The 55,515-nt window shown below is 66.8% G+C and carries 52 protein-coding genes and 1 pseudogene (2 of these 53 running past the window's edge); 23 read left to right on the top strand and 30 right to left on the bottom strand.

Annotated features, from left to right (window positions below; translation table 11 throughout):
* Nucleotides 1-1,017, top strand: the 3' portion of a protein-coding gene (locus tag AAHB16_RS13410; RefSeq protein WP_342051096.1) for an aldehyde dehydrogenase. The gene continues 459 nt to the left of window position 1, outside the view; 1,017 of the gene's 1,476 nt are visible here — the last part of the coding sequence; its start codon lies off the left edge, out of view; it ends in the stop codon at nucleotides 1,015-1,017.
* 25 nt (nucleotides 1,018-1,042) lie between these two features.
* Here AAHB16_RS13410 and AAHB16_RS13405 read toward each other — a convergent pair whose 3' ends face one another.
* The 7 genes from AAHB16_RS13405 to AAHB16_RS13375 form a co-directional block, all read right to left on the bottom strand.
* Complete coding sequence (locus tag AAHB16_RS13405; protein ID WP_150377043.1) at nucleotides 1,043-1,723, bottom strand: GntR family transcriptional regulator; 681 nt, start codon at nucleotides 1,721-1,723, stop codon at nucleotides 1,043-1,045.
* 72 nt (nucleotides 1,724-1,795) lie between these two features.
* Entirely contained in the window at nucleotides 1,796-2,659 is an 864-nt protein-coding gene (locus tag AAHB16_RS13400) for an NAD(P)-dependent oxidoreductase (protein ID WP_342051095.1), read from the bottom strand.
* 20 nt (nucleotides 2,660-2,679) lie between these two features.
* Nucleotides 2,680-3,057: a 4-carboxymuconolactone decarboxylase gene (gene pcaC / locus AAHB16_RS13395; protein ID WP_150377045.1), complete on the bottom strand. Its 378-nt coding sequence runs from the start codon at nucleotides 3,055-3,057 to the stop codon at nucleotides 2,680-2,682.
* A gap of 89 nt (nucleotides 3,058-3,146) precedes the next feature.
* Nucleotides 3,147-4,154, bottom strand: a complete 1,008-nt coding sequence (locus tag AAHB16_RS13390) for a tripartite tricarboxylate transporter substrate binding protein (RefSeq protein ID WP_342051094.1) — start codon at nucleotides 4,152-4,154, stop codon at nucleotides 3,147-3,149.
* A gap of 64 nt (nucleotides 4,155-4,218) precedes the next feature.
* The gene (locus AAHB16_RS13385; protein WP_150377047.1) at nucleotides 4,219-5,016 is read right to left on the bottom strand and encodes an enoyl-CoA hydratase-related protein; all 798 of its coding nucleotides are present in this window, start codon (nucleotides 5,014-5,016) and stop codon (nucleotides 4,219-4,221) included.
* Complete coding sequence (locus AAHB16_RS13380) at nucleotides 5,013-6,281, bottom strand: CaiB/BaiF CoA transferase family protein (protein ID WP_150377048.1); 1,269 nt, start codon at nucleotides 6,279-6,281, stop codon at nucleotides 5,013-5,015. Before AAHB16_RS13380 ends, AAHB16_RS13385 begins: the two co-directional genes overlap by 4 nt.
* A gap of 95 nt (nucleotides 6,282-6,376) precedes the next feature.
* Complete coding sequence (locus AAHB16_RS13375) at nucleotides 6,377-7,327, bottom strand: LysR substrate-binding domain-containing protein (protein WP_342051093.1); 951 nt, start codon at nucleotides 7,325-7,327, stop codon at nucleotides 6,377-6,379.
* Nucleotides 7,328-7,443: 116 nt separating this feature from the next.
* Between AAHB16_RS13375 and AAHB16_RS13370 the strand changes: the two genes are divergently transcribed.
* Genes AAHB16_RS13370 through AAHB16_RS13360 form a run of 3 tightly spaced genes read left to right on the top strand, consistent with a single transcriptional unit; the run spans nucleotide 7,444 to nucleotide 9,956 of the window.
* Nucleotides 7,444-8,286, top strand: a complete 843-nt coding sequence (locus tag AAHB16_RS13370) for an alpha/beta fold hydrolase (protein WP_342051092.1) — start codon at nucleotides 7,444-7,446, stop codon at nucleotides 8,284-8,286.
* Complete coding sequence (locus AAHB16_RS13365) at nucleotides 8,279-8,704, top strand: acyl-CoA thioesterase (RefSeq protein WP_150377051.1); 426 nt, start codon at nucleotides 8,279-8,281, stop codon at nucleotides 8,702-8,704. Before AAHB16_RS13370 ends, AAHB16_RS13365 begins: the two co-directional genes overlap by 8 nt.
* Before the next feature lie 19 nt (nucleotides 8,705-8,723).
* Nucleotides 8,724-9,956 carry an NAD(P)/FAD-dependent oxidoreductase gene (locus AAHB16_RS13360; RefSeq protein ID WP_342051091.1) on the top strand — a complete coding sequence of 411 codons (1,233 nt, stop codon included), beginning with the start codon at nucleotides 8,724-8,726 and terminating at the stop codon, nucleotides 9,954-9,956.
* Here the strand turns inward: AAHB16_RS13360 and AAHB16_RS13355 are convergent.
* Nucleotides 9,950-10,159 (bottom strand): hypothetical protein, encoded by a 210-nt coding sequence (locus AAHB16_RS13355; RefSeq protein WP_342051090.1) that lies wholly within the window; start codon nucleotides 10,157-10,159, stop codon nucleotides 9,950-9,952. The genes AAHB16_RS13360 and AAHB16_RS13355 overlap by 7 nt on opposite strands.
* Before the next feature lie 277 nt (nucleotides 10,160-10,436).
* Between AAHB16_RS13355 and AAHB16_RS13350 the strand changes: the two genes are divergently transcribed.
* The 8 genes from AAHB16_RS13350 (at nucleotide 10,437) to AAHB16_RS13315 (ending at nucleotide 18,952) form a co-directional block, all read left to right on the top strand.
* Entirely contained in the window at nucleotides 10,437-11,429 is a 993-nt protein-coding gene (locus AAHB16_RS13350) for a tripartite tricarboxylate transporter substrate binding protein (RefSeq protein ID WP_342051089.1), read from the top strand.
* Nucleotides 11,430-11,437: 8 nt separating this feature from the next.
* Nucleotides 11,438-11,824, top strand: a complete 387-nt coding sequence (locus AAHB16_RS13345; protein ID WP_342051088.1) for a Zn-ribbon domain-containing OB-fold protein — start codon at nucleotides 11,438-11,440, stop codon at nucleotides 11,822-11,824.
* Entirely contained in the window at nucleotides 11,821-12,984 is a 1,164-nt protein-coding gene (locus tag AAHB16_RS13340; RefSeq protein WP_342051087.1) for a thiolase, read from the top strand. Before AAHB16_RS13345 ends, AAHB16_RS13340 begins: the two co-directional genes overlap by 4 nt.
* A gap of 12 nt (nucleotides 12,985-12,996) precedes the next feature.
* Nucleotides 12,997-13,662 carry a 3-oxoacid CoA-transferase subunit A gene (locus AAHB16_RS13335; protein ID WP_150377056.1) on the top strand — a complete coding sequence of 222 codons (666 nt, stop codon included), beginning with the start codon at nucleotides 12,997-12,999 and terminating at the stop codon, nucleotides 13,660-13,662.
* A gap of 53 nt (nucleotides 13,663-13,715) precedes the next feature.
* A complete protein-coding gene (locus AAHB16_RS13330) occupies nucleotides 13,716-15,857 on the top strand; it encodes a 3-hydroxyacyl-CoA dehydrogenase NAD-binding domain-containing protein (protein WP_342051086.1) in 2,142 nt (713 codons plus the stop codon).
* A gap of 99 nt (nucleotides 15,858-15,956) precedes the next feature.
* On the top strand, nucleotides 15,957-17,114 hold the full coding sequence (locus AAHB16_RS13325) for a CaiB/BaiF CoA transferase family protein (protein WP_342051116.1): 1,158 nt from the start codon (nucleotides 15,957-15,959) through the stop codon (nucleotides 17,112-17,114).
* 116 nt (nucleotides 17,115-17,230) lie between these two features.
* Nucleotides 17,231-18,163, top strand: a complete 933-nt coding sequence (locus AAHB16_RS13320; protein ID WP_342051115.1) for a Bug family tripartite tricarboxylate transporter substrate binding protein — start codon at nucleotides 17,231-17,233, stop codon at nucleotides 18,161-18,163.
* A gap of 12 nt (nucleotides 18,164-18,175) precedes the next feature.
* Nucleotides 18,176-18,952, top strand: a complete 777-nt coding sequence (locus AAHB16_RS13315) for an enoyl-CoA hydratase (protein WP_150377058.1) — start codon at nucleotides 18,176-18,178, stop codon at nucleotides 18,950-18,952.
* On the opposite strand, the gene AAHB16_RS13310 is transcribed toward AAHB16_RS13315, so the two are convergent.
* The 6 genes from AAHB16_RS13310 to AAHB16_RS13285 form a co-directional block, all read right to left on the bottom strand.
* Nucleotides 18,936-19,877 (bottom strand): LysR family transcriptional regulator, encoded by a 942-nt coding sequence (locus AAHB16_RS13310; RefSeq protein WP_150377059.1) that lies wholly within the window; start codon nucleotides 19,875-19,877, stop codon nucleotides 18,936-18,938. The genes AAHB16_RS13315 and AAHB16_RS13310 overlap by 17 nt on opposite strands.
* On the bottom strand, nucleotides 19,877-20,509 hold the full coding sequence (locus AAHB16_RS13305; protein ID WP_150377060.1) for a TetR/AcrR family transcriptional regulator: 633 nt from the start codon (nucleotides 20,507-20,509) through the stop codon (nucleotides 19,877-19,879). The genes AAHB16_RS13310 and AAHB16_RS13305 overlap by 1 nt, the downstream gene beginning before the upstream one ends.
* A 64-nt stretch (nucleotides 20,510-20,573) precedes the next feature.
* On the bottom strand, nucleotides 20,574-21,557 hold the full coding sequence (locus tag AAHB16_RS13300) for a Bug family tripartite tricarboxylate transporter substrate binding protein (RefSeq protein ID WP_191002320.1): 984 nt from the start codon (nucleotides 21,555-21,557) through the stop codon (nucleotides 20,574-20,576).
* A 35-nt stretch (nucleotides 21,558-21,592) separates the two neighbouring features.
* Nucleotides 21,593-22,600 (bottom strand): NADPH:quinone oxidoreductase family protein, encoded by a 1,008-nt coding sequence (locus AAHB16_RS13295; protein WP_150377061.1) that lies wholly within the window; start codon nucleotides 22,598-22,600, stop codon nucleotides 21,593-21,595.
* Complete coding sequence (locus AAHB16_RS13290) at nucleotides 22,597-23,355, bottom strand: crotonase/enoyl-CoA hydratase family protein (RefSeq protein ID WP_150377062.1); 759 nt, start codon at nucleotides 23,353-23,355, stop codon at nucleotides 22,597-22,599. The genes AAHB16_RS13295 and AAHB16_RS13290 overlap by 4 nt, the downstream gene beginning before the upstream one ends.
* Nucleotides 23,356-23,386: 31 nt before the next feature.
* A complete protein-coding gene (locus AAHB16_RS13285) occupies nucleotides 23,387-24,523 on the bottom strand; it encodes a CaiB/BaiF CoA transferase family protein (protein ID WP_342051085.1) in 1,137 nt (378 codons plus the stop codon).
* A gap of 150 nt (nucleotides 24,524-24,673) precedes the next feature.
* Here AAHB16_RS13285 and AAHB16_RS13280 point away from each other — a divergent pair, with 150 nt between their 5' ends.
* Genes AAHB16_RS13280 through AAHB16_RS13270 form a run of 3 tightly spaced genes read left to right on the top strand, consistent with a single transcriptional unit; the run spans nucleotide 24,674 to nucleotide 27,927 of the window.
* Entirely contained in the window at nucleotides 24,674-25,858 is a 1,185-nt protein-coding gene (locus AAHB16_RS13280) for an acyl-CoA dehydrogenase family protein (protein ID WP_342051084.1), read from the top strand.
* 39 nt (nucleotides 25,859-25,897) lie between these two features.
* Nucleotides 25,898-27,055: a CaiB/BaiF CoA transferase family protein gene (locus AAHB16_RS13275; RefSeq protein WP_342051083.1), complete on the top strand. Its 1,158-nt coding sequence runs from the start codon at nucleotides 25,898-25,900 to the stop codon at nucleotides 27,053-27,055.
* Entirely contained in the window at nucleotides 27,052-27,927 is an 876-nt protein-coding gene (locus AAHB16_RS13270) for a MaoC family dehydratase (protein ID WP_342051082.1), read from the top strand. The genes AAHB16_RS13275 and AAHB16_RS13270 overlap by 4 nt, the downstream gene beginning before the upstream one ends.
* Here the strand turns inward: AAHB16_RS13270 and AAHB16_RS13265 are convergent.
* From AAHB16_RS13265 to AAHB16_RS13245, 5 genes are all read right to left on the bottom strand, one after another.
* Nucleotides 27,924-28,766: an ABC transporter permease gene (locus AAHB16_RS13265; RefSeq protein ID WP_150377066.1), complete on the bottom strand. Its 843-nt coding sequence runs from the start codon at nucleotides 28,764-28,766 to the stop codon at nucleotides 27,924-27,926. The genes AAHB16_RS13270 and AAHB16_RS13265 overlap by 4 nt on opposite strands.
* A gap of 4 nt (nucleotides 28,767-28,770) precedes the next feature.
* Nucleotides 28,771-29,544, bottom strand: coding sequence for an ABC transporter ATP-binding protein (locus tag AAHB16_RS13260; RefSeq protein ID WP_150377067.1), 774 nt, complete (start codon nucleotides 29,542-29,544; stop codon nucleotides 28,771-28,773).
* A gap of 17 nt (nucleotides 29,545-29,561) precedes the next feature.
* Nucleotides 29,562-30,563 (bottom strand): ABC transporter substrate-binding protein, encoded by a 1,002-nt coding sequence (locus AAHB16_RS13255; RefSeq protein WP_223851659.1) that lies wholly within the window; start codon nucleotides 30,561-30,563, stop codon nucleotides 29,562-29,564.
* A 70-nt stretch (nucleotides 30,564-30,633) separates the two neighbouring features.
* Entirely contained in the window at nucleotides 30,634-32,373 is a 1,740-nt protein-coding gene (locus tag AAHB16_RS13250) for a hydantoinase B/oxoprolinase family protein (RefSeq protein ID WP_342051081.1), read from the bottom strand.
* The gene (locus AAHB16_RS13245) at nucleotides 32,370-34,493 is read right to left on the bottom strand and encodes a hydantoinase/oxoprolinase family protein (RefSeq protein WP_150377069.1); all 2,124 of its coding nucleotides are present in this window, start codon (nucleotides 34,491-34,493) and stop codon (nucleotides 32,370-32,372) included. Before AAHB16_RS13245 ends, AAHB16_RS13250 begins: the two co-directional genes overlap by 4 nt.
* 261 nt (nucleotides 34,494-34,754) lie before the next feature.
* On the opposite strand from AAHB16_RS13245, the gene AAHB16_RS13240 reads away from it, so the two are divergent.
* Entirely contained in the window at nucleotides 34,755-35,474 is a 720-nt protein-coding gene (locus tag AAHB16_RS13240; RefSeq protein WP_150377070.1) for a TetR/AcrR family transcriptional regulator, read from the top strand.
* Here the strand turns inward: AAHB16_RS13240 and AAHB16_RS13235 are convergent.
* The 4 genes from AAHB16_RS13235 to AAHB16_RS13220 form a co-directional block, all read right to left on the bottom strand.
* The gene (locus AAHB16_RS13235) at nucleotides 35,461-35,826 is read right to left on the bottom strand and encodes a 5-carboxymethyl-2-hydroxymuconate Delta-isomerase (protein ID WP_150377071.1); all 366 of its coding nucleotides are present in this window, start codon (nucleotides 35,824-35,826) and stop codon (nucleotides 35,461-35,463) included. The two genes, AAHB16_RS13240 and AAHB16_RS13235, sit on opposite strands and share 14 nt — an antisense overlap.
* A gap of 70 nt (nucleotides 35,827-35,896) precedes the next feature.
* Entirely contained in the window at nucleotides 35,897-36,709 is an 813-nt protein-coding gene (locus AAHB16_RS13230) for an IclR family transcriptional regulator (RefSeq protein WP_150377072.1), read from the bottom strand.
* On the bottom strand, nucleotides 36,706-38,283 hold the full coding sequence (locus tag AAHB16_RS13225; protein WP_150377073.1) for a class I adenylate-forming enzyme family protein: 1,578 nt from the start codon (nucleotides 38,281-38,283) through the stop codon (nucleotides 36,706-36,708). Before AAHB16_RS13225 ends, AAHB16_RS13230 begins: the two co-directional genes overlap by 4 nt.
* Nucleotides 38,284-38,517: 234 nt before the next feature.
* On the bottom strand, nucleotides 38,518-39,123 hold the full coding sequence (locus tag AAHB16_RS13220; RefSeq protein ID WP_150377074.1) for an HAD domain-containing protein: 606 nt from the start codon (nucleotides 39,121-39,123) through the stop codon (nucleotides 38,518-38,520).
* Between the two features lie 322 nt (nucleotides 39,124-39,445).
* On the opposite strand from AAHB16_RS13220, the pseudogene AAHB16_RS13215 reads away from it, so the two are divergent.
* Nucleotides 39,446-40,240 (top strand): annotated as a pseudogene (locus tag AAHB16_RS13215) (EAL domain-containing protein); the annotation flags it as partial.
* Between the two features lie 47 nt (nucleotides 40,241-40,287).
* On the opposite strand, the gene AAHB16_RS13210 reads toward AAHB16_RS13215, so the two are convergent.
* Complete coding sequence (locus tag AAHB16_RS13210; RefSeq protein WP_342051080.1) at nucleotides 40,288-41,088, bottom strand: response regulator transcription factor; 801 nt, start codon at nucleotides 41,086-41,088, stop codon at nucleotides 40,288-40,290.
* A gap of 11 nt (nucleotides 41,089-41,099) precedes the next feature.
* Here AAHB16_RS13210 and AAHB16_RS13205 point away from each other — a divergent pair, with 11 nt between their 5' ends.
* From AAHB16_RS13205 to AAHB16_RS13185, 5 genes are all read left to right on the top strand, one after another.
* On the top strand, nucleotides 41,100-41,252 hold the full coding sequence (locus AAHB16_RS13205) for a hypothetical protein (protein WP_191002321.1): 153 nt from the start codon (nucleotides 41,100-41,102) through the stop codon (nucleotides 41,250-41,252).
* Between the two features lie 93 nt (nucleotides 41,253-41,345).
* A complete protein-coding gene (gene cls / locus AAHB16_RS13200; protein ID WP_150377077.1) occupies nucleotides 41,346-42,779 on the top strand; it encodes a cardiolipin synthase in 1,434 nt (477 codons plus the stop codon).
* A 135-nt stretch (nucleotides 42,780-42,914) separates the two neighbouring features.
* A complete protein-coding gene (locus tag AAHB16_RS13195; protein WP_150377078.1) occupies nucleotides 42,915-43,601 on the top strand; it encodes a TetR/AcrR family transcriptional regulator in 687 nt (228 codons plus the stop codon).
* A 118-nt stretch (nucleotides 43,602-43,719) separates the two neighbouring features.
* Nucleotides 43,720-44,226: a hypothetical protein gene (locus AAHB16_RS13190; protein WP_342051079.1), complete on the top strand. Its 507-nt coding sequence runs from the start codon at nucleotides 43,720-43,722 to the stop codon at nucleotides 44,224-44,226.
* Between the two features lie 75 nt (nucleotides 44,227-44,301).
* Complete coding sequence (locus AAHB16_RS13185) at nucleotides 44,302-44,493, top strand: hypothetical protein (protein ID WP_150377079.1); 192 nt, start codon at nucleotides 44,302-44,304, stop codon at nucleotides 44,491-44,493.
* On the opposite strand, the gene AAHB16_RS13180 is transcribed toward AAHB16_RS13185, so the two are convergent.
* The 5 genes from AAHB16_RS13180 to AAHB16_RS13160 all read right to left on the bottom strand — a co-directional run bounded on the left by AAHB16_RS13180 (nucleotide 44,494) and on the right by AAHB16_RS13160 (nucleotide 51,781).
* A complete protein-coding gene (locus tag AAHB16_RS13180) occupies nucleotides 44,494-44,913 on the bottom strand; it encodes a hypothetical protein (protein ID WP_150377080.1) in 420 nt (139 codons plus the stop codon). It abuts the gene before it with no gap.
* Nucleotides 44,914-45,219: 306 nt separating this feature from the next.
* On the bottom strand, nucleotides 45,220-45,981 hold the full coding sequence (locus AAHB16_RS13175) for an endonuclease/exonuclease/phosphatase family protein (protein ID WP_342051078.1): 762 nt from the start codon (nucleotides 45,979-45,981) through the stop codon (nucleotides 45,220-45,222).
* Between the two features lies 1 nt (nucleotide 45,982).
* A complete protein-coding gene (locus tag AAHB16_RS13170; RefSeq protein ID WP_342051077.1) occupies nucleotides 45,983-48,199 on the bottom strand; it encodes a VTT domain-containing protein in 2,217 nt (738 codons plus the stop codon).
* A 112-nt stretch (nucleotides 48,200-48,311) separates the two neighbouring features.
* Entirely contained in the window at nucleotides 48,312-50,756 is a 2,445-nt protein-coding gene (locus AAHB16_RS13165) for a DUF3772 domain-containing protein (protein ID WP_342051076.1), read from the bottom strand.
* Between the two features lie 77 nt (nucleotides 50,757-50,833).
* Nucleotides 50,834-51,781, bottom strand: coding sequence for an alpha/beta fold hydrolase (locus AAHB16_RS13160; protein ID WP_342051075.1), 948 nt, complete (start codon nucleotides 51,779-51,781; stop codon nucleotides 50,834-50,836).
* A 271-nt stretch (nucleotides 51,782-52,052) separates the two neighbouring features.
* On the opposite strand from AAHB16_RS13160, the gene AAHB16_RS13155 reads away from it, so the two are divergent.
* Entirely contained in the window at nucleotides 52,053-53,855 is a 1,803-nt protein-coding gene (locus AAHB16_RS13155; RefSeq protein WP_150377085.1) for a putative bifunctional diguanylate cyclase/phosphodiesterase, read from the top strand.
* A gap of 28 nt (nucleotides 53,856-53,883) precedes the next feature.
* On the opposite strand, the gene AAHB16_RS13150 is transcribed toward AAHB16_RS13155, so the two are convergent.
* Nucleotides 53,884-55,515, bottom strand: the 3' portion of a protein-coding gene (locus AAHB16_RS13150) for an alkaline phosphatase D family protein (protein ID WP_342051074.1). It continues 420 nt past the right edge of the window; the window shows 1,632 of its 2,052 coding nt (coding positions 421-2,052); its start codon lies off the right edge, out of view; the stop codon is at nucleotides 53,884-53,886.

Raw genomic sequence — 55,515 nt, 5'->3', positions numbered from 1 at the left:
CCGCTGATGTTCATCGCCTGGAAATGCGCGCCCGCGATCGCGGCCGGCTGCTCGGTGGTCGTCAAACCGTCGGAGTTCACCTCGGCGTCGACGCTCGAGTTTGCCGCGCTGACCAAGGAGGCCGGCTTTCCCGACGGCGTCTTCAACGTCGTCGTCGGCCTCGGCCCGACGGTCGGCTCCGCGCTGGTCAATCATCCCGATGTGGCGAAGATCACGTTCACGGGTTCGGACGCAACGGGCGCCGCCATCTACGCGCAGGCGGCCAGGACCATGAAGCGCGTGACGCTCGAACTCGGTGGCAAGTCGCCGAATATCGTGTTTGCCGATGCAGACCTGGACAAGGCGGCCGCCGGCGTGATCTCGGGCATCTTCGCGGCCACGGGCCAGACCTGCATCGCCGGCTCGCGTCTGCTGGTCGAGAACTCGATCAAGGAAGCGTTCACGAGCCGCATCGTCGCGCTCGGCAAGTCCGCGAAGAAGGGCGATCCGATGCTGGCGGACACCAATATCGGACCGGTCACCACGCCCGCGCAGTATCAGAAGGTGCTCAGCTATATCGATATCGCGAAGGGCGAGGGCGCGCGCTGCATTCTCGGCGGCCAGGCGGCGGCGGACATGCCCGGCGGCCAGTTCGTCGAGCCGACGATCTTCACGGACGTCACGCCGGACATGCGCATCGCGAAGGAGGAGGTGTTCGGGCCCGTGCTGTCGATCATCGGCTTCGATGGCGAGGAAGAAGCCATCCGCCTCGGCAACGACACGATCTACGGCCTGGCGGCCGGCGTATGGACCGAGAACATCGGCCGCGCCGTGCGCATGTCGAAGGCGCTCAAGGCCGGCACCGTGTGGGTCAATACCTATCGCGCGGTGAGCTACATGATGCCGTTCGGCGGCATGAAGCATTCGGGGCTGGGCCGCGAGAGCGGGATCGACGCGGTACGCCACTACCTCGAGACCAAGAGCACGTGGATCTCGTACTCGGACAAGGTTCCGGCCAACCCGTTCGTAATGCGATAGGCTGGCCGGCGGCGGTGCGGCGGTGCTACTTCGCGGCGGCTTCCGCCTCCGCGAGCATGCGCATCGCCGCTTCCTGCGCATTGGCGATATGTGTCCGCGCGGCCAGCTCGGCGCCATCGGCATCGCGTGCCTTCAGCAGCTTGTAGAGCTTGTCCATCTCGCGCAGGCTTTCCGGCAGGCGCTTCGGATGCATGAGCGACGTGGTGCGCAGCAGGTTGATGCGCGAGTGCAGGCTCAGCAGCGCTTCCCGCACAAGCGCGTTGCCGCAGTTGTCGAGCAGCACGTCGTAGAGGGCCGCCTTGGCCGCGAGGACGCCCTGCTTGTTCTGGTCGGTTGCCTGCTGGCGCAGGGTCTTCACGGCCACGCCGAACTGCGCGATCGCCGCGTCGTCGGCCACGCGCGCGAACTCCCGCGCGGCAAATCCCTCCAGCAACCCGCGCAGCGCATACAGTTGCCGCGCCTCGTCCGGCGTCAGTTGCGCAACGACCGGGCCCTTGTGCGGGACGTTCTTGACCAGCTTCTCCGCTTCCAGCTTGCGCAGCGCCTCGCGTACCGAGGTGCGGCTGACGCCGAGCCGCTCGCACAGGTCGCGCTCGATCAGGCGCGCGCCCGGCGCGAAAGTGCCGCTGGTGATCGCATCGCGCAGGACGTTCTCTACCTGACTGCGCAGGGTTTCGGCGCGGATCAGCCCGATATCCGTACTCATGGGTGTCTCTTTGGGGGTGTTCGAAATCAGATTGGCAGACAATCCTACAGGATTTCGCGTCCCAAAGATCGGCTATCGGGGCTGGACGTAACGATACATTTCGGTATGGTCGGCACCCTTGCCGAGCGCTTCCGATGCATCGGCGCACATGCCGCTGACATGGGCGCCCAGCTGCATCGACGCATCGACGGCCTTCGCCAGTTCCGCGGCGATGCCGACGTCCTTGGCCATCAACGCCAGCGAGAACCCGGAATTGAACGCGCCCGAGAGCATGAACTGCTTCACCTTGTTCTCGGTCGTGTTGTTCTTGCCCGTCGAGCTGTTGAGCACATCGACCATCACGTTGGGATCGATGCCGAACCGCTGGCCGGCGACGAGGGCCTCGGCCGTGGCGATCAGCCCCGCCGCGGACACGTAATTGTTGAGCGCCTTCATCGCGTGGCCGGCGCCAATCGGGCCGACGGGCGTGATGCTGGAGCCAAGGTGCGCGAGTACCGGGCGCGCGCGCTCGATATCGGCGGCGGCGCCTCCGGCCATGATGGCCAGCGTGCCGGCTGTCGCGCGTGTCACGCCGCCCGACACTGGCGCATCGATCAGCGTCTTGCCTTGCGCGTTCAGGGCCTCGGCCAGCGCCCGCGTCCGCACCGGATCGGCCGAGCTCATGTCGATGACGAGCGCGCCCGCGGGCAATGCCGGCGCGAGTTCGTGCACCGTCGCATCGACGATATCGGAGTTCGGCAGCATGGTGATCACCATGTCGCACGTGCAGAGCGAACGCAGGCCGTCCGCCACCGCCGCCCCGGGAAACGCCGCGGCGAAGCGTTTGCGGGTATCGGCCACGACGTCGTAGGCCACCACGCTTACGCCTGCCGAGACCAGTCTGCCGGCCATGGGAAACCCCATCATCCCGAGGCCGATAAATCCAAGCTGTGCCATCGCGGCTCCTTAGGTGTCCCTTAAATGCCCATTTCCTTGAACACTTCGCGCGCCACGCGGAACGAGTCGATCGCCGCCGGTACGCCGCAGTAGATCGCCACCTGCAGCAGCACTTCCTTGATCTCGTCCTTGGTCAGGCCGTTGTTGATGGCGCCACGCACATGCAGCTTCAGTTCGTGGGGACGGTTGAGGGCGGCCAGCATGGCCAGATTCAGGAAGCTGCGCGTGCGGCGTTCGAGTCCCGGGCGGTTCCAGACGTCGCCCCAGCAGTACTGCGTGACCAGCTCCTGCATGTCACGGTTGAACTCGTCGGCGTTCTTGAGCGACGCGTCGACGTACTCGCTGCCCAGCACTTCACGGCGGGTTTTCAGACCTTTGTCGAACAGTTCCTGATTCATGCGTGTCTCCTCGGAAAGACTTCATCGTAAAGACGCGTAATTCGTAAGTCAATACGACTGTCATACAATCTTCCGAGGAGGCAGGCCGATCAATCGATGTTCGCGCCGCTCTGCGCAATGAGGTCGACGTTGAGCTTGCCCTCGCGCGTGGCAAACGTCCGGAACGCGTCGGGGGACGCCGACGGCGCCGCTTCCTCGCCGCGGCTGGCCAGTTGTTTCTGTACCGCCGGCTCGCGCAGGACCTTGACGCTGGCGCTATGGAGCTGCTGAACGATGGGGGCGGGCGTCCCCTTGGCGACGAACAGGCCGTACCAGTTGTTGAGCTCGTAGCCCGGCACGCCGGACTCCGCGATGGTCGGGTAGTTCGGCATCACGGTCGAGCGCCTGGCCGAGGTCACGGCAATCGGTGTGAGCTTGCCCGCATCGATCAGCGGCTGGACGGAAGCGGGCGTCGCAAAGCTGACCTGCGCATCGCCGGCGGCCACGGCCTGGCCGGACTGCGCGCCGCCCTTGTAGGGGACGTGCGTCATGGTGATGTGGGCCATCTTGACGAAGTGCACGCCCGCAAGATGTGTGACCACCCCATTGCCGCTCGACGAGTAGTTGAGCGCGCCCGGCGTTTGCTTCGCCTTCTGCAGCAGGTCGGCCGTGGTCTTGATGCCGCTGGCCTTGCCGGCGACGAGCAGCAGCGGCGCCGTCGTCAGCTGTGTCACGGGCGTGAAGTCGCCCGCCGTGTAGCGCAGGTTCTTGTACAGCGCGTTGTCGCCGCCCATCAGGCTCGCGCCGCCGATATAGAGCGTGTAGCCATCGGCGGGGGACTTGGCTACATAGTCCGCCGCGATCGTGGTGCCCGCGCCGGGCCGGTTGTCGACGACCACGGGCTGCTTGAGTTCCTTCGACAGCGCTTCGCCGTAGATGCGCGCGATCGTGTCGGCCGCGCCGCCCGGCGGAAAGCCGATGACGAGCCGGATCGGCTTGCTGGGGTAGGCGTCCTGCGCGATGGCGGGATGGATGGCCAGGAAGGTGCCGGCCCCGATGGCGGCCAATGCGGTGGCCAATGCGGCGGCAGATTGTCGTAGATGCAGTCGTGCGTGCATGATGTCTCCTCGTTGGTGATGCCGGTCTAGACGTGCTGCCGGCTATGTCGATGAATGGCTGCGGCTAGCGGCCGCGAAACACGGGGCGGCGCTTTTCCCCGAACGCCTGGCGGCCCTCCGCATAGTCCTCGCTCAGCGCCGCGCGATCGACGAGCGCCTGAACGGTGTGCTCGGTCAGGTTCGGGTCGCCATTGGCGAGCCCGTTCAGGATCGCCTTGGCGCCACTGATGGACAGCGGGGCGTTATCGGCCAGCACGGCCGCGGCCGCGCGGGTCCTCGCCAGCACGTCGTCGGCGACATCGTCGACGAGGCCGATGCGATAGCCTTCGGCGGAATCGAGCCGTTCGCCCGTGAACAGGATGCGCTTGGCATTGGAGATGCCCACGAGTTCGAACAGCCGGCGCGTGCCCTTCAGGCCATAGACGATGGACAGGCGCGCGGCCGGAATCGACAACTGCGCCTCCGGCACCGCGTAGCGGAAGTCGAAAGCCATCGCGATGTTCACCGCGCCGCCCATGCAGAAGCCGTTGATCGCGGCGATGGTGGGCTTGGAGACGTTCTCGATGGCATCGCAGCAGCCATCGACGGCAGCTTCGTAGACGACCACCTGGCCGGGATTGGACCGTACGGTGGCGAACTCGGTGATATCGGCGCCCGCGCAGAAGCTGGCGCCGCGGCCGGTCAGCGCGATGACGCGGACATCCTCGCGCGCGTCGAGGGCCTGCATCAGCGCGCCCAGCCCTCGCCACATCGCAAGCGTCAGTGCGTTGCGTTTCCCGGGACGTTCGATGGAAACGATGGCGAGCCCATTCTCGACGTGCAGCCCGAGGTCGGGATAAGCCTGCATGCTGGTCTCGCTCATGACACCACCGTTTCGCGAGCGTCGGCCGCTTCGCGCCGACGGCCGGTTTCGGTCTGATACACCGCGCCGCAGGCCACGAGCGCCGCGATCTCGTCGTCCGAAAACTCGAACTCGCGCAGGATATCGGTGCTGTCTTCGCCCACGCGCGGCGGGGCGGCGCGGGCGACGTGCGTGGTGCCGTTGAACAGGATGGGCAGGCCCAGTGCGCGCATCGATCCTCCCTCGGGGCCATCGACATCGACCACCATGCGCACCGCGCGCGCCTGCTCGTGATCCAGCGCCTGCCCCACGTCGTTGACGGGGCCGGCCGGGATACCCGCCGCGTCGAAGCGATCGAGCCAGACCGCCAGCGTGTCCGCCGCGAGCACCCCATCGATCAGTTCCGCCAGCTTCTTGCGGTTGGCATGGCGGACCTCGGGCGTGTCGAAGCGCGGGTCGGTCGTCCATTCCGGGTGGCCGAGCAGGCCGGCGATGCGCTCCCAGTTCGCCTGGTTTGCGCCGCCGATTGCCATGCGGCCGTCCTGGCAGCGGAATACCTGATACGGCGCGACCAGTGGGTGCGCGGTGCCGGACGGCTTCGGGACGATGCCGCGCGAGAAATAGCTCGCGGCATACCAGTAAAGCTGCTGCATCGACGCCTGCAGCAGCGACGTATCGACGCGCTGGCCGCGTCCCGTGCGCAGGCGATGGATATAGGCGGCGAGGATGCCTACCGCCGCGAGCACGCCCGCATTGACGTCGGCGATCGAGATGCCGGGCTTGACCGGTTCGCCGCCTTCCTCGCCCGTCACGCTGATCAGGCCGCTGAACGCCTGCAGGATCAGATCGAAGCCGCCCTTGCTCGCGAGCGGACCTTCGCGACCGTAACCGGTCACGGAGCAATAGATCAGCGCGGGATTGACCTCCCTGAGGACGTCGTAGCCCAGCCCCAGCCGTTCCATGACACCGAGGCGGAAGTTCTCCGTCAGCACGTCGGCCTGCGCCACCATCCGCAGTAACGCGGCCTTGCCTTCCGGCGATTTGAAGTTGATGCCGATGGAGCGCTTGCCGCGATTCAGCATCATGAAGGAAGCGGGCAGGCCGCTGTCGCCTTCGCGGCGATAGTTGCGGGCATCGTCGCCGGCGGGAAACTTCTCCACCTTGTAGATGTCGGCGCCCATGTCGGCCAGCATGAGCCCGCACGTGGGTCCCGCCATGATCTGCGACAGCTCGAGCACCTTGACGCCGCGCAGCGGCGCCTCGAACGGCGTGTCTCCTGTGTTCATCCCAATCCTTTTTTATTTCGTCCTGATGCGTGCGCCCAGTATAAGAACGCCGTTCAACGAAAAAAAATATGGAATTGGGATGGCTCGATAGGAAATTACGATGGATCGGTCAGGGGCCCGTCGGGCAATAGCCGCGCGCCGCGCCAGCTGCCGCTGTCCAGCAGCTGTTTGAGGATCGCCAGCGTCGTGGCCACGACGACTTCGGCGGCGCGGCTCAGTGGCAGCGTGTCGGACACGCACAGCGAGATCTCGCGATCGAGCCGGTAGCCGGCAATCGGCAGTGCGGTGATGCGGGTCTGGCGCTGGACGTCGTCCGAGAGCGCCGACCACGGTAGTACGGTCCACCCCAGATTGGCCGCCACGAGCCGGATCAGCATGTCCGTGGAGCTCACCTCGCTGACGAGCCGGTACTTGAGCCGCTTGTCGAGCAGGGCGGCCTCCACGCGCTGGCGGATGGTGCTGGGCGCGCTGGGCAGGATCAGCGGACTGTTGGCGAGCTCGCGGAGCTTCAGCGTCTGGCGGCCTTCCACCGCGGTCTGCGGCAGCACCGCGTAGAGCGCCTCCGTGAACAGCGGCGTCACGCGCGCGCCGCGCCGCGGCTGCGCATCGACGGCGATCGCGATATCGAGCTTGCCCGCGGCAACGAGGTCGACGAGCTCCGCGCTGGGCCGCTCGACGATTTCCAGCAGAATGCCGCCGCTCGACAGCAGCTCGCGCACGAGCGGCTCCGCCAGCATCTTGCCGGTACTGCCCGGAATGCCGATCGCGGTCCGGCCGGTCGGGTGGGCCACTTCCTCCGACACCGCCTGCCGGACATCCTCGTGCTGGCGCAGCAGCGATTTAGCGTAGCCGTACAGTACCTCGCCGGAACTGGTCAGCCGCGCGCCATAGACGCCGCGGTCGAGCAGCCGCGCACCGAGTTCGGTCTCCAGATTGATGATCTGCTGGCTCAGCGCGGGCTGCGCGATGCGCAGCGCCTCCGACGCGCGCGTCATGTTGCCGAGCTCGGCGATCTTCACGAAATACCTGAGTTGCTTGAATTCCATGCCATAAGCCTACGCGATGGAGTCATTGTTATTCAATATTTTTCCTCGATCGATGGACTGGCTATACTCTTCGGGCTACGAGCATATCGAGAACAACAATAGAGCGAGACGACACCATGCAGTTTGCGGAATCCAACGGCGTACGGCTTTTCGTCGAGTCCACCGGCACTGGCGCGCCGATCGTCTTTGTCCACGAGTTCGCGGGCGACTACCGCAACTATGACGATCAGGTGCGCTTCTTCGGGCCGCACTTCCGGTGCATCACGTTCAATGCCCGGGGCTATCCGCCTTCCGATGTGCCCAACGACGTCGAGCAGTACGGCCAGGCGTTCGCGGTGGAGGATATCGCCGGCGTGATGCGCTGGGCGGGCGTCGAGAGCGCCCATATCGTGGGCGTATCGATGGGTGGCTACGCCACGCTGAACTTCGGCCTGACGTATCCGGAGAAAGCCCGCTCGCTGACGATCGTCGGCGCGGGCCACGGCTCGGACCCCGCGCGGCGCGAGCAATTCCTGCGGGACAGCGGCGAGCTCGCGGAGCGTCTCGTCACGCTCGGCATGGAGCAGGGCATCGTCCACTACGCCAACAGCCCGATCCGCCGCCGCTTCAAGGAGAAGAACCCGCGCGGATTCGAGCAGTTCAATCGCCAGTTCGCCGAACACTCGGCGCTGGGCTCCTCGCTGACCACGCGCGGATACCAGATGCGCCGCAAGACCATTTACGAACTGGAGGCCCAGATGCGCGCGTTGCGCGTGCCCGCGCTGATCGTGACCGGCGATGACGACGAACCCTGCATCGAGCCCGCGCTGTTCATGAAGCGCACGATTCCGGACGCGCGACTCTGGATCGTGCCGCGCACCACGCATGCGGTGAACCTCGAAGAGCCCGAAGCGTTCAACCGCGTGGTGTTCGACTTCATCAGCGCGGTGGACCGGGACGGAGCCGCGCGCCATGCGTGACGCGACGCGCGCGGACTACCCGCATCTGGCCACGGTGCAGACGCGCTGGATGGACAACGACGTGTATGGCCACGTCAACAACGTCACCTATTACAGCTACTTCGACACCGCGGTGAACCAGTATCTGATCGAGCGGGGCGTGCTCGATATCCATGGCGGAAGGGTCGTGGGTCTGGTCGTCGATACGGGCTGCTCGTACTTCCGCTCCGTCGCTTTCCCCGACCGTCTAGAGATCGGCGTGCGCGTGGCGAAGCTCGGTAATTCGAGCGTGCGCTACGAGGTGGCGGTATTCCGCGAAGGCGACGCCGCGATCTGCGCGGCCGGCCACTTCGTGCATGTGTATGTGGATCGGGATTCCGGACGGCCGGTACCGGTGCCCGCGGATACGCGCATTGCGCTGGCGGCACTATGCTTCTGATAGGCAGACGGAGGCTCGCATGCAACGCATCATTGTCGTGGGCGGCGGTTTCGGCGGATTGTGGAGCGCGGTAGGTGCGGCGCGCAGGCTTCGCGAAGCAGGTGCCGCGCAAGCCGGTGTCGAGGTCGTCTTGATCGACCCCCACCCGCATCACAGGATACGGGTGCGCAACTATGAGGCGGATCTGGCCAGTACGCGCGTGCCCTACGCGGAGGTGCTAGACCCGATCGGAGTCCGGCACATCATGGGGGAAGTGACCGGCATCGACGCCGACGCGCAAACCGTCGCGGTGCGAGAGGGCGGCGAGACGCGGCCCTTGCCGTATGCGCGGCTCGTCGTCGCCACCGGTAGCCGGCTGGCGCGGCCCCCCATTCCCGGCCTGCAACATGCGTTCGACATCGACACCTACGATGGCGCCAGACGCCTTCGCGATCATGTCGGCAGGCTGTCCGCGCTGCCGCCCGTGGAGGGCCGCTTTACCGCGCTCGTCATCGGCGCGGGGCTGACCGGTATCGAGCTGGCACTGGAGCTTCCCCACCGTCTGCGTGAGGCCGCGGGATCGGGCGAGCATGCCGCTTGCCGGACCATCCTCGCGGACCGCAACGCACAGATCGGCGCGGCCATGGGCGGTGCCCAGCCCGTGATCGAACGCGCATGCCGCGAACTCGGCATCGAGATGTGGCCCGGTTTCTCCGTCGCGTCCATCGATGCGTCGGGTGCGACGCTGACGGACGGGACCTATGTGCCGGCATCGACGGTCGTATGGTGCGGCGGCATGCGCGCGCATCCGCTCAATGCGTCGCTGCCCGTCACGCTCGATGCCATGGGCAGGCTGCCCGTGGACACGTTTATGCGCGTCCACGGTATTCCCAACGTGTTCGCCGCGGGCGACGCCGCCGAGGCCCTGATCGACGGCGAGCATCCGTCGGTCATGTCCTGCCAGCACGCGCGGCCCATGGGCCGCTTTGCCGGGCATAACGCCGCGGCCGAGTGGCTGGGCGAACCCATGCTTCCGCTCAGCATCGACTGGTACACGACGATCCTCGACCTCGGGCCCTGGGGCGCCGTGTACACGGAAGGGTGGGATCGGCGCCTCGTTGCGGAAGGCGAGGTCGCCAAGAAGACCAAGTTCGTCATCAACCACGCGCGCATCTATCCGCCCAGAACCGGGAACGCCGAGGAGATACTGCTGGCGGGCGCCCCCGTCGTGCAGCGGCCGCCCGCCTATGGCGACGGGGGTGCGCCTCACTGATCCGCGGGCACGTCCGACTTGTCCCGCGGCAGTCCGCGTCCCCGGTCGTGGGTCGAATTGTCGAGATCCTTCTGCACTTCCTTCGTCGTCGGCAGCGGTTTCGTGCCGCCCGGTCCCGGCGTCTCGCGGTGATCCTTGTCGCGCCGCTCCTGATGCGGATCGCTGGGGCGCGGCGAAGATTGGTTTGGCTTGCCGGTGGTCATCGTCTTCTCCCGTTGTGATGTCTCTCCGGGTGGGGCAAGAGTCATACCCGGGGCGACACCACGCGGAAATCGACGTTGCGCGGCGGGCGTTGTAGTTTTTGCCCGGGCGTCTTCCCGTTCTTGCACATCACCGCCCGGCGGGCGCGTTGAATTTCCACGAACGCGTGCTTCGAAACTTTCGGATAGGTCTCTCCGGCCCGGAAAAATATACTGGCGCTCACAACGAAAGCGCGCGCCACCTCTTGTGACGACGCGTTCCACGACGCAGGAGACAACGATGATCCGAAGCCTCGCCCGCCGGCGCCTGTTGGCGCAGGCCAGCGCCTGCCTGATCCTGGGCAGCGCCGCCTTTCCGTCCGCGCACGCCGAATCCTATCCCTCCAGGCCGGTCACCGTCGTGGTGGCCTTCGCGCCCGGGGGAATGACCGATATCGTGGGCCGCCTGCTGGCGGCGGAACTCGGCGAGGCATTCAAGCAGAGCTTTGTCGTCGAGAACCGGCCCGGCGCCGCGGGTCAGATCGCGACCGAGTACGTCGCCCGGCGTCCCGCGGACGGTTACACGCTGCTGCTCAGCGCCACGGGGCACGTCATCGGACCCGCCGTGCAGAAGTCGGTCCGCTATCGCCCGGTGCTGGACTTCGAACCCATCGCGCTGATCGCCAAGGCGCCGAACATGCTCGTCGTGAACCCCGCCGTGCCGGTCCACACCGTGCCCGAGTTCGTCAAATGGGCGAAGGAGCAGGGGAGCGTGCCCTATGGTTCGGCGGGCGCGGGCGGATCGACCCATCTGGCCGGCGAACTGTTCCGGCATATGACCGGTGCCCCGCTCGTGCACGTGCCGTACAAGGGCGCATCGCCATCGACCAGCGCGGTGGTGGCGGGACAGATTCCCGTGGTGTTCCAGGACTCCATGAGCGTGTCCGCCTTCGTCGCCGCGGGCAAGCTGCGGCCGATCGCCGTGACCGGCGCCGAGCGCAGCAAGCTGTTTCCCGACGTGCCCACGATCGCGGAGGCCGGCTACAAGAACTTCGATGCCTATACGTGGCTCGGCCTTTATGCACCCGCGGGCACGCCGAAGGACATCGTCGCGCGATTGAATGCCGAAGTGAATCGCATCATGGCGTCGCCCGACATGGTCGCCAAGCTCAAGCGGCAACAGGCGGAAGCGGCTGGTGGCCTGAGTCCGGCCGCGTTTCGCGACTACGTCGGGGAGGAAGTGGCCAAGTGGCGGAACACGGTGAAGCTCACCGGCGTGCAGATCGAGCAATGAGCGCGCCCATGAATCGTACAGAGGAGACCACCACGAGTGCCGACGCACGATATTTCGGCCGGCTTGCCGAGGGCGTATTCGAGATCCCCCGATGCCGCGCGTGCGACCGGTTTCATTTTTTCCCGCGCGTCGTCTGTCCGTTCTGCGGTGCGGACGATCTGCAGTGGGTGGCGCCATCCGGCTATGGTCGCGTGTACTCGACCACGGTGGTCCGCGGGAAGGAGCGCTCCCACAACGTATGCCTCGTCGACCTCGACGAGGGGCCGCGCCTGATGAGCCGCGTCGTCGATATCGATCCCGGCGAGGTGAAGATTGGCGCCCGGGTGAAGGCGCGTATCGGGCGGGAAGGCGACGAAACGTTGCTGGAATTCGTACCTGCGGGAGGCGCGCAATGATCAAGGCAACGGATCGCGCCGGCGTGGCGATTCTCGGCACGGGACTGGCGGGCCTCGGCCACGCGGGAGGCCGCACCGAGCAGGAAATCATCGCCGAGGCAGCCCGGACGGCCGTGACCGCGAGCGGGCTGCGCATGGCCGATATCGACGGGCTCGTGACGTCGAGCCTCACGTCGCCATGGTGGGTCATGCGCATGGCCGAGTACCTCGGCATTCGCCCGCGCTTCTCCGACAGCACGATGTTTGGCGGGTCGTCCTTTATCGCGGATATCCGCATCGCGGCAATGGCGATCGAAGCGGGCGAGTGCGACAACGTGCTGATCTGCTACGGCAGCAATCCGCGCAGCATTCCGAGCAGTTCGCGCGTCAACGCCATGCGCGCCGAACTCGACCCCCAGCCCTACGAGCATCCTTACAAGCCGTTCAACCCGGTCACGAGCTATGCGCTGGCCGCCGCGCGGCATATGCACGAGTACGGCACCACGCGCACGCAGCTGGCGGAGGTGGCAGTGGCGGCGCGCCAGTGGGCGCAGCGCAATCCCGATGCGTTCGCGCGCGACCCGCTGACCGTTGACGACGTCATCGGCGCGAAGATGATCTCCGATCCGCTGACGGTGCGCGATTGCTGCCTGGTTACCGACGGCGCGGGCGCATTCGTCGTGGCGCGCGCGGACCGCGCCAGGGCGCTGCACGCGAAGCCGGTCTACGTGCTCGGCGTCGGACATGCGCACTGGCACCGGCAGATTTCGTGCATGGAGGACCTGACGCGTACGCCGGCCATCGACTCCGGGGCAAAGGCGTTTGCGCAGGCGGGGCTCACGCCGAAGGACATCGATGTGGTCGAGCTGTACGACGCGTTCACGATCAACCCGATCCTGTTTCTGGAAGACCTCGGCTTCTGCGCAAAGGGCGAGGGCGGTGCGTTCGTCTCTGGCGGCCGCATCGCCCCTGGCGGCGACTTTCCCATGAACACGAACGGCGGCGGCCTGTCGTGTGTGCACCCGGGGATGTACAGCATCTTTCTGGTAATCGAGGCCGTCACGCAGCTCCGTCGCGAGGCGGGAGACCGGCAGGTGGCCGACGTGGAAACCGCGCTCGTGCACGGCAATGGCGGCGTGCTGTCCAGCCAGGCCACCGCCATTCTTTCGGCGCATCGATAGGGGCCTGTGGCGATGATCGACAAGTTCTTCGAGTCCGCCATGGCCGCCGTGGCCGACATCCACGATGGCGCGACCGTGCTGGTCAGCGGATTTGGCACTTCCGGGCAGCCGATCGAGCTGCTCGAGGCGCTGGCCGAACAGGGCGCCCGCGATCTGACCATCGTCTGCAACAACGGCGGTACGGGCGAGACGGGGCTGGCCAGGCTGATCCGGCTCGGGCGCGTGCGGCGCCTGCTGGCCTCGTATCCGCGCGGTGCGGAAGCCATGGCGTTCGAAGATGCCTATGCCGCTGGCCAGATCGAGTTCGAGTGCGTGCCGCAGGGCACGCTGGCGGAGCGCCTGCGCGCGGCCGGCGCCGGCCTGGGCGGATTTCTGACGCCCACGGCCTACGGCACCGCGCTCGCCGAAGGCAAGGAGACCCGTGTCATCGATGGCGTCGGCTACGTGTTCGAGCGGCCGCTGCACGGCGACTTCGCACTGGTCAAGGCGGACCGTGCCGATCGATGGGGCAACCTCACCTACCGGAAAGCCGGCCGCAACTTCGGACCGCCGATGTGCACGGCGGCACGGACCGCCATCGTGCAGGTGCGCGAGCGCGTGCCGCTGGGCACGATCGACCCCGAGCATGTCGTGACGCCCGGCATTTTCGTCAAGCGCGTGGTGCGCATCGATGCCTGAACCACGTATCCGCTGAATCCCATCCCGTCTTCCATCCCGTCTTCCATCCCGACATGTCCCACGCATCCGGCTCCATTCGTCTCTCACCCACGGTCACGCTCGAGCGGCAAGGCGATATCGCCGTCCTCTGGCTCGACAATCCGCCCGTCAATGGGCTTGGCGATACGACGCGCGCCGGCATTCACGCGGGCCTGACGCAGGCATTCGAGGACGCCGCCATCGCCGGGATCGTGATCGCCGGGGCGGGCAAGGTGTTCTGCGGTGGCGCGGACATCCGGCAGTTCAATACGCCGGCCGCCACCGCGTGGCCGCAGTCGAAGGATATCCAGGCGCTGCTCGCCACGTCGCGCAAGCCCGTGGTCGCCGCCGTTCACGGCGTGGCGCTGGGCGGCGGGCTGGAACTCGCGCTGGGTTGCCACTTTCGCGTGGTCGCGGCCGGCGCGCGCCTGGGGCTGCCGGAGGTGAACATCGGGCTCGTGCCCGGCGGTGGCGGTACCCAGCGCTTGCCGCGTCTCGTGGGTGTGGAGCGTGCGCTGGACATGATCCAGACCGGCACACCGGTGACAGGCGCGGTAGCCGTGCAGATCGGCCTGGCGGATGCGGTCGTCGAGGGCGAAGCAGATGTGCCGGACGCAGGCCGCGTCGTGGCGTTGGCGGCGGACGTGTGCCGTCGTGCCGCGGCAGATGCCCGCGCGTTCCCGGTGGCCGCGCGGCGCGAGGTTGCGGCATGCCCGATCGACTTCGACGCCCGTCTGGCGGCCATCGGCCGCAAGGCGCGCAATGCCGTCGCGCAACGGGCTTGCGTGCAATGCGTGCGGGCCGCGACGCGTCTGCCGTTCGACGAGGGCGTTGCCTTCGAGCGCGCGCGCTTCGACGAACTGGTCGCGGGACCGGAGTCGAAAGCGCTGCGCCACAGCTTCTTTGCCGAACGCGAAGCGCCGAAGTTCGCCGAAGGCAAGGGCGTACCGCTGCGCCCGCTCGACCGCGTGGCCGTGCTGGGCGCCGGCACCATGGGCGTTGGCATCACCATGGCGTTCGTGAATGCGGGCATCCCGGTCACGCTCGTGGAGCGCGAGCAGGCGGCACTGGACAGGGGCCTCGCGCTTATCCGCCGCAATTACGACGTCACCGCCTCCAAGGGCAAGATCACCTCGGCACAGATCGCGGAACGCATCGCGCGGATTGCGCCGACGCTCGCGTTCGACGCGATGGCGGACGCGGACCTGATCGTGGAAGCGGTGTTCGAGGACATGGCCGTGAAGCAGGACATATTCCGGCGGCTCGATGCGGTGTGCAAGCCTTCGGCGATTCTTGCCACCAACACCTCGCGCCTCGACGTCGACGTCATCGCGGCATCCACGCGGCGCCCCGCCGACGTGATCGGCCTGCATTTCTTCAGTCCGGCAAACGTCATGACGCTGCTGGAGGTGGTGCGCGGCAGGGCAACGGGTGTCGACGTCATTGCCACCTGCATGGACATGGCGCGGCGCATCGGCAAGGTTCCGGTGCTCGTGGGGGTTTGCGAAGGGTTCGTCGGCAACCGCATGCTGACGCCGTACTGGCGCGAGGCGGGCTTTCTGCTGGAAGAGGGCGCGTCGCCCGAGCAGGTGGATCGCGCGCTGACGGGGTTTGGCATGGCGATGGGCCCCCTCGCGATGGCCGATCTCGCGGGCATGGACATCAACTGGGCCACGCGCAAGCGTCTGGCGCCCACACGGCCCGCGCACCTGCGTTACTCGAAGGTTGCCGATCGCATCTGCGAGCTGGGCCGCTTCGGCCAGAAGACCCAGGGTGGCTACTACCGCTACGAAGCGGGCAGCCGCACACCGATTCCCGATCCGCTGGTCGATGCATTGATCGCCGATTGTGCGCGGGAAGCCGGCATCGCGCGCCGGGCGATCTCGGACGAGGAGATCGTCGAGCGCAGCATGCTCGCGCTGATCAACGAGGGCGCCATGATTCTCGACGAGGGGATTGCAAGGCGCGCGTCGGATATCGATGTCGTGTATGTGCACGGCTATGGGTTTCCCGCATGGCGCGGCGGCCCGATGTTCCATGCGGAAACGCTCGGCCTCGCGCACGTACTGGACCGGATTCGCGCGCTGCACGCGCGGCACGGCGCGCACTGGGCGCCGGCGCCGCTGCTAGAGCGACTCGTCGCGAACGGTGCCCGGCGTTTCGACGGCGAGCGCTGATCAAGCTGCCGCGAACGCAGCGTTGAAAACTTTCGAATCGATTTTTGGCGGTGGCGTCCCTACACTCGGCGCCACGTAATACGAGAAGACGGAGCGGTGATGTTGCATCGGGCATTGGAAGGCGTTCGGGTACTGGATCTATCGCGCATTCTGGCGGGGCCATGGTGCACGCAGAATCTCGCGGACCTGGGCGCCGACGTCGTAAAGGTGGAACATCCGCAGCGCGGCGACGACACGCGCGGCTGGGGGCCGCCGTATCAGATTGCGGAAGACGGCAGCGAACAGCGCATGTCGGCCTACTTCATCAGCTGCAATCGCGGCAAGCGTTCCGTCGGCATCGACTACAGCGTGCCGGAGGGCGCGGCGCGGCTGCTCGAACTCGCGCGCGATGCCGACGTGCTGGTCGAGAACTACAAGGTGGGCACGCTCAAGCGCTACGGCCTGGACTATGCATCGCTCAAGGCCGTCAACCCGCGGCTGATCTATCTGTCGATCACGGGCTTCGGCCAGGACGGCCCGATGGCCGACAAGCCCGGCTACGACTACGTGTTTCAGGGCATGGGCGGGTTGATGAGCTATACGGGCCAGCCCGACGGTAGCCCGGGCGCGGGGCCGCTGCGCACGGGCGTGGCCGTGGTGGACCTGAGTACGGGCATGTATGCGACCTCGGCCGTGCTGGCCGCGCTGTACCAGCGCCAGCAAACGGGCGAGGGACAGCACCTCGATATCGCATTGCTGGACGTCGCCGTCGCGCTCAATGCCAATCAGGGCGCCAACTACCTGATCTCCGGCGACAACCCGCAACGCAGCGGCAACGCGCATCCGAACTGTGCGCCGTACGAGGTATTCCGCTGCGCCGATGGCTATCTGATCCTCGCCATCGGCAACGACGCGCAGTTCGCGCGGTTCTGCGAAGTCGCGGGCCGCGGCGATCTGGCGGCGGACCCGCGCTATATCACCAACTCGGACCGCATCGGAAACATCGCGTCGCTCCGGGCCGTGCTGACGGACGTGTTTCCCACCCGCGCGCGCGAGGACTGGACCCGCGCATTCGACGCCGCTGGCGTGCCATGGGGGCCGATCAACACGATGGAAGAGGTATTCGCGCATCCGCAAGTCCGGCACCGCCGGATGCAGCAGACCGCGGAGCACCCGGTCATGGGCACGATTTCCATGGTCCGCAACCCCATGTTGCCGGCCAATCCCCAGCCCTTGCAGCCGCCGCCGCTGCTCGGCGAACACACGGGTGGGGTATAGGCAGCGGCGTGACCGCTTATTTCACAACTGCGGACAACGGCAGACAACAACAGCATGGTACGGAGACAACAATGAAGTTGCAGCATTCCCTCGTCACCCTGGCAGCGCTCGCCGGCATGAGCCCGTTCGGCGCGGTGCAGGCGTCCGCGTGGCCGGACAAGCCCATCAAGCTGATCGTCCCCTACGCGGCCGGTGGCACCACGGACATCATCGCGCGCGTCGTCGGTACGCGACTGGGCGCGGTGCTCAAGCAGCCCGTCGTCGTGGAGAACCGGCCGGGCGCGGGTGGCGCCGTCGGCAGCGCGTTCGCGGCCAAGCAGCCCGCGGACGGCTACACACTGGTCATGGAGGTCGAAAGCTCGCACGCGGTCAACCCCAACGTCTACCAGAAGACCGCGTACGACCCCGTGAAGGATTTCGATCCCATCAGCAACCTGGCCGACGTACCGAACGTGCTCGTCGTGAATCCCGCGTTCCCGGCACAGGACCTGGCGGCATTCATCAAGCTGCTGAAAGCGCAGCCGGGCAAGTACTCGTTCGGCTCGTCCGGCAACGGCGGCCTGAGCCATATGAATGGCGAGCTGTTCATGAACGTCACGGGCACGCGCATGCTGCACGTGCCGTACAAGGGGCTGGGGCCCGCGCTCAACGATGCCATGGCCGGGCAGATCCAGGTCGTGTTCGACAACATTCCGTCGTCGTCGGGGCTGATCGAAGGCGGCAAGCTGCGTCCGCTGGCGGTGGCCGCGCCCAGGCGCCTGAAGATGCTGCCGAACGTGCCGACCTACGCGGAGGCCGGCCTGCCGGCCATGAACAATCCGTCGTGGTTCGGGCTCGGCGCGCCGGCAGGCACCCCCGCGCCGATCCTCGACAAGATCAACGCGGCCGTGAAGCAGGTGCTCGCGGAGCCGGAGGTCGTCGCGGCCATCGAGAAGCAGGGCGCCATTCCGGCATGGACGACGCGTCAGGCGTTCGCGGATCTCATCCGCACGCAAAATCAGCATTGGAAGAAGGTTGTCGAAGACATCCGCTTCGAGAAGCTGCAGTAAGGAGAACGATCGATGAGCGAAAACCTTTCCCACCACCACGCTGCGGTCGACATCGATGCGCGTGGCATCGCGACGATCACCATCCGGCAGGCCAAATCGCTGAATATCCTTGGCACGCCCGTCATCGCGGACCTTACCCATGCCGTGCAGGCGCTGGCCGAGCGCAAGGAGGTGCGCGTGCTGGTCGTGCGCGGCACCGGCGACAAGGGCTTTATTGGCGGGGCCGATATCAACGAGATGGCCGTACTGCAGCGCGACACGGCCGAAGCGTTTATCAGCGGCCTGCGCGACCTCTGCGATGCGCTGCGGCATTTCCCGGTCCCGGTCATCGCGCGCATGCCAGGCTGGTGCCTGGGTGGCGGGCTCGAACTGGCCCTTGCCTGCGATCTCCGCATTGCCGCGGACGACGCGAAGCTCGGCATGCCCGAGGTCAAGGTGGGAATTCCCTCTGTGATCCATGCCGCGCTGATGCCCCGCCTCATCGGCAATGCGCGCACGGCGTGGTATCTGCTGACGGGCGAGATCGCCGATGCCGCCGAGTCCCTCGCGGCCGGACTGGTCAGCCGCGTCGTGCCGTTGGCGGAACTGGATGCGGAGGTCGCTCGCGTAGCCGATCTGCTGGCCGGCTTCGGCCCGCAGGTGGTGCGGCAACAGAAGCGGCTGCTGCGCGAATGGGAAGAGGCGCCGCTCGACGATGCGATCGAGAACAGCGTCGCCGAGTTCGGCCGCGCGTTCGAGACCGGCGAACCTCAGCAACACATGGCGAGCTTTATCAACCGGAAGCGGTAGACGACGGTTCGCGCGTGATGGCCACGCGCGGATCGCTCAGCAGAAACTGCACGAATGCCGCCGCGAATCCGGGCAGCTTGCCGTCGGCACGGGTCACGAGGTTCAACTCCCGAACGGCCCACGGTTCGTCGAGCGCCACCGCGACGACGCGGCCGGCCCGAATCGCGTCCGACGCCACGCTGCGCGGGACCAGCGCGATCCCTACGCCGGCTTCCGCGAGCGACAGCACCGCCTCGAACCCATGCGCGTGCAGCCTGACGTTCGGCTGCCTGCCGGCCCGCTGGGCCATATCCTTGAGAAACAGGAAGTTGCTGCTGTTGCGGCTCATGCAGACGAAGTCGAAGCCGAGCGCCGCGCCAAAGCGCACGCTCGACTCGCGCGCCAGCGGGTGGCCCGCCGGTACCGCAAGCACGAGTTCGTCCACCGCATAGCGTACGGCGCGTACCCCTGTCGCGCTGGCTTCGTCCGTGAGTTCGTTGGCAAGAATGCCGATATCGGCCTCGTGCGCGGTCACGGCCGCAACGATCGCCTGGCTCGCCCGCTCTTCGAGGTCGATATTGACCTCGGGGTGCGCCGCAAGAAAGCGGCTCACGCTCGGGATGATGAAGCCGTTGAGCGAGCTGCTGTTGGCCAGCAGGCGGATATGCCCCTTGAGTCCGCTGGCAAACTGGCCGACCTCCGCGTGCATGCGTTCGATGCCCTGCAGCAGTTCGCGCACATGCGACAGCAGCATCTCGCCGGCCGGTGTCAGATCCATGCCGCGCGGGCTGCGTACGAACAGCGGAATGCCGAGCGCGTGCTCGAGGTTCTTCAGCCGATAGCTGGCAGCCGATGCCGTGATATGGGCGGCATTCGCACCGCCCGCCAGGCTGTGGGCTTCGGCGATGGCCTGGAACAGACGCAGGTCCGTCAGTTCATAGCGCATCAGCGGTTCAACCCATTGACCGCATACCGCGCGATCTCGGCCGCGATGGCTTCGCGGTCCTTCTTCGTCTCGGTCTTGCGCGGCTGGTACCAGCGCGAGGTCCAGTTCAATGCGCCAAGCAGCGCCTTGACGACGATCCGCACGTCCATCTCGCGAAACTCGCCGCTGGCGACGCCTTCTTCCAGCACCTGGAGATAGAGGCGCTCGTTGCCGTCGCGCAGCGCGGTAATGCGCTTGATCTCCGCGCGTTCCTCTTCCGTGGTGCGGCCGCCCAGCTGGAGCTCCAGACCCTGCGCGGCAACGCGCAGGTAATCCAGATGCTCCATCATCAGCATGGCATGCGCGAAGGCCATCGCTTCGAGCCGCTGCCGCGCCGGCCCCGCCGATGCCGCGGCGGGTTCGATGGCAGCCCGCGTCAGCTCCATCGCCCGGCGCTGCACGGCGAAGAACAGGATGGTCTTGCTGCGGAAGTGGTAGTAGATGATCCCCTTGGTCGCGCCATAGCTGTCGCTGATATCGTCGAGCGACGTGGCGGCGAAACCCAGCTTCATGAAGATCGAGGCTGCCGCATCGAGGATGGCCAGCTGTTTCTCGTCGCCTTCCGGGGTCCCGATCTGACGTTTGCGTCCCATGCCTTTGTTCTCTTGCTCTGTGCTTTGTGTGCTCTACGCGCCGGAGGGATGCAAAGATAGCAGATTACAGCTTGGGAATATTGAAACGCTCCACGAGCTTCGTCTCCCGCTCGATCTCGGTCTTCTGGAACGCGCGCAACTGCTCCGCCGTCCCGATAAAGGCGCTGAAGTTGTTCTGGTCGAGGTACTGCGCCGTCTCGGCGTCCTTGAAAATCGTCAGCAGCGTGCTTTCGATCCGCGTCACCACGGGCTTCGGCGTTCCCTTCGGCGCGAAGACACCCCACCATGCCACCTGGAAGAACTCCTTGTAGCCGAGTTCCTGCAAGGTCGGCATCTCGGGCTCGGACTTCATGCGGCGGTCGGACGTCAGGGCGAGCATGCGCAGCTTGCCGCCCTTGACCAGCGGCAGGCCGGCGCTGTATTCGGCAATCGCGAAGTCCACCTGCTTGCCGGCGAGGTCCGTGAGCGTGGGGCTGCTGCCCTTGTAGGAGATGGCATTGGCCTTGGCGCCCACCAGCGACATCAGCCATTCGGTCGCGATGTTGTACGTGGCGCTGCCGCTGCCGTAATTCAGCTTGTTGGGCCGCTTCTTCGCATCGGCGAACAGATCCGACGCGGTCTTGTACGGAGAGTCGGCCGGTACGTAGAGGCCCATCGGCGAGTACGCCACGCGCGCGACGGGTTCGAGGTCGGTCAGCGGATTGTAGGGCAGCTTGTCGTAGAGCGCGACGTTCGTCGTCACGGGGCCGTTGGCTGCCCATAGCAGCGTGTAGCCGTCGGCCGGCGCATTGATGACCGTCTGCGCGGCGATGATCGCGTTGCCGCCCGGCTTGTTCTCGATGACGACGGGCTTGCCGAGCGCCGCTTCCATGCGCCTCGCGGCATAGCGGGCCACGGTGTCGGTGCCCGAGCCCGGCGGGTAGGGCACCACGAGCTTGATCGGCTTGTCGGGGTACTCGGCCTGCGCGGCCGCGTGGCCGGATGCCAGCGCCATGCCGATGCCGAGCAGGGCCGTTGCGGCCACAGGGTGCGTGATGCGGAATGTCATGTCTGTCTCCTCTTCGGGTCGTTGTTATCGCGTATTCAGGCCGCCGGGAACGGGTGCAGCGCGACCCGTCCAATCACCTTGCGCTCGGTAATCGCGTCCAGCGCCTCGCGGAACCGTGCGAGCGGATACGTCGCGTAGGTTTCGGGACGCAGCGTTCCCGCCGCGGCCCAGCCGAGCATGTCGTCGAACGCGTCGCGCACGCGCTGTACGACGGCGGGCGGCGGCAGCTGCTTGCCCCAGCCCATGTAGTAACCCCAGTAGATGCCGATGACCGTGACGTTCTTGACCAGCACGAGGTTCGCGGGAATCTGCGGAATCGTGCCCCCGGCGAAGCCCATCGGAATGATTCGGCCATCGGGCGCGATGCATCGCAGCGATTCGTTGAAGGTGTCGCCACCGACGGGGTCGAAGATGACATCCGCGCCGCGCTGACCGGTTTCCCGCAACACCACGTCGCGAAAATTCTCCTCGCGGTAGTGGATGGCGACGTCGGCACCGTGCCGCCGCGCCGCCTCGAGCTTGGCGGCATCGCCCGCGGTCGCGATCACGCGCGCGCCGAGCCGCTTGCCGATCTCGATGGCCGCCAGCCCGCTGCCGCCCGCGGCGCCGTGGACCAGCAGCGTCTCGCCGGATGCGACCTGCGCACGCCATTTGAGGGCGCCATAGGCCGTGGCATAGATGGTCGGGAATTGCACCGCCGCGTCGTAGTCCACGGCGTCCGGCAGCGCGAACACCGTCGACTCGGGCGCGACGACCTCCTCGGCATAGCCGCCGATGCGGACACCGGCGACCACGCGGTCGCCAGGCTTGAACAGCGACGTACGCTCGCCGCACTCGAGCACCACGCCGGCCACTTCGGTGCCGGGCGTGAACGGCGGCGCCCAGCGGTTCTGATGCTTGCCTTCGAGGACCAGCAGATTGGCAAAGCTCACGCCCGCGGCATGCACCCGAATGCGGATGCCGTCGGGGCCGAGGATGGGGCGATCCACCTCGGCGTATTCGGTATGCGCGAGCCCGAGCTCGCGGCAGACGACGGCCTTCATGCGGCCGCTCCATGCCGGCCCATGCCGGCGGCGAACCGGCTTGCGCCCGCCTGCGCCTCCAGCCGCTTCGCCCGCTCGGCCAGTTCAGCCTCGATCGCGAGCGCATTGGCCATCGGTTCGCCATCCTGCCGGTACACCGATTCGCGATCCGTATTCATCGCGATCTGCGGAAAGGCGGCGATGGTGGCCGCAAGGCTCTCGGCGGCCGATCGCGCGGTCCCGTCGGGCACCACGCGCGTCGCGAGCCCCATGCGCAATGCTTCCTCCGCGGACACGATGCGCGCGGTCAGCAGCATGTCCAGCGCATGGCTCGTGCCGATCAGCCGGGGCAGCCGCACGGTCGTGCCATCGCTCATCGGCACGCCCCAACGGCGCGACAGCACGGCGAACGCGGCCGATTGCTCGGCAATGCGGATGTCGCACCAGAGCGCCAGCCCGAGGCCGCCCGCGCACGCATGGCCCGCCACCGCCGCGATGACGGGCTTGCGCGCGGGTCGGGAAAGCGGACCGTCGGTGCCGGCCCATGCGTCGTACTCCGCGCCCGCCGCGAGCTCCTTGAGGTCCGCGCCCGCGCAGAACGCGCCGCCGGCCCCCCACAGTACGGCGACCCGCGCTTCATCGTCGTTCTCGAACGCGCGCAGTGCCGCGCCCAGCGCCGCGGTCGCTTCGCGGTCGAGCGCATTGCGTACGGCCGGGCGGTTGATGACGATGGTGGTGACTGCGGCGTGCTTCTCGATCAGGATCTTGTCGCTCATGGGGCGTTACCGATAGGGGTTGGCGCGGAGGTCATTGCGTGAACTCGTCGCGGATGGCGGTGCCGTGTTGCCCGAGGCCGGGCACATGGCCCAGTTGCCGCGGCTCGCCGCGGAAGGTTGCCGGGGGTGCCACCAGTCGCGCCTCGCCGTGCACGGTCGGCACGGTGACGCGCCGCAGTTGCGGATGCGTGGACAACTGCGTGACGTCGTTGACCGACGCGAACGCGATGCGCGCGGCCTGCAGCGCCTGCACGACCTCCGCCCTGGTCATCGTCGCCAATGTCGTCGCGATCTCCCGGTCGAGCACGGCACGGTGCGCGACGCGCGAAAGGTTCGTCGCGAACTCCGGCTTCTCCAGCAGTTCCGGGCGTTTGAGCACGTCCTGCGCGAGGCGGCGCCATTCGCCGTCGTTCTGAATCCCGATCAGCACGGTTTCCTCGTTGCCCACGGCACCGCCCACGGGAAACGCGCCGTAGGGCGCGATGGTCGGATGCGACAGGCCCACACGCGGCCAGATCATTCCCGCGTACTCGTAGTGGAGCAGGGGCACGGTCATCCAGTCGCTCATCGCATCGAACAGCGACACATGGATGGCGCTCCCGGCGCCCGTGCGCTCGCGCTGCAGCAACGCTTCGAGGATGGCGGCGTGCGCGTACATGCCGGTGGCGATATCGCAGGCGGAGATGCCGATGCGGCCCGGCGCCTCGGGCGTACCCGTCACCGAAGCGATGCCGCTTTCCGCCTGCACGAGCAGGTCGTATGCGCGCATGCCGGCGTAGGGGCCTTCCTCTCCGTAACCGGTGATATCGCATGTCACCAGACGCGGATGGCGGGCCCGCATCGCTTCCCAGCCGAAGCCGGCGCGTTGCGCGGCGCCCGGGCCCAGGTTCTGGATCAGCACATCGGCCTGCGCGATCATGCGCTGCAGCAATGCGGCATCGTCCGGGTTCGCGAAATCGAGCACGATCGATTCCTTGCCGCGGTTGAGCCAGACGAAATACGTGCTGTCGCCATGGACGGCGGAGTCGTAGCCGCGCGCAAAATCGCCCCCGGCGCGCTCGATCTTGATCACGCGCGCGCCGGCGTCGGCGAGCCGGGACGAAGCGTAGGGGGCCGCGGCGGCCTGTTCGACCGCCACCACAAGAAGTCCTTCCAGGGGCAATGCCATCATGTCTCCATCTATATTTTTCAGGCGTGCGCGTCGTGCTTGAAAATAATGCTACGCAGTAGTATGTTTTTGGTCAAGCCCGATTCGCGTTGACGCGATCGGTTCTCGACCGTGCGGCGGTTCACGCTTCGCACGCGCCACTTGAGACCCATGACAACAGTTACGCCGCTGGAACATCTCACGCTTCCATTCTTCGACGCGCGGCATCGGGAAGCCGCGGAACGGCTCCTCGACTGGACCACGTCCGCGTTCGCCGCCATCCCGGCACCGAAGACGACGCAGGACGTCGACGAGCACTGCCGATCGCTGGTACGCAGCCTCGGTGACGCAGGCATCCTCGCATCGTGCGTGCCGCGACTCGATGCATCGGGGAACGCCGTGCTCGACTCCCGCGCGCTATGCCTGGCGCGCGAACTGCTCGCGCAGACCAGCCCGCTTGCCGATTTCAGCTTTGCGATGCAGGGGCTCGGCTCCGGCGCCATCTCGCTGGCGGGCTCGCCCGCGCAGCAGGAGGCCTACCTCGCCGATGTGGCAAAAGGCAGGAAGATCGCGGCGTTCGCGCTATCCGAGCCCGACGCCGGCTCGGACGTTGGCGGCATGCGCTGCGAAGCCGCGCGCGTGCAGGGCGGTTACGTGCTCGATGGCGAGAAGATGTGGATTTCCAACGGCGGTATCGCGGACTTCTACGTCGTCTTTGCGCGCGAGCCCGGCACGACGCGGTCCGCGGGCATCTCCGCCTTTATCGTCGATGCGGACAACCCGGGGCTCGAGATCGCCGAGCGCATCGATGTCATCTCCCCGCATCCGCTGGCGCGGTTACGCTTTCGCGACTGCCGCGTGGATGCGGGCATGCGGCTGGGCGGCGAGGGGGAAGGGTTCAAGCTTGCGATGCGGACGCTCGACATCTTCCGGACGTCGGTCGCGGCGGCGGCGCTCGGGTTTGCCCGCAAGGCATTGCGGCTGGGCGTGGAACGCGCGCTCTCGCGCGAGATGTTCGGCACCGTGCTCGCCGACATGCAACTGACGCAGGCCACGCTCGCCGATATGGCGACGGCGGTGGAATCGTCCGCCTTGCTCGTGTATCGCGCCGCATGGCTGCGGGATCAGGGCATGCCGACGCCGCGAGAGGCCGCCATGGCCAAGCTCGTCTCCACCGAGTCCGCCCAGCGCGTCGTGGATGCCGCCGTGCAGATCTGGGGCGGGGCGGGCGTGCGCGTGGGCGAGGAGGTGGAGGCGCTCTATCGCGATGTGCGCGCGCTCCGCATCTATGAAGGAGCGAGCGAGGTGCAGCGGCTGATCATCGGCGGCGGCATCGTGAAGGCGTATCGGGGATAACGCCTCAGACAGACAAGATCGAATAAAGGAGACAGACATATGGCCGGCGCTCTGGAAGGCATTCGCGTCATCGACATCACCACGTTCCTGATGGGACCCGTGGCCACGCAGATGCTGGGCGACATGGGAGCGGACGTCATCAAGATCGAGCCGCCCGAAGGCGATCCCACGCGAGGCATCGGGCAGAAGCGGTCGCCCGGCATGGGCTCGTTCTTTCTCAACCTCAACCGCAACAAGCGCAGCGTCGTGCTGGACCTCAAGCAGCCGTCCGGACGCGCGCAGCTGCAATCGCTGATCGCCGGCGCGGACGTGGTCGTGCACAACATGCGCGCGGGCGCGGCCGAGCGCCTCGGCGTCGATTACGCCAGCCTTGCAGGGCGTTTTCCCCGGCTGATTCACGCCACCGCGCAGGGATTCGGCAAGGGCGGCCGCTACTTCGACCGGCCCGCCTACGACGACGTGATCCAGGGGCTGAGCGGCGTGCCCGGATTGAACCAGCGCATGACGGGTCAACCCGGCTACATCCCGATGCTGATGGCCGACAAGCTGTGCGGCGTGTATCTGTACTCGGCCATCGTGACGGCGCTGCTGCATCGCGAGCGCGCGGGCATCGGGCAGGAAGTCCAGCTGCCGATGCTGGAGGCCATGGCCGGTTTCAACCTGCATGAGCATATGGCGGACCACGTGTTCGTGCCCGAGCCCGGCAAGGCGGCGGCACCGCTCGGCTATGCCCGCGTGTTCAGCGCCGTGCATCGGCCGCTCGGCACGGGCGACAAGCCGCTTTGCATCGTCGCCAATACCGATGCGCAATGGCATCGCCTGTTCGCGCTGATCGGCCGAAGCGACCTGCGCGATGACGCGCGGTTCGCGACCATCGGGCAGCGCATGACCCATGTCGTCGAGCTTTACAACCTCGTGGAAGCCGCACTCGGCACCAGGTCGCGGGAGGCGTGGCTGGAAGCCTTCGCCGCCGCGGAGATTCCCGCCGGGCCCGCGAACGAACTCGAGGACGTCCGCGCGGATCCGCACCTGGCGGAGACCGGTTTCTTCGAGGTGTTCGATCACGCGTCGGAAGGGCAGCTGCTGATGCCGCGCAGCGCGATGATGCTCTCGGCCACGCCCGCCGAGATCCGCTACGGCCCGCCGAGGCTCGGCCAGCATACGGACGAGGTGCTGGGCACCGGAGCCCGGGATTGAACCCGCCCGACCTGCGGGCGCTCGTCGATGTCGAGATGCCGGATATCCGGCAGCGATATGGCCCGAAGGACTGCATCCTCTATGCGCTGGGACTCGGATTCGGCAACCAGCCCGACGACGCGTCGAGTCTCCGCTACGTCTATGAACAGGACCTGATCGCGCTGCCGACGCAGCTGGCGGTACTGGCGTCCTCGTCGGACTGGATGCGCGATCCGCGGACCGGCATCCGATGGGAACACCTCGTGGCGTTGTCGCACGACCTCTCGCTCCCGAAACCGCTCGCGACATCGGGCCATGTGCGTGCGCGCACGGCGGTGGAGGCGGTCTACGACAGGGGGCCCGGCCGAGGCGCGATCATCGCATGGCGCCGCGTCGTCACGGACGACGACACCGGGGAAGAAATCGGCATCGTCAGGGGACAGGCCCTGGCTCGCGCGAACGGCGGCTTCGGCGGCGAGCCGGCCCCCCGCCGGCCACATCCGGGCTTCCCCGCGCGGGCGCCAGACCACGTCGCGGCATGGCCGACGCAGCCGAATCAGGCGCTGCTGTACCGCCTGTGTGGCGACACAAACCCGCTGCACGCGGACCCCGACGTCGCGCGCGCGGCGGGTCTCGATGCACCGATCCTGCACGGCCTCTGCAACCTCGGTATCGCGGCATCCGCCGCCGGGCCGCTGGCGCCCGGAGGACTCACCGCACTCGGAGAGATCGGCGCGCGCTACGCGGGTGTCTTCTATCCCGGCGATACGCTGAGGACGGAAGCCTGGCGCGAAGCAGGCGTGATCCTGTTCCGCAGCACTTCCGTCCGTACCGGACAATGCATCATCGACGATGGCGCGGCCAGGCTTGCCGACGGTCTTGCAACCTGCTAGCGCTTGGCTTCCGCGAACAGCCCCAGCGGCTTCTCCGCGTGCGATGACGCCGCGGGTTCGGCCGCCGGCTTTCCCCGCTGCGAAGCATGCCACGGCAGCAGCCGCTCTTCCGCCAGTTCCAGCGCCTTGAACAGGATCACGCCGAGCACGCACAGCAGTGCCAGCGCCACGAATACGGTTGGCGTATTGAAGCTGCCCTGCGCCACGAGGATGACGTGGCCGAGTCCGGTCTCGCCCGCCACGAACTCGCCCACGATCGTCCCGACCAGCGCGAACGAGATACCGACCTTCATGCCCGCGAAGATGCTCGGCAGCGCGTTGGGGAATCGGATTTTCCACAGCACCTTGCTGCGCGAGGCCTGGTTGGCGCGCGCCATGTTGAGCATCTCCGGATCGATCGACTTCAGGCCCAGGACCGTATCGATCAGGATCGGGAAGATCGCGATCAACATCGCGATGGCGATCTTCGGGGCCGAACCCGTGCCGAGCCAGATCACGAACAGCGGCGCGAGCGCGACTTTCGGTACCGCGTTCAGCGCGACCATGAGGGCGTAGAGCGTGCGGTCGAGAAAGCGCGAGTAGACGATGCCGATCGCCGCGCCCACGCCGAGCACGACGGCCAGCACAAAGCCGGCCAGCGTGGTCTGGAGCGTGTCCAGGCTCTGCAGCAGCAGGAAGCCCGGCTGCTCCATGAAGTCCGCGATGATCTTGCTTGGCGCCGGCAGCAGGAACTCGCGCACGCCGAAGAAGCGGACCGCGCCTTCCCACGCAAGCAGCAGTATCACCATCGTCAGGATCGCCAGACGGCTGTTTTCGGAACGTTTCCACAGGAATTTCATCGCATTACCCCTTGTAGATGCCGAGGTCGCGAAAGATCCCGCGAATCTGCGACACGTAATCGGCAAACGCCTTCGTTTCCCGCACGGCAAGACCGCGTGGCCGATCCAGCTCGATCGGAATGACGTCCGCGACGCCGCCGGGATTGCGCGACATCACGACGACGCGGTCGCTGAGAAAAACCGCCTCCGAGATCGAATGCGTGATGAACAGCACGGTCTTGCCCGTATCCATCCACGTACGCTGGAGTTCCACGTTCAGTTCGTCGCGCGTGAACGGATCCAGCGCGCCGAACGGTTCGTCCATCAGCAGCAGCTGTGGATCGACGAGTAGTGCGCGGCAGATCGACGCGCGCTGCCGCATGCCACCCGACAGCTCCCACGGATAGCGGTTGGCGAACGATCCCAGGCCGAAGAGATTCAGCACCGCACGCGCGCGCTCCTCGTAGTCGCCGCGGCTCAGGTCATGGAACTCGGCGGCGATCAGCACATTGTCGAGGATCGTGCGCCAGTCGAGCAGCAGGTCGCGCTGGAAGACCACGCCCATATTGGAGGGCGGGCCCGAGATCGGGTCGCCCTGAAGCGCGAGATGGCCGCTGGAGATCGGCTCCAGTCCGGCCACGCACTTCAGCAGGGTGCTCTTGCCGCAGCCGCTGGGGCCGACAATGCTCACGAACTCGCCTTCCTCGATATCGAGACTCACGTCCTTGAGCGCATAGAGGGGGTCGCGCTGCGAGCGATAGATCTTGTTGAGTTGGCCAATCTGCAGGAATGCCGACATGTTCGTCCTCCGTCGCGCTAGTTCGCCAGCATGGCGTTGGTGTAATAGTCGGACGGCTTGCGGCCGGGCTTGATGGCGCCCACGCGCTCCATCGACTGGATCGCGGCGACCCAGTCGGCGTCGTTCTGCCTGCCGATCGGGGCCGCCTTCTGGCTCGGGCTCTCGAAGAACTGACGATAGGCGACGACCTGCGCCTTCAGCACCTGCGGATCGAGCTTCGCGTTGGGCCGCTGCGCCACGATGGCGGCTACCCCTTCGTCCTCGTGGCCGGCATAGATGTACTCCCACGCCTTTACCTGTATCTGCGTCAGCTTGCGAATCGCCTCGCCGCGCTCGGCGAGCTTCTTCGGCGTCGTGACGAGGCCGTAGCTCGGAAAGTTGATGCCGCTGTCCGCGAGCAGGAACACCTTGGCGGGCCGCACCTTGGCAACCATCGGCTGGCCGAACGGCGCCTGCGAGAGGAAGCCATCGCTATTGCCCGATGCATAGGTCGAGATCATCGCGCTCGGCGACACCATCACGACATTGGTCTTCGACTTCGGCACGTTGATCGCCTTCAGATACGGATCGATGAACGGCGCCCATGGGCTGGTGGTGAAGCACACGAGCTTCTTGCCCACGAGATCGGCGGCCGACTTGACGTCGAGCTTCTCGTCGACGAGCACCGCGAGGTCGCCCTTGCGCGCGAAACCGGCGATGGACACGAGGTCCAGCCCGTTCTCCCTGGCGATGGCCATCGTGCCGAGTTGCACCTGACCGACATCGGCCTGTCCGGCCGCCAGAAGCTGCAGCGTGTTGATGGTGCCGGTGCCGTCCTGGATCTCGACGTCGAGGCCGGCTTCCTGAAACCATCCCTTCTGCTTGGCCAGATGCATGGCGGCATGCATGCCCCACGCTGAATAGTCCATCCGTACCAGCAGCTTTTCAGCGGCTGCCTGCGCGCTCGTCGCCGCAAAGGCGGCGAGGGCGGAGGCGGCGACGATCGCGCGGCGGAGCTGAATGACGAACGAAGAACGCATCTTGTAATCCTCGTGGGGCATGTGTGGGGAGATCTGTGGGTACCTGTGTGGCGGCGGGATGTCTGGGCGGCTAGGCGGCTTGCGCCAGTGCGCCGCGGCGAAGCGCCTCGCTGGCGGCGCGGTCCACCTCGCCGGTGTGCGGATCGACCACGACCTTGTAGTGCTCGCGCACGTATTCGGCGGACAGCTTGTGGTTCCACACGTCCTCGCGAATCCGGTCGAGATCGCGCGCCATGGGATCGCCAAAGCCACCGCCGCCGGGCTGGATATGCGTCACCACGTCGTTCCGCGCGATCGTCATGCCGACCTTGCTCGGCAGGGCGGTCACCGTGTCGCCGTGCTGGAGCAGATTGCGGGCCGGGCTCGACGGTTCGCCGCCGGCAAGGCCATACGGCGAGAACTTCATGCGGTCCGCACGCAGCTGGAGCTGTGCGTCCGGCGCGAGCACGCGATAGCTGCGGCGAATGCCGAGCCCGCCGCGGTACTGGCCGGCGCCGCACGAGTCTTCGACCAGCTCGTATGCCTCCACGCGCACGGGATGCTGAGCTTCCAGCGTCTCCACGGGCGTATTCGACAGGTTCTGCGATGCATTGGTGATGGCCTCGATGCCATCGCTCGCGGGGCGGCCGCCCCATGCGCCGCAGATCATATCGACGATGATGTAGGGCTTGCCTTCGTCGCTCTTGCCGGACAGGCAGACGACCGTATTCCCGCCTTCGCCCGCGGCCGGAATGCGGTGCGGTACCACTTGCGCGAGTGCGCCGAGCATCGCATCGAACACGCGGTAGCCGGTCAGGGCGCGCGCCGCCACGGCGCTCGGGGGCAGGGGATTGAGCACCGAGCCTTCGGGCACGTGCACGTCGATGCAGCGGAACACGCCCGCATTGTTCGGCACGTCGCCGAGCAGCGCGCAGCGCACGCTGAGGTACGTGCAGGACTTGGTGTAAGACAGCGTCGAGTTGATCGCCGCGCGCACCTGCGGCGCGGAGCCCGTGTAGTCCGCCGACACGTGATCGTCGTGCACGGTCAGGGCCACTTCGATGCGGATCGGCTCGGGCGAGATGCCGTCGTCGTCGATGTAGTCGACGAAGCGGAACGTGCCCTTCGGCCATTTGCGAATCTCCTCGCGCGTGAGGCGCTCCGCGTAGTCGAGCAGTTCGTTGAGGTAGGCGCGGGAATCGTCGCGGCCGTAGCGGTCGAACAGCGCGGTGAGCTCGCGCACGCCGATCTGCGAGGCCGCGTATTGCGCCTTGAGGTCGCCGAGCACGCGGTCGGGCACGCGGACGTTCTGCGCGATGATGCGCTCGAGCGTCTCGTTTACCTTGCCCGCTTCATAAAGCTTGAGCACGGGGATGCGCAGGCCTTCCTGGTAGATTTCCGTGGAATCGCTCGCGTTCGATCCCGGCACGCGGCCGCCGACGTCGGTGTGGTGACAGATCACCACGCAATAGCCCTCGAGCTCGCCACGATAGAAGAACGGCACGAACATGAAGATGTCCGGCAGATGCATGCCACCCTCGTAAGGATCGTTCACGACGATCGCATCGCCGGGCTGCAGCGTATCGCCGTAGCGTTGCCGCACGGCGGCCATCGCTTCGGGAATCGCGCCAAGGTGCAATGCGATGGTCTTGGCCTGCGCGACCATGCGGCCATGGCGGTCGCAGATCGCGGCGGAGTAATCCATCACGTCCTTGACGATCTCCGAGCGCGCGGTCCGGATCACCGTGTAGGCGACCTCGTCCACGATGGCGTCCATCGCGTTCTTGACGACCGCGAAGGTCACGGGGTCGAACTGGGTCGGGGGATTCATGCTTGCTCCTGGGCGATGTCGATGATGATGTTGCCGATCTTGTCCGCGCGAGCGGAGGCGCCGGGCGGGACGACGATCGTGGTGTCGTAGGACTCGATGATCAGCGGGCCGTGGCGCGGCACCTCGGAGATGGCCGCGCGCGGCACCAGTTGCGTTTCGCACGGCGGCTGGTCGCGCTCGAAGCTGACCTGGCGCGTACCCGTGACACCCTGCAGCGCACTGGCATCGACGCGGATATCGTTGAACTTCAGTCGCTGGTCGCTGCGGCCGTACGCGCTCAGGCGCACGTTGACGAGTTCCAGCGGTTCGTCGTTGCTGTAGCCGAACGTCTGCCGGTACTGGCTGGCGAAGTCCTCGATCAGCGCGGCCATGGCGGTGGCGTCGATCGTCTGGCCGGCGCCCACGCGCAGCGGGATGGTCAGCTCCGAACTTTGGCCCAGGTAGCGCAGGTCCAGCCCCACGGCGATCTCCACGGCATCCGCCGGATAGCCCTCCTGCGCGAGCACCGATAGTCCCTGCACGCGCAGTGCTTCGATGGCCGTGCCGATGATGGTCGCGTCGCAGTCCGCGAGCGGGCGCAGCACGGCCTTGACGAAGTTGTGCTCCGCGTCGGCGCCGAGCATACCGGCCGAGCAGAATACGCCGGCCATCACGGGCGCGATCACGCGGCGGATGCCCAGCAGTCGGGCCACATCCACCGCATGGAGCGGACCGCCGCCGCCGAAGGCGATCATCGTCATATCGCGCGGGTCGCGGCCGCGTTCGACCGTGACGGCGCGCAGCGCGCGCGCCATGCTGACGTTGGCCACATGGCGGATGCCGTGCGCGGCGGCCAGCGTGTCCAGGCCGAGCGGCTCGCCGATATGCGTATCGATCGCGCGCCGCGACTGTTCCGGATCGACCTGCAGGCTGCCGCCCGCGAGCGCGACGGGGTTCAGAAAGCCCAGTGCCATGTTCGCGTCGGTCACGGTCGGTCGGCCGTTGCCGCGCCCATAGCACGCGGGTCCGGGATTCGCGCCGGCAGATTCGGGACCGACACAGAGCAGGCCGCCCGCGTCGATGCCGGCCAGCGACCCGCCACCCGCGCCGACTTCCGCGATATCGATGGCCGGCACCTTGAGCACATAGCCACCGCCCTTGACGAAGCGGCTCGGCGCGCTGATCCCGTCGCGGAATTCGTATTCGTTCGTCAGCGACGGCACGCCGCCGGTAATGATCGATGCCTTGGCGGTCGTGCCGCCCATGTCGAATACGATCAGATCGCTGCCGCCGCTGAGCGCGCCGATCTGGGCCGCGCCGGCCACGCCACCCGCCGGGCCGGAGGCCACCGCGAACACGGGCTTGTCGCTGGCGCTATCGACGCCCATCATGCCGCCGTTGGAGGCCATGACCTGCAGGGATGCGGTCACGCCCATGCGGCCGAGATCGGCTTTCAGGCGGCGCAGATACGTGCGCATGGCCGGAAGGATGTAGGCGTTGACCACCGTGGTGCTCGTGCGCTCGTACTCCTTGATCTCGGGCAGCACGTCGCACGACGCGGTGACGAGCAGGCCCGGAAACTCCCGTTCGAGGCGCGCCTTCGTCTCCAGCTCGTGCACCGGGTTGATATAGCTGTTGAGGAAACAGACCGCGAGCGCTTCCACGCCTTCCTCGACGAGGCCGCGCGCAATGGTGAGCACTTCGTCGATATTCAGCGGCACGACGATATTGCCGCGCGCATCGATGCGCTCGGTGACGCCGCGGCGATATCGCCGCGCGGCGAGGGGCTGCGGCTTCTGCCAGCCGAGGTCGAACATCGTGGGGGTACGGATGCGGCCGATCTCGAGAATGTCGCGAAAGCCGGCCGTGGTCAGCACGCCGGTGCGCGCGCCGACCTTCTGCAGGATCGTATTGGAGGCGGTGGTGGTGCCGTGGACGATCTCGGTGATGTCGCCCGGCGCGATGCCCGACTGCTCGATCAACGCCTTGAGCCCGGTGACGATCGCCTCGCCGAGGTCGTGCGGGGTGGTGGACGTCTTGTTCACGAAAAGCCGGCCGTCCGGCAATGCCAGAACGATGTCCGTAAAGGTCCCGCCGATGTCGCACCCGACCCGGGCGCCAGCGCTGCTGCCTGATTGCATTGTCCAACTCCAAGGGAAAGGAGATCCCGACGACCGGTGCCGGCACCCCGTTATTAACTAACTAGTCAGTACAATAGAGGGCGAAATGCGAGATGCCAACCCGGGTTTTTACGGAGCACCACGATGGCGCGGAAACCGGCTCCAGTGGCGGGTTACTGGCATCCTTGCAGTGCAGCCAAAGCCGTGTAAACTAACTAACTGGTTAGGTTTGCACCAGCATGGCGACCGGCACTACAACGAGCGAAGGGAAAGGCAAGGCATATGCCAGCAACGAGAACTAGCGGACAGGCAGGCGGAAAACCCAAACCGCGCGACGCGGCGGCCACGCGGGAGAAGATCCTGCAGATGGCGGCAAAGGAGTTCGCGTCGAAGGGCTACGACGGCGCGCGCGTGGACAGCATCGTGGCGCGCAGCAAGATCAGCAAGAACCTCGTCTATCACTACTTCGAAAGCAAGGAGGCGCTCTTTATCGAGGTCATGGAGCGCGCGTATTCGGCGATGCGCGAGCGGCAGAACCAGTTCGGCGAGCTCGGCGACCATCCCGTGGAAGACATGCGGACGCTGATCGTCCAGACGATCCGCCATTTCATCGACCATCCCGAGTTTATCCAGCTGCTGAGTACGGAGAACCTGTACAAGGCCGAGCACATCCGCAAGTCGAAGGTGATACCGGCGATGTTCAATCCGCTGCGGAGCGCGCTCGCGCAGATCCTCGAGCGCGGCAAGGCGCAGGGCTTGTTTCGTCCCGATGCGGACTGGGTCGATCTCTACGTGTCGATCTCGGGCCTCGGCTCGTATTCCATCTCGAACCGCTACACGCTGTCGTTCGTGCTCGACGTGGACCTCGGCGCCAAAGAGCGCGTCGAGGCCCGGCTGCGGCACGTGTGCGATATGGTGATGACCTATCTCTGCAATTTCGAGGGGTCGAAGTTCGATCGCCATGCCCCGGCCGATCGCGCGTTGGCGGTTACGCGCCGATGACGGTCTTGGCGTAGATCGCGCGCGCCATCTCGACCACGTTCACGCTGACCTGCACGCTCTGGCCATCGCCCGTGCGGATCGCTTCGGCGATGGCGTCGCAGACGATCTGACCCAGTTGCCGGCGCGTGGCCTGGTCGCGGCCGTCGAGGACGGAGAGGGTGGCATGCACGAACGCGCGATCGGCCACATCGGTGCCCTGGCGGTACACGTCCAGCGTGATGCAGCGCGACTTGATGTCCGGTTCCTCGAATTGGCCACTGGCGAGCAGCGCCGCGTTGGCTTCGTCGAGCAGCTCTTCCTGCGAGCAGTTGAGGCGGGTGTTCTCGGTGAGTTCGATAACGAGGTGCGGCATGATAGCGTCCGTGGCGCAGAGGTTTGCAGTAGGGGATGATACCCGGCCCTGTCGCGTCCCGATCGGGTCCCTATCGCGTCCCGAGCGCGGCCTCGATCCGGCCGATGCGATCGTGCAGATGCGGCCGCACCGCGTCCAGCAGATGCGCGGGCGGCACGATCGCATTCGGGCCGCTGCAGCTCAGCGTCATCGGCGGCAGCGACGGCCCCGGCCGGAAGGCCAGTGCGATTGAGTTGATATCGGGCAGCCATTCGCCGAACGACGTCGTGCACCCGAGCCGCTGTTTCTCTTCCCGCGCGCGCACGAGCACGTCGTCGGCCTGCGCGGCGCTCGCGCGATCGTCCGCGCGGAACGCGGCCAGCGCCTGCCGCTGCTCGACCGGCGTGAGCGCCATCAGATAGGCGCGGCCCGCGGCCGTGGTCAGGCCCGACACGCGGCTCCCCACGTTCACGCGCAGCGTCAGATAGGACTCCGCATGGCAGTTCTCGTAGATCAGCATGCGGCCGCGATCGCGCACGATCAGCGACGCCACGCCCTGCGACAGATCCGCCAGCTCCTGCATGAACGGACGCACCACGGACAGCACATCGGTGCCTTCGCGCGCGACCGGCGCCATGCCCAGCGCGGAACTGCCAAGCCGGTAGCGCACGGGATCGGTCAGCGCCTGCAGATAGCCAAGCTCGGTGAGCGTATGCGTGAGGCGCGAGATCGTGGACTTGGGCAGCCCGCAGCGCTGCGCGAGCTCCGCATTGCCAAGCTCCACGTCGAACGCGCGAAAGCACGCGAGCACGTCGAGCCCACGCGCGAGTGCGGTGACAAAGTGCCGGTCTTCCTTGCGCGTGCCCTCGCGGGGCCGGTCCGCATTGCTGTCGATGGCGTTCATGCTGTCGTCCTCGTGGTGGTATCGCCAAGCGCCTCGCGCAGCTTCGCCTTCAGGATCTTGCCCGACGGCGCGGCCGGCAATTGCGCCATCACGCGAATTTCCGCGGGCAGCTTGTACGGCGACAGCCGTTCGCGCAGGAACGTGCGCAGCTCTGCCTGATCGAGGGTCATGCCCGCGCGCACCTCGATAAAGGCGATGACCTCCTCGTTGCCTTCCACGGCGCGCCCCACCACGGCCGACTGGAGCACGGCCGGATGCGCGTTGATCGACTGCTCGACTTCTTCGGGATACACGTTGAAGCCCGAATGGATGATGATCTCTTTCGCGCGGCCGACGATCGACACCGCGCCGTCGGGGTCGATGCGCGCGAGGTCGCCCGTATGCAGCCAGCCGTCCGCATCGATGGCGGCGGCGGTCAGGTCGGGGCGGCGATAGTAGCCTTTCATCACGTTGGGGCCGCGCACCAGCAGTTCGCCGCTGCCATCGGCCTGCACGTTGCCGAGGCGCAGTTCCACGTGCGGTACCGCGGGGCCCACCGAGCAGTCGTTGCGCGGGGACTCCACGCGCGTCTGGCACACGGTGGGCGAGGTTTCGGTCATGCCGTAGCCGTTCTGCAGCGGAATACCGAACGTTTCCTCGAAGCCGGCCTTGAGCGTGGCCGTCAGCGGCGCGCCGCCGCACTGGGCGATGCGCAGCGACGGCGTGCGAAGGGACTGGCCGTTCGCGCGGCTCCATTCGATCGTCTTGGCATACATCGCGGGCACGCCGTGCAGCACGGTCAGCGACGCTTCGCGCAGCATGCGCGCGAGTTGCTCCGGGCGGAAACGCGGTTCGTAGTAGACCGAGGCGCCGTTCGATATCGGTCCCACCAGCAGCACGGACAGTCCATAGACGTGCGAGATCGGCAGCACGCCATAGACGCGGTCGCCCGCCTGCACGCGCGCCTGCATGCGGTTGGAATAGCCGATGAACATCAGGTTCGCGTGCGTGAGCATCACGGCCTTGGACGCGCCGGTCGTGCCGGTCGTGTAGATCAGTGCGGCCACCTGGTCGGCCGCGGCTTCCGACACCGGCTCTCGCGCGGCGCCCGCGTTGAGCGGGCCGATCAGCAGCCGGCCCACGTGGGGCCATTCGGCCCATTGCGCGTTGCGCGAGAGGCCGTGTTCGCGCGCTTCGGGGAAGTCGCTATCGAGATAGAGCGTCAGCCGCGCATCGGCGTGCTCGACGATATTGCCGACCTCGCGCGGCGAGAGCCGGGCATTGACGGGCACCGACCACGCGTCGAGCTGGCTCAGCGCCAGCAGGATGACCGCGCAGCCGACGCTGTTCTCGGTCACGACGACAACACGGTCGCCGCCCTGCACGCCGAGGCTCGCGAGCGTGCGCGCGGTTTGCTGCACTGCGGCACCGAGCTCGCCAAAGCGCAGGGCGCGGTGTGCGTCCATGATCGCGATACGGTCGGGGTCGCTGGCGGCCCACGGCGCAATGGCTTCGTGCAGACGATTGAACGGGGGAACGAACGATGATGGCGAGGCCGCGTCCGGGGCGGCGGCAGGGGATGCGTGGCTGCGCATGCAGGTCTCCGATTGCTGTGCGCGGCGTGTGTCCGCCGGGCATCGATGGCGGGAATGGTCCCATCAACCGCGCGGTCCTGTCAACTGCACCGTGGAATCGGAATTCTGCTATGCAGAACTTGCGCGGCAGCGCATGAACGCCCAAATGCAAACGGGCGACGAAGAATCGTCGCCCGTTTGCGGGGTACAGCGCGATGCGGCCCGCCGGAGGCGGACCGCCGACAGCCCGTCGGATCAGTGCGCGACGGCGGTGCGCGCCTCGTCGTTCGTGGCCGGGGTGAAGCGCGACGGCGCCACGCGCGCCAGTTGCTGCAGATGACGCAGCTTGGCGCGCAGATCCGCATCGACGCGCGAATCGGGGGTGACCGTGGACGGGCAGGCGACGCCGAGGATGTCCAGCGCCTGGCGGAAGTTCTCGACGGTCAGGCCTTCGGACGGATCGACGCTGACCAGATGCTCGCGTTGCGCCGCGGACATCGACTCCGGTGCGGCGGTCGAGAGGATGACCCATGCCGAGGGGACGGCGCGCTCGCCGGTCTCGGCGTCGAAGTAGGCATCGATCTCGGCGCCATGGCCGCCTTCCACACGCGGAGTCATGCCTTCGATCTGCAGGTCCAGCTGCTGCAGGATCGCGGCGGGCGTGCCCCGGCGCCAGGCATCGGAGACGACCACACGGGCGCCGGCGATACCGAACAGTCGGCGCAGGAAGCCAAGCGCGATGGGGTCGAAGTACCTCACGTCGCGCAGCGTCCCGGTGTTGGGCATGCCGCCCAGGCGTGCCGCCGAGCGGGCCGAGTACAGGACGCCGGGGACGTCCAGCATGATGAGGCGTTCAGACATGATTTCCCTGTGTGGTCTTTCGTGTTGCGATGAGTCAAGCGTAACCGGCATTCCCGCATCCGGCGCGCCGTGGCGCGCGTCCAAGTGCAACAGTTCTGTAACTTGGTAATGGAAGACGTAAATCCCGGTTACCCCGCAATGTCATTTGTTTCGCCCCGACACAACTGCGATGTCAGGCGCCCTTCGACTTGCGGGTGGGGGTGCGGATGCCCACCCAATGTCACCCGAAACGGCCCGGCCGCGCCATCGGTTGACGCGACGTGCTCAGGGTCTTTACTAATGATGCGATCCGCCATGCGGCGCATATCGATATACGCGGAAGATGTCCGCAGCAACGCTTGTGTTTGTATTCCTGCGTTTGTCATACCGGGGTCATGTCGCGGTCATGAAATGGCGTGCCAGATTTTTCGATAAATGCCGGACTGCCATGCCACGCAATACCGCAGGTTTTCCACCGCTCCATGCGGTGTTCCAGCCGATCGTCCGGCTCCATGGAGATGCCATCCTCGGCTACGAGGCGCTGATCCGCGGCCCCGCCGGCTCGCCGCTTGCCCAGCCTGACGCCCTGTTCTGCCATGCGCGCGAGATCGGCGCGGCGTTCGCGCTCGAATGCGAGGCGGCGCGCGTGGCGCTGGCCACCTGGAGCGCGCTCGCGCTGCCGGGCAAGCTGTTTCTCAACTTCAGCGCGCAGACATTACGGACATTGTTGTGCGGTGCGGGAGAGGGCATGACCGATCTGCTGACCGTCTGCGGAGAGCCCGTCGCGCCCGAGCGCATCGTGATCGAGATCACGGAGCAGACCGCGACGGGCGATATGGCGTCGTTCGCGCGGGCGATGGCATCGCTGACCGAACGCGGCCTGCAATACGCGCTCGACGATTTCGGCACGGGCCACGCGAACCTCGACCTGCTCGTGGCGCTGAGCCCGCAGTTCGTCAAGATCGACAAGTCGCTGGTGCGTGGGATCGATGGATGCCCGCGGCGCAAGGAGATCCTGCGCGCGGTGCTGAGGATGATGCGGGCCATCGGCGGCGAGGTCATCGCGGAGGGCATCGAGGATGCCGCCGCGCTGGCTGCCGTGCGCAAGCTCGGTGTCGCGGCCGCGCAGGGCTATTACATCGGTGGGCCCGATGCCACGGGAGGCAAGGGCGCCCTTCGGTCCGGTCAGGCCGACATCAACTGCTGCACGTGGCGCGCCATGACCTGCGACGGATCGCGCGGCGCGGCGGGCACGACCGGCACGGCCACGTCTTCGGTCCGCGCGTTGTCGAGCACGTCCAGCCGGTAACCCTGCGCGTAGACCACGCTGACGGTCACGCCGTTCTCGGGCCCCAGCGCCAGCGTGCGGCGCATCCGCGAGACCAGTTGCGCCAGTGCGCGCGACAGCGGGGACAACTCCCGTCCCCAGACCACGCGCTCGATCCGGTTGTTGCTGAGCATGCAGCCTGCGTTCGCGAACATCAGCGTGGCGAGGTCGAATTCCTTCGGCGTCATCGCGATGCGCTTGCCGCGCAGCAGTGCGTAGCGGCCAGCGCTGTTCAGTTCGTACGGACCCGCGCGCACGCTCATGCCAATGCGTCCGCTCGCGGTCATCACGCGGCGGCGTAACGCCGCGATGCGGGCCAGCAGCACACGCTCGGAAGCCGGTTGCACGAGGAAGTCGTCCGCGCCGGCATCGAGCGCTTCGACCAGCGCATCGTCGCTGGAGACTTCGGACAGCATCATGATGGGAACGTCCCGCGCGCGGGCGGCGCGCACCGCGCGAATGACGTCGATGGCGGGAATGTCCGGCAGCTCTCGGTCGATCAGCAGCATGTCATAGGTGTCGTGGCTGATGCCGTGAATCAGATCGCGGCCCGTCTGGAAGACGCTGCAGCGGAAACCGGCCATCGACAGCGGGGCCTCGATTGCTTCCGGGTGGAATGCACCGCTGGTGAGCAATGCGATATTGGGGGAGGCGGTCATGCGGAAATCTCTTGAAAGACGACGAGAACTGGGGCGCGGGTGAGAAGATTCCGAGGCAGACTATCGACCGCACGGGATGCCAGCAATCAGGTAAATCTGAAATTTCCGAGATCAGACTCGGAACGTCGTACTTCTTTGAATTCGCAGGATTCGATGCGGGCTGATGCGTGGCGTGTGGGAATCGGCGCTTTTCCTATGCCAGAATAGCGATCATCGAATCCCGGCCAGTCATGGCGATTGCCGACTATGTTCCGCCTATGTTGAGTCCAAGCATCGTTGCAGCGATCGTCGCGGGCTTCCACGTCGTGGGCGTGGTTGCGGCGCTGCATGCAGTCATGACGGTGCGCACCGCGCCGGGCGCGATCGCGTGGGCGGGGTCGCTCGTGATGATGCCGTACTTCACGCTGATTCCTTACCTGATCTTCGGGCGCAGCCAGTTCGCGGGCTACGTCAACGCCCGGCGGTTCAACAACGACCGGCTGCGCGAGATCCGCCATGGCATGAGCGTGCGCGAGCGCGACGCGTTCGGCGCGCGCATCGTGCAGGAGCCCGAGCCGCTGTGCCTGCGCGCGCTGCCGCGGCTGACCGGCATGCCGTGCGTGTCCGGCAATGCGGTCCGGCTGCTCGTGAATGGCGCCGATACCTTCGCGGCGATCTTCGCGGCCATCGATGCCGCGCGCGAGGTCGTACTGGTGCAGTTCTTCATCGTGCATGACGACGCGCTCGGGCGCGAACTCCATCGTCGCCTGTGCGCGCGCGCCGCCGCGGGCGTCAAGGTCTATTTCCTCTACGACAGCATCGGCTGCCATGCGCTGGGCCGGCCGTACGTGCGCGAGTTGCAGCAGGCCGGCGTGGAAGCGCGGGCGTTCTCCACGCATCCCGGTTTCGTCAACCGGTTCCAGCTCAACTTCCGCAATCATCGCAAGCTCGTGGTCGTCGATGGCGCGTGCGCGTACGTGGGCGGCCATAACGTCGGCAACGAATACCTCGGCACGCGTCCGCCCCTCGCGCCGTGGCGCGATACCCATATCGAGATCCGCGGCGCGGCGGTGCTCGGCCTGCAGATGGCCTTCGCTGAGGACTGGTACTGGGCCGCGCGCGAGGTTCCGCATCTGCTGCAGCCGCCGGCGGCGGCCGCGGGCAACATGCTGTGCCAGATCGTGCCGAGCGGTCCGGCCGACAATCAGGAAACGTGCTCGCTGTTCTTCGTCGAGGCCATCCAGTCCGCGCGCAAGCGGGTGTGGATCACGTCGCCGTACTTCGTGCCCGACGAGGCCGTGTTCGCGATGCTGCGGCTCGCGGTGCTGCGCGGCGTGGACGTGCGCATCCTCATTCCGGCGCGGCCCGACCACCTCGTGGTGTTTGCCGCCTCCACCATCTACGCGTACCAGGCCATCTGCGCCGGCGTGAAGATCTTCCGTTATCAGCCGGGCTTCCTGCATCAGAAGGTGATCCTCGTCGATGACGAGGCCGCGGCGGTCGGTACGGCCAACCTCGACAACCGCTCGTTCCGGCTCAACTTCGAAATGATGGTGATGACCGCGGACCATGGGTTTGCCGCCGACGTCGCGCGCATGCTCGAAGCCGATTTCGCGCAGGCCAGGCCCGTGGGGCGCGACGAATTTCTCGGCTCGCCCGCGCTGCTGCGCGTCGCCATGCACGTCGCCAAGCTGTTTGCACCGATCCTCTGACGCCCTCTTTGACGCCCTCCCTGACGCCGTCCATCCGCCCCGATGGAGCGTCCCATCCGACGCTTCTGGCGTCCCTTGTGTACACTGTCTACTATTAACCTGATTGTCACAAATGGCGCTCGCATGGGAGGCGACATGACCCGCAACACCCCGACGGTGGCCGAAGCCCCGCCGGTGCCCACGACCCGAAGCACCTACCGGCACGGCGATCTGCGCCGCGCGCTGCTCGAGGCCGGTATCGATCTCGCCCAGGCGGGCGGACCCGATGCCATCGTGCTGCGCGAGGCCACACGGCGCGCGGGGGTCGTACCCAATGCCGCGTATCGCCACTTCGCGAACCGGCAGGACCTGCTGGAGGCCGTGCGCGCGGCCGCGCTGTCGCGGCTGGCGATGGAGATGGAAGCGGCCATGGCGGCCGATCTGGCCGCGGTGCCGGCCGATGCCGATGCGGCCACGCGCGCCCGCGCGACACTGCGTGCCGTGGGACGCGGCTATCTGCGCTATGCATTGCGGGAGACCGGATTGTTCCGCACGGCATTCTCGGTGCGGGAGCAGGTGCAGCAGGTCGAGCACGAGGCCGACCCGGCGAAGGCGGGCAACAGCGGGCTGAACCCGTTCCAGCTGCTATCGGCTGCGCTCGATGGCCTTGTCACGGCGGGACTGCTGGCCAGCGATCGTCGCCCCGGGGCCGAATACCTGGCGTGGGCGGCCGTGCATGGGCTGGCCATGCTCGCGCTCGACGGTCCGCTGCACGGCCGGCCGGCCAGTCAGATCGATGCGCTGTCCCAGCGGCTGCTGGAGATGGTGGAGCAGGGGCTCTGAGATAAATCATCCGAACATCGGATATCTACGAAACTTACTTGTCTAACGTTTGTTGGTGCGCGGCACCGGCGCTCCCACTGGACCCCCTTTGGGGAGCGTTCATCAGTGGGAGGCGACGATGCGAAACATGCGTGGATGGTGGCGGGTCACGGCTGCCGGCGGCGCGTTGATGCTGAGCGGTTGCGTCGCCTATCCGGACTACTACGGCTACAACAGCTATTACGGAAGCTATCCGGGGTACGTGTCTTCCGGCACGGTGGACGCCGCGGGCTATCCATCGGGGTATTACGGCAGCTACGGCACGACCTACACATACTACGGTGGATACCCTTACGCGTCGTATCCCGTGTATCCGGCCTATTACCCGTACTGGTACGGGCCGCGCTACGGCTATGGCGCGTACTACGGCAGCGTGCGGTTCGGGTGGGGCGGCGGCTACCACGGGTACTACGGCGGCTATCGCGGGTACTACGGCGGGTATGGGCGCGGGTATTACGGCGGCTATCACGGCGGCTATCACGGCGGATACCGTGGCGGCTATGGCGGCACCTATGGCGGCGGGTATCGCGGTGGCTACCGGGGCGGGTACGGCGCGTCGCGCGGCGGCGGCGGTCGCGGACGGTGACGCTTCAATGGCAGACTTTTCGCGTCGGCACTACCATCGGCATTACGGACGCCCGTCCGCCGGAGATCGTTCGCCATGACCCAAGCCAGAAAGCCCGCCAAGTCGACTGACAAGCCCGACAAGCGCGATCAGGACGCAAAGCTCGAGGACGAGCTCGACGAAGCGCTGGAAGACACGTTTCCCGCGAGCGATCCGATTGCGGTCGATCCGAAGCCGGACCGTGCGCCCCCCAAACCGGAGAAGCGCAAGCCCGGCCAGGCGCATTGATCAGGGCAACTGCCGCAGCTGCCCGATCACGGACATCAGGCGTCCGTGTGCCACGGTCACCGCGGTCTCGTCCTGCAGCGCTTCCTGATAGCGTTTGCGAAAGCCCGCGTCGCCACGCTCGCTGAAGAGCTTCTGCGCCGCGCCGGCTACCGCGCGGCACGTGTCGTCGTGATGCTCCACGCCCTCGAGTTCTTCGTCGATCTCGATGATCAGCCGCGACAGCGGATCGAGCCAGCGGAAGAACGACTCTTCCGTGACGAGTTGCACGAACTGGCCGGCTGGTATCGGACCGTGCACGCGTTCATATTGGCCACGATCGTAGCCGATGACTTCCTTATGCACCTGGAGCAATGCCGCGCGCAGGGCGCGCAAGCCCAGTTTGCGGGTTTCCTGGGTGGCAAGGAACTGTTCACTGGTCATCCCGTCTCCACTTTCCTTTGTCGAGGGCAGGCACGTCTCGATGTGTTACCTCCCGGCCGCGCGCATACCGCACACGCTGCCACCTGTCCCCTATCTTTTTCGAAATGGCTATTCTGACGCGCGCGTCAGGCCACTCGCGACGCGCACGTTGCGTAAGGCAGTATAGGCAGCGGGCCATGGACGGACAAAGCGTGACCGCCTAGCGAAATACCCGTATTGCGGCGCGCAGCGCGGCAATGCAGGCGACGTAGGACGCATCGAGGGATGCATCGACGGGGCATCGAATGGGCCGGCTACAGGGTTGCACTAGTTGCGCGGCGCGGCGATCAGGTGCAGCACTGCGCGCAGCGGCAGGTGATCGGAAGCCACGCGGGCAAGCGGCGTGGCATGACGATTCACGGAGACGAGATGCGCGCGGGGCGAGGTCCAGATGCGATCGAGCGCGAGCATCGGCCAGCGCGACGGGAACGTCGACACATGCGGCGTGCGCTGAAAGTACGCATGGAGCCAGCGCAACGGGCGGCCCCACAGAAACCATTCGTTGACGTCGCCGAGCAGCAGCGTCGGTTGCGCGGGCATTTCCGCGAGCGCGGTCAGCAAGCGCTGCACCTGCCAGCGGCGTTCGCTTGGACGCAGGCCGAGGTGGGTGGCAATCACGCGCAGCGTAAAGCGTTCGTCCTCGCCGGGGTCTTCCGTGTGGCACGACAGCAGTGCATCGATGGCGCCGCGCGGTTCGCGGCCCTTTACGCTGAGGTCGATATGGCGCACGCGCAGTGGCGGATAGCGCGTGAGCAGGGCATTGCCGTAATCGCCGTCCGCGCGTACGAGCGTGGGGCCGGGAATCGCGTGATGGCCGCTGTGCTTCGACAGAAACCGCAACATGTCGAAGCCCGTGGCGCGCGTCTCCACTTCCTGCAGCGCGACGATATCGGCGGACAGTTCCTGCAGCACGTCGGCAATGCGGTTCGGCACGAAGTGACCGTCGGTGCCGACACCGCCGTGGATGTTGTAGCTGGCTACCGTCGTATGCGCATGAGGGGTGTGAGGGGCATGGGGTGCCGCGTTCATGTCATGCGCGGCCCATGCGTTGTCGGGCCGAGGGGGCGGGGGGCCGGTGACGCGTGGACGAATCGCCGGAGCCCGTCGCCTGCGCCTGGGCTTCGCGGCGGCGCTTCCGCCGGCGCAGCAACAGCATGACCGAGGCCGGAACCAGCAGCACCGCGAGTACGAGCGCGAACGTGAGCGGGCCGGGATTGCGCGCGGCCGCCGCGATGCGATCGACGAGCGAGGCGGAGATGACGATGCCCGGCGTCATGCCGATCATCGTGCCGAGCAGGCAGTCGCGCAAGCGGATGCGCGACGCGCCGACGACGAGGTTGACCAGCGTGAACGGCGCCACGGGAACGAGCCGCATGACGACCATCGCGAGAATGCCATGTTCGCCCACCTGCTCGCTCAGACGATTCAAACGGTTGCCGCCGAAGCGGCGCACCGCGTTGCGGCCGAGCATCCGCCCGATGCCATAGCCGGTGGCAGCGCTCAGCACGGTGCCGCATAGCGCGAGCGCACCCCCGTAGAGCGGACCGAAAACGACGACCGTCACCACGATCAGCACCGTGACGGGCATCAGCACGAGGCCGCCGAGCACGTAGGCGGCCATCATCGCGAGCGGGGCGAACGGCATGTCGTCGACGCGCTGGACCAGTGCGAGCACGGCGCGGAAGTCCGCCCATTCGCGCAGCGGCGTATAGCGCCACGCGAACGCGAGGCCGGCCAGCACGACGAGCAGCAGCACGAGCATGCCGACGCGGCCAACCACGCGCGGGCGCGCCTCGTGGCTCACGAATTGCTCGACCAGTTGCTCGCTGTCGATCGGCTCCATGGGATCGAGCAGATCGGCGGAAGGCGAGACCGCGTCGAGGTCGTCGGGCACCTCGGGCGAGAACGGTTCCAGCGTGCGGCCTTCGCGACGATGCAGCAGCGCGCAGGTTGCGAGCAATCGTCCCGTCTGGCGATAGGCGAGGTCGAACTCGCGCGGCGTGACGGCGAGGTGTTCGCACAGCAGGCGGTCGCGCATCGCGCGGATGGCGGCGGCAATGCGCGCGTCGCCGGCCGCTTCGAGCACGATGTTGCATTCGGTGTCGAGGCCGAACGAGCGGTTGCTGAGGTTCGCGGAGCCGATGGTCAGCAGCGTGTCATCGACGACCATGACCTTGCTGTGCACGTTCACGCAGTCTTCGCCAAGGCCCGGTACCTGCGGGCAGAACAACGCAAAGCGATTCTCGCGGTCCGCGGCGCGCAACTTGCGGTGTAGTCGCGCGCGCAGCACGCCCATGCTGTGTTCCTCGAGCCAGCCGCTCTCCACGCGGCGCGAGACCAGCGCGATATCGGGGCCGCCTTCCTCTTCCAGCCGCTCGCCTAGCGCGTCGGCGATCAGGCCAGAGCTGAAGTACTGGTTCTCCAGATAGAGGTTGTCGCGCGCGGCGGCGATGGCATCCAGATGCAGCGCGCGGATTTCCGCGATGCCGGGGTGGTCTTCCGTCGGCGGCTCGGTGCGGCTGATGCCGAGGTCGATGTCCGTGATGTCGGGCGTCACGCTGAGCGGCCACGCGTCCTCGAGCTGGCGGTCCGCCGGGCCCGGCGTGCGGGGCTGGCGGCCCGTGGCCCTGCGCCAGCGTTCGGCCGCGAGGTCGCCCATCGCGGCGGCGGCGGCGCCGTCGAACACGCACTGCACATCGTGGAAGGGCGCGTAGGGCTTGCCGTCGGGATCCTTCCGCAGCGGGTCGTCCGCCATATGGTGATGGCGGTCCCAGCGGCGGATGGTGAGGTCGAGGCCGCCCGCGAAGGCGACCTGATGGTCGATCACGACCACCTTCTGGTGATGCGAGGCGCCGGGCGGATGATTGCCGTCGAGCTGGAACGACAGGCGGCGATGCGCCTGCCAGTGGGCCTGCGCGGCGGGTAGCCACTCGCGCTCCAGCGCGAACACCATCGAGAAGTCCCAGCTCAGGACGTAGACGCGAAGGCCGGGACGGCGGCGCGCAAGCTCGTTGAGGAAATCCCTGAGGGCGGCCGGATAGCCGTCGCTGCTGCCGCCGGGCTCGAGCACCATGCGGCTGTCGATGTCCCAGCCGAGGATAAAGACGGTATGGCGGGCGTGGAGCAGCGCTTCCCGCAGCGCCGAGAAGTACGCTTCGCCATCGACGAGCATGGCGAAGCGATCACTGTGTTCGCGGCGCCAGCAGTTGTGGCCGGGCTTGAGGATGGGGGCAGGGGCGGTTGTCATGGCAACCGCACGCAGCGCAATATCCGGACCCGGGTTGGAACCCGCATGCCTGTGTGGCGCGAACGATTCCCGGGTTGTGCGCTTTACCGTCCTTTGTAAAAGTTGCTGCCTCCTAGCTGGCCGCGCGTTCGATCGGTTCGTTGCCCGGCACCGGGAAATTCTCCACGCGCAGCGTCTGCGGCATCGACAGCGAGATATTGGCCGCGCGCAGGCGCTTGAGGATCTCGAACAGCAGGTCGCTCTTGGTATTCCCCGTCACCCGCGGACTGCTCACATACCCGGTCACGCTCAGCGTGATCCCGTTTGGTGCAAGCTGATTGAACGTGACCGACGGCGGCGGCATGTCGAGAATGCTCTCGTTGTCGCGATACGCCTCCAGCAGCAGGTCGCGTACTTCTTCGGGGTCCGTATTGAGCGGGAAGGTCAGCTGCAGCGTGGCCACGCCCTGCGTGCTGTTGCTCATGGTGACGTTGCGCACGTTCTGCGAAATCAGCTGCGAGTTGGGCACGATCATCGTAGAGCGGTCGCCGAGCTGGATCTCCGTGGCGCGCACGTTGATCCGGCGGATATCGCCTTCCACACCGCCGATGCTGACCATGTCGCCCACCTTGACCGGCCGCTCCGTCAGCAGGATCAAACCCGACACGAAGTTCTTGACGATCTCCTGCAGGCCGAAGCCGATGCCCACCGACAGCGCGCTGACGATCCACGCCAGGTTTTCCCATCGCACGCCGAGCAGCGAGAGGACCAACAGCACCAGCAGCACGTAGCCGACGTTGCTGAACAGCGTGATGAGCGACGCCCGCAGCCCCGGGTCCATGCCGAGCTTCGGCAGCATCTCGGCATCGAGCCACCGCCGTACCGAGCGCAGCAGCCACACGCCGACCGTCATCGCGATGATGGCGTTGAGAATGCGGTCCGGCATGATGTTGAGGCTGCGCAGCCGCTCGCCGCCCAGCACGCGCAGCACGCTATCGACGAGCTCGGCCGGCGTGGTGCCGAAACCGCCGGTCATCAGCGCGATGGCGGCGACGATCAGCAGCAGGCTGACCCCGATACCGGACAGCACGGTAGACGTCTGCTCGAGGTGATGGTCGCCCACGCCGAACAGCTGCTTGATCAGGCGCCCGCTCGCATACTGCGGGGAGAACAGGCTCTCGCAGATATCGCGCGTGAGCTGCGTGAGCAGATAGAAGCTGCACAGCACGATATCGAACCAGACCAGTTCGTACGTGAGAAAGCGCGCCACGGTGATATAGCCGACGAGCAGCGCGCCGAGCGAGATCACCGTGGCGAGCGTGACGGCCGCATGGATCAGCCCGGCCAGCGTCGCGCGCGCCTCGGGTTGTTCGCCCGCCGCGGCGAGTTCCGTGCGCACGCGGTTGGCGCGCAGCAGCGCGGCACCGATGACCACGACCACGACCAGCGACACGAGGCCGCGGCCCAGCAGCGTGAACGGCACGCTGGTATCGACGGTGCGGTTGAGCTGCTCGAGCGTGCCGGCCACCAGCAGCAGGCCGGCGAGGATGGACGGGAACGGGCGCATCGCGATGGCCACGCCGTCGGCCAGCGCGGGCAGCCGCCATGACGGATGCCGCGTGCACAGCAACGCGCGGCCCAGCCCCGCGATCAGCGCGCTGGTCATCATGAGCTTGGCCATCTCGCTGAGCAGCCCCTCGAGATCGGGCGGCGGCTCGTAGAGGCGCGTAAACGCGATATAGACCAGATGCACGGCGATCGCCGTGGTGACCACGGTCGTCAGCGCCGTGCCGAGGGCGAGCGCGCTGCGCCGCAGACGCGTCGCGGGCAGGAACGTCAGGCAGTACCACGCGACGCCGCGTTCCAGCAGGCGGCGGCCGAGCGTCCACAGCAGGCCCGCGAACACGAGCAGCAGCACGGTGCCCGTGCGCGCGCCCGGTTGCCAGGCGAGCTGGCCCATCGGCACGACCTGATCGAGGAACGCGTCGAAGCGGCGGCGGTCCTCGTCGGCCGGATCGAACAGCGGTGCCCAGAAATGCGGGTTGAGAATGCTCTCCGAGCGCAGCGCGAGCTGGTCCTTGAGGCGGCTGCGCTTGAGCTTGTCCAACTGGTCGTTGAGGTGCGCGATGTTGTCGCGCGACTCGGCGGCCTGCTTGAGGGCGGCGTCCAGCTGGGCCTTGCGCGCATTGAGATCGGCGCGCTTGCGCACCACCGCGGCGGCTTCCGGTGTGGTGCCGGCTGCAGGCGGAGGACCCAGCACGTCGAGCTGCGCCTGGAGTTCGGCGACGCGTGGGGTCAGCGCGGCGGTCAGCTTGTCGACGTCCGCATTGAGGTCCTGCAGCGCGTCGTCGAGTCCCCCGAGCTTGGTCTTGCCATCGGGGGCCGAGGCCTGTTGCTTGATGCGGTCCTGCGCGGTCTGCAGGCGTTTGAGTTCGGCGACGATGTCGCTTTGGGACAGCACTTGCGCTTGCGGCGCACTGGCATCCGTTCCACCTTCGGCCGCGATCGCAATCGGGGGCGCGAGATGACACAGAGCAATCAGCACGAGGTTCAGCGCAAATTTCGAGAATTTGCTCATTGCGGAATCGCGTGGATGTCTGGGCGGAGAGCAGGGTGCTCCCCACGAACGGGGGGATTATACGCAATGCGGTTGCATCACTCGGGCCGAACGGGCTTCGGCGCGATCTTTTCCGCCATGAACTTGCGTGTGAGCACGGCCACGTCGTCGAGGCGGGTGTCCATGAGGAAGTGTCCGCCGTCGAGAATGCGGATGGACGCGTCTGGCAGATCGCGCCGGAACGCGCGCGCGCCGGCCTCGGTGAAGGTCGTATCGTAGCGGCCCCACAACACCAGCGTGGGCGGCTGCCGCTGGCGCAGCCACGTCTGCCACTGCGGGTAGCGGTAGAGGTTGTCGCGATAGTCGAACGCGAGGTCGGTCTGGATATCGATGGCGCCCGGCCGGCGCAGGAAGGCGAGCTCGTCGATCCACAGGTCGGGGTTGTAGGCTTCCGCGTCGGGATCGGCGCCGACGTGCCGGCCACGGGCGGCCGCAAACGACAGCAGCGCCGCGCGCACGTCCTGTTCGTATGCGCCGCGGTTGGTCCAGTAGCGCTGCCGCGCCTCCCATGCGGGCGCGAGCCCTTCCGCGTAGACGTTGCCGTTCTGGAAGATCGTGCCGAGCACCGCGTTGGGGCGCGCGAGCGCCATGCGCATGCCGACCGGCGCGCCGTCTCCCTGCATGAACAGCACGTAGCGGTTCAGCTTCAGCGCATCGGTAAAGCCGAGCATGACGCTGGCCAGCCGGTCGTACGAGTAGCGGAGCTGGTTCGCCGGCGGCGCGGCGCTGTTGCCGAAGCCGGGGTAGTCGGGTGCGATCAGGTGATAGGCGTCGCCCAGCGCGCGCAGCAGGCCATCGTACATGCGCGACGACGACGGCAGGCCATGAAGCAGCAACAGGGTGGGGCGGTCGGGCGAACCGGCCTCGCGGTAGGCGATGCTGATGCCATCGACGGTAATGGACCGGTAGGCCACCGGCGCGCCGACGGCGCTGCCGGCGCACCACAGGAGCGCGCACAGGACGATGAAACGAAGATGTGCGCGCATAAGCGGGCGATGGGACGGATATCGAAGTAATACCCCCGCCGGGGTCGGGCAGGACCCCGGCACGGGCAGGCGCTATCGTAATGGCGGCCTTATGGGCCACACATGACGTCGTCATGCTTACAACACCAACGGTCGTTCGATTTGATCAGGAATCGTGCTGCGGAAGAATGGGCGGCGATGGCCGATGAATGCCATCCTTCGGCGGGGTGGCTGATTCGGCGCATTTCTGTTAGAAACACGCCGCGATGGTCGAATTCCGTGTTGGGTGTTTATGCAAACGTTGCAAGTCAGGGACTGTCTCGATCCCTCCGCCCGTCGGGTACGCGTCGATGAGCGATATCGAGACCTGGCAGAAGCCGATGTCGAAGGCATGCGGGCGTTTGCGGTATTCGCGGAGAACGGTGGCTTTGCCGGTCTGGTGACCGACCGCCAGGCCACGCTGTTTCCGTCGCGCCGCTTTGGCGACCTGCTCGCCCGCAGGCAGGGCGAGGCGTTGCGTCCCGACGACGATGCCGTACGCGCGCTGCATCGCATGCGCGTGGCCGTGCAGGCCCACCTGCCCGTGATCGAGCCCGATGGTACCTATCTGGGCGTGATCTCCGTGCAAAGCGTGCTCGCGGAGCTCGTGCGCCGCGCCGAGATCTACCGGCAGGAGCGCGAGGTCCTCGTGGAGCAACTGGAAGCCGAGCGCGAGAGCCTGCGCGCCCAGTACCTGCATCTGGCGTACTACGACAGCCTGACGGGCCTGCCGAACCGGCAGCTGTTCCAGGAGCGGCTCAACCATGCGATTGTCCAGTCTTCGCGGCGCGGCACCGAGTTCTCGCTGCTGTTTCTCGACCTGAACCGCTTCAAGGACGTCAACGACACGCTGGGCCATTCCTTTGGCGACCGGCTGCTCAAGGTCGTGGCCGAACGTTTCAGCAAGCTCGTGAGCGAGACCGATCTCGTGGCGCGGCTCGGCGGCGACGAATTCACGTTCATCCTTCACGACACCGGCGATGTGGACACCGTCAATGCCACCGCGCGGCGCATCTTCGACGAGCTGGCCGAACCCATCGCGCTCGATGGCATCCAGAGCTATGTATCCGCGAGCATCGGTGTCAGCCGCTATCCGGCCGATGGCGTGACCGCCGAAGCGCTGGTGATGAACGCGGACGCCGCCATGTATCGCGCGAAGGAAGACGGCATCGGTGCCTGCCATTTCTTTTCGCCGAAGCTGCACGACCGCATGCTGAACCGCCTCGATATCTCCAACGCGCTGCACCGCGCGCTCGAGCGCGAGGAGTTCTCGCTGGTGTGGCAGCCGCAGGTCTCGCTGACCTCGGGCGTGATCGTCGGCGCGGAAGTGCTGCTGCGCTGGAATCGCGACGGCGTCAAGGCCGTGTCGCCTGCCGAATTCGTGCCCATCGCCGAGGAAACCGGCATGATCGGCGCCATCGGCGACTGGGTCCTGCACGAGACGTGCCGCCATGCCTCGCGGCTCGAAGGACTGCCGCTGGCGTGCGATTTCCGCATTGCCGTGAACTTCTCGCCCATGCAGCTGCGCTGGCACAAGGAGAAGTCCGTGCTCCGCACGATCCACGAGCACGGGCTGGATTGCAGGCGCTTCAAGATCGAACTGACCGAGAACTCGCTGTTCCTCAACAAGGAAGGCATGGCCGAGTTCGTGCGCGAGCTCGGCGCTGCCGGCGTGGCGATTTCGGTCGATGACTTCGGCACGGGTTACAGCAACCTGTCGTCGCTCAAGCATCTGCCTGTGAGCGAGCTCAAGATCGACCGCTCGTTCATCCACGACATGCAGGCGTCGCATAGCGACAAGCAGCTGGTGCTCGCGATGATCGGCATGGCGCAGATGCTGGGCCTGCGCGTCGTGGCGGAAGGTGTGGAGCACCCGTGGCAGGTGGCGGTGCTCAAGGACTTCGGCTGCGATATCGGGCAGGGCTATCTGTTCAGCCGCCCGGTGGCGTTCGACGAACTGGTGCGTCGCCTGGAGGCCCCGCCGTTCGATGTGCGCGCGATGCTGTCGGCGCCCTATCCGCCGCCCGGCCAGACCGCGCTGGCCGGGGCGGCCTGAGCCCCCCTGGGTTAGCTTCCTTGCTGGGTTAGCTCGCCAGCAGCGTCACGGCCGGTGCCACATCGGCCAGCACCTGGACCGACTGCGTGCCTGCGGTCGCCGTGGCCGGCGCGGCGCCGTTGACCAGCTTGGCCATCTTGTGAAAGGTGCAGGTCAGCGCGGCGGGCGTCAGCACGACGACGGCGTAGCCCTGCGCGTCGGTGTCCGCGTACTTCAGCGTGGTGGCGTTGTTGGTCTTCAGCGTGTCGTTGAGCGTGTTGATCACGGCGCTGATCGGCGTCGTGTACACGAGCGGACGTACCGCGGCGAATGCCGGGTTGAAGTCCACCACCTGCTTCAGGAAGCTCCAGAACGAGTTGCTCGAGATGCCGGCGGACACGAGGTCGACCATGACCGGTGCCGGCGTGCCGGCATCGTGGTCGTCCATCACCACGCCCGCGAAGAACGCGTGGATGTCGCCGGTCAGCGCTACGACGTTGCCGATGGCATTCGTCTTCAGATGCGACATCAAATTGTTGCGCTCGGCATTGTAGCCATCCCACATGTCGGCGTTCAGGATGAACTGGTCGAGCAGGTTGCGCGGGGGCAGGCCCTGGTTCAGCGAGGGCGCCCATTCGGTGTCGAACTCGTTCTGGTCCAGCAGGCCCAGCGTGTTGACGAGCAGATTGCCGAGCGTGGTCCACGGCAGCGTCGGGTAGGACGCATTGCTCTTGCCGGCCGTGAGGTCTGCGGTGACGGCCGCCTTGACCGCGGCTTCCAGCGCGGTATTGCCGGTCTGGCCGCCCGCGGCGAGCAGCGAGGCGGTGATGGAGGCGATGATGCTCGCGGTGCCATCCACCTTCATGCGCAGCAGCGACACTTCATTGCCCCACAGCTTCCACTTGGTGGTGGCGCCGCTCATGGCGCTCTTCCACCAGTCGCGCTGCTTGTCGCCGAGCATCGATACCGGCGTCAGCGCGCCGCCGGCCGCGCTTTGCTTCTGCGCCGAGGCCGCGTCGAGCGCGGTCTTGGGCACGAAGTAGCGGCTGCCGATCTCGCTGCCCGCAGCCGTTTCCGGAATGATGTGGTCGGCGCGATAGAGGCGCTCGTCGGTCATCACCAGCGTGGCGAGGTCGCCGAACTGGAACTGCCGGTAGATCTGGATGTTCTGGAACGACGGGTTGGCGAGGTCGAGCGTCACGTCGGCCGGCATGAACTCGAACCATGCCTGATTGGCGCTGCGGCGCCGCGGAAGCCGCTCGGTCTGGTCGTCGCTGACCGTGTAGGTCTGGTGGTCCTGCCAGCAGTCGTCGGAGAACTCGTGGTCGTCCCAGATGGAGATGATTGGATGCGCGGCGTGCAGGGCCTGCAGGCGCGGGTCCGTGCGGTACGTCTTGTACAGATAGCGATAGTCGGCGAGCGTGGTGGCATACACCGAGTTGTCCTCGGCCAGCCTGGTGCCGTTGGGCAGCGTCAGCGCGGTGTGGGCGGGCTCGGCCTTGCCGGACTGGAAATCGGCGCCGATGCTCTCGTAGATGTAGTCGCCCATATGGACCACGAAGTCGAGATCCATGGCGGCGATCTCCGCCATGCCGGCCCAGTGGTTGACGCTCCAGTCCTGGCACGTCATGAACGCGAACTTGAGTTGCGACACGGGCGTGCCGGCCGCGGGGGCGGTGCG

It is taken from the genome of Cupriavidus sp. OTU4054, assembly GCF_038440175.1.
GTDB lineage: Bacteria > Pseudomonadota > Gammaproteobacteria > Burkholderiales > Burkholderiaceae > Cupriavidus > Cupriavidus pauculus_D.
Note: the sequence above shows the minus strand (reverse complement) of the source record. Positions and strands in the feature narration are given on the sequence as shown.

What these genes read in the sequence shown, in the direction of transcription:
- AAHB16_RS13320 (WP_342051115.1), top strand. Translation starts at nt 17,231, where the DNA reads ATGAGCCCGTTCGGCGCGGTGCAGGCGTCCGCGTGGCCGGACAAGCCC.
- AAHB16_RS13175 (WP_342051078.1), bottom strand. Translation starts at nt 45,981, where the DNA reads ATGAACGCGGCACCCCATGCCCCTCACACCCCTCATGCGCATACGACG.
- AAHB16_RS13335 (WP_150377056.1), top strand. Translation starts at nt 12,997, where the DNA reads ATGATCGACAAGTTCTTCGAGTCCGCCATGGCCGCCGTGGCCGACATC.
- pcaC (WP_150377045.1), bottom strand. Translation starts at nt 3,057, where the DNA reads ATGAATCAGGAACTGTTCGACAAAGGTCTGAAAACCCGCCGTGAAGTG.
- AAHB16_RS13265 (WP_150377066.1), bottom strand. Translation starts at nt 28,766, where the DNA reads ATGAAATTCCTGTGGAAACGTTCCGAAAACAGCCGTCTGGCGATCCTG.
- AAHB16_RS13185 (WP_150377079.1), top strand. Translation starts at nt 44,302, where the DNA reads ATGACCCAAGCCAGAAAGCCCGCCAAGTCGACTGACAAGCCCGACAAG.
- AAHB16_RS13160 (WP_342051075.1), bottom strand. Translation starts at nt 51,781, where the DNA reads ATGCGCGCACATCTTCGTTTCATCGTCCTGTGCGCGCTCCTGTGGTGC.
- AAHB16_RS13360 (WP_342051091.1), top strand. Translation starts at nt 8,724, where the DNA reads ATGCAACGCATCATTGTCGTGGGCGGCGGTTTCGGCGGATTGTGGAGC.
- AAHB16_RS13375 (WP_342051093.1), bottom strand. Translation starts at nt 7,327, where the DNA reads ATGGAATTCAAGCAACTCAGGTATTTCGTGAAGATCGCCGAGCTCGGC.
- AAHB16_RS13390 (WP_342051094.1), bottom strand. Translation starts at nt 4,154, where the DNA reads ATGCACGCACGACTGCATCTACGACAATCTGCCGCCGCATTGGCCACC.
- AAHB16_RS13285 (WP_342051085.1), bottom strand. Translation starts at nt 24,523, where the DNA reads ATGGCATTGCCCCTGGAAGGACTTCTTGTGGTGGCGGTCGAACAGGCC.
- AAHB16_RS13380 (WP_150377048.1), bottom strand. Translation starts at nt 6,281, where the DNA reads ATGAACACAGGAGACACGCCGTTCGAGGCGCCGCTGCGCGGCGTCAAG.
- AAHB16_RS13330 (WP_342051086.1), top strand. Translation starts at nt 13,716, where the DNA reads ATGTCCCACGCATCCGGCTCCATTCGTCTCTCACCCACGGTCACGCTC.
- AAHB16_RS13385 (WP_150377047.1), bottom strand. Translation starts at nt 5,016, where the DNA reads ATGAGCGAGACCAGCATGCAGGCTTATCCCGACCTCGGGCTGCACGTC.
- AAHB16_RS13210 (WP_342051080.1), bottom strand. Translation starts at nt 41,088, where the DNA reads ATGACCGCCTCCCCCAATATCGCATTGCTCACCAGCGGTGCATTCCAC.
- AAHB16_RS13235 (WP_150377071.1), bottom strand. Translation starts at nt 35,826, where the DNA reads ATGCCGCACCTCGTTATCGAACTCACCGAGAACACCCGCCTCAACTGC.
- AAHB16_RS13230 (WP_150377072.1), bottom strand. Translation starts at nt 36,709, where the DNA reads ATGAACGCCATCGACAGCAATGCGGACCGGCCCCGCGAGGGCACGCGC.
- AAHB16_RS13275 (WP_342051083.1), top strand. Translation starts at nt 25,898, where the DNA reads ATGGCCGGCGCTCTGGAAGGCATTCGCGTCATCGACATCACCACGTTC.
- AAHB16_RS13220 (WP_150377074.1), bottom strand. Translation starts at nt 39,123, where the DNA reads ATGTCTGAACGCCTCATCATGCTGGACGTCCCCGGCGTCCTGTACTCG.
- AAHB16_RS13245 (WP_150377069.1), bottom strand. Translation starts at nt 34,493, where the DNA reads ATGCAATCAGGCAGCAGCGCTGGCGCCCGGGTCGGGTGCGACATCGGC.
- AAHB16_RS13255 (WP_223851659.1), bottom strand. Translation starts at nt 30,563, where the DNA reads ATGCGTTCTTCGTTCGTCATTCAGCTCCGCCGCGCGATCGTCGCCGCC.
- AAHB16_RS13225 (WP_150377073.1), bottom strand. Translation starts at nt 38,283, where the DNA reads ATGCGCAGCCACGCATCCCCTGCCGCCGCCCCGGACGCGGCCTCGCCA.
- AAHB16_RS13260 (WP_150377067.1), bottom strand. Translation starts at nt 29,544, where the DNA reads ATGTCGGCATTCCTGCAGATTGGCCAACTCAACAAGATCTATCGCTCG.
- AAHB16_RS13165 (WP_342051076.1), bottom strand. Translation starts at nt 50,756, where the DNA reads ATGAGCAAATTCTCGAAATTTGCGCTGAACCTCGTGCTGATTGCTCTG.
- AAHB16_RS13180 (WP_150377080.1), bottom strand. Translation starts at nt 44,913, where the DNA reads ATGACCAGTGAACAGTTCCTTGCCACCCAGGAAACCCGCAAACTGGGC.
- AAHB16_RS13290 (WP_150377062.1), bottom strand. Translation starts at nt 23,355, where the DNA reads ATGAGCGACAAGATCCTGATCGAGAAGCACGCCGCAGTCACCACCATC.
- AAHB16_RS13365 (WP_150377051.1), top strand. Translation starts at nt 8,279, where the DNA reads ATGCGTGACGCGACGCGCGCGGACTACCCGCATCTGGCCACGGTGCAG.
- AAHB16_RS13400 (WP_342051095.1), bottom strand. Translation starts at nt 2,659, where the DNA reads ATGGCACAGCTTGGATTTATCGGCCTCGGGATGATGGGGTTTCCCATG.
- AAHB16_RS13280 (WP_342051084.1), top strand. Translation starts at nt 24,674, where the DNA reads ATGACAACAGTTACGCCGCTGGAACATCTCACGCTTCCATTCTTCGAC.
- AAHB16_RS13315 (WP_150377058.1), top strand. Translation starts at nt 18,176, where the DNA reads ATGAGCGAAAACCTTTCCCACCACCACGCTGCGGTCGACATCGATGCG.
- AAHB16_RS13340 (WP_342051087.1), top strand. Translation starts at nt 11,821, where the DNA reads ATGATCAAGGCAACGGATCGCGCCGGCGTGGCGATTCTCGGCACGGGA.
- cls (WP_150377077.1), top strand. Translation starts at nt 41,346, where the DNA reads ATGTTGAGTCCAAGCATCGTTGCAGCGATCGTCGCGGGCTTCCACGTC.
- AAHB16_RS13355 (WP_342051090.1), bottom strand. Translation starts at nt 10,159, where the DNA reads ATGACCACCGGCAAGCCAAACCAATCTTCGCCGCGCCCCAGCGATCCG.
- AAHB16_RS13190 (WP_342051079.1), top strand. Translation starts at nt 43,720, where the DNA reads ATGCGAAACATGCGTGGATGGTGGCGGGTCACGGCTGCCGGCGGCGCG.
- AAHB16_RS13305 (WP_150377060.1), bottom strand. Translation starts at nt 20,509, where the DNA reads ATGGGACGCAAACGTCAGATCGGGACCCCGGAAGGCGACGAGAAACAG.
- AAHB16_RS13405 (WP_150377043.1), bottom strand. Translation starts at nt 1,723, where the DNA reads ATGAGTACGGATATCGGGCTGATCCGCGCCGAAACCCTGCGCAGTCAG.
- AAHB16_RS13170 (WP_342051077.1), bottom strand. Translation starts at nt 48,199, where the DNA reads ATGACAACCGCCCCTGCCCCCATCCTCAAGCCCGGCCACAACTGCTGG.
- AAHB16_RS13345 (WP_342051088.1), top strand. Translation starts at nt 11,438, where the DNA reads ATGAATCGTACAGAGGAGACCACCACGAGTGCCGACGCACGATATTTC.
- AAHB16_RS13310 (WP_150377059.1), bottom strand. Translation starts at nt 19,877, where the DNA reads ATGCGCTATGAACTGACGGACCTGCGTCTGTTCCAGGCCATCGCCGAA.
- AAHB16_RS13350 (WP_342051089.1), top strand. Translation starts at nt 10,437, where the DNA reads ATGATCCGAAGCCTCGCCCGCCGGCGCCTGTTGGCGCAGGCCAGCGCC.
- AAHB16_RS13250 (WP_342051081.1), bottom strand. Translation starts at nt 32,373, where the DNA reads ATGAATCCCCCGACCCAGTTCGACCCCGTGACCTTCGCGGTCGTCAAG.
- AAHB16_RS13155 (WP_150377085.1), top strand. Translation starts at nt 52,053, where the DNA reads ATGCAAACGTTGCAAGTCAGGGACTGTCTCGATCCCTCCGCCCGTCGG.
- AAHB16_RS13370 (WP_342051092.1), top strand. Translation starts at nt 7,444, where the DNA reads ATGCAGTTTGCGGAATCCAACGGCGTACGGCTTTTCGTCGAGTCCACC.
- AAHB16_RS13295 (WP_150377061.1), bottom strand. Translation starts at nt 22,600, where the DNA reads ATGAAGGCCGTCGTCTGCCGCGAGCTCGGGCTCGCGCATACCGAATAC.
- AAHB16_RS13195 (WP_150377078.1), top strand. Translation starts at nt 42,915, where the DNA reads ATGACCCGCAACACCCCGACGGTGGCCGAAGCCCCGCCGGTGCCCACG.
- AAHB16_RS13240 (WP_150377070.1), top strand. Translation starts at nt 34,755, where the DNA reads ATGCCAGCAACGAGAACTAGCGGACAGGCAGGCGGAAAACCCAAACCG.
- AAHB16_RS13325 (WP_342051116.1), top strand. Translation starts at nt 15,957, where the DNA reads ATGTTGCATCGGGCATTGGAAGGCGTTCGGGTACTGGATCTATCGCGC.
- AAHB16_RS13300 (WP_191002320.1), bottom strand. Translation starts at nt 21,557, where the DNA reads ATGACATTCCGCATCACGCACCCTGTGGCCGCAACGGCCCTGCTCGGC.